The following is a 46,147-nucleotide window of genomic DNA, read 5'->3' as shown; positions in this document are numbered from 1 at the left end:
GCTGCGGGGCTGATGCCGCTCACGGCGATCTCCTTAGTTCTCGGAACTTACGACCGGTCGAAGGCGTGAGGCATCGCCGTGGTCGCCGCGCGAAGCGTCAGGACGGCCGGCCACGGGGTGCCTGTAGTGAGTCGGGCAGAGTGAGCGATCACAGCTGCCCCGCCGGGAGCACGTCCTGAAAAGACGTCGCCCGCTCCCGACGGCGGAGGACAGCGTCGCGTAGACGCGTCTCACTGTTCCGGTGTCGAATGTGACCGATAACATCTTGCGCGTCAAGATGTAGCGAAAATATTTCGGAGGTGTTCCGGGCCGGTGTCCGGAGATCGGAGTCTACCGATCGCAGGTGTGGCCGCTCACGGGCTTACCCGGCCAGCGGCGGCCGGACGCGGAACGCCGTCTCCACCCGGAAGGCGGCAGAGCCGTCGATCTGGTCGACCCACAGCTCGCTTGCCCTGCGGCGGATGAACCAGCCTGGATAGTTGCTGGACTCCAGGTTTATCAAACCGGTCGTGGCCGCCGCGCGTACGCAGAAGGTCGCATCCCCCCGGAACAACGGGGTGCCGTCGTCGGCGCTGAGCCGCAGCCGCCACGATGAGTGGCGCAGGTATCGGCCGTCGCCGGCGCGCAGGGACACGCATCTGCCGTCGGCCAGGCCCGCCACGACGGTGAAGGTGGCCAGCTGGCGGTCGGCTGCGCCGCTGGTGGCGGACAACGGGGTGAGGACCCCGAGCGCTGCGGCGGTGGTGACGAACAGGCCTGCGTCGTCGCCTGCCTCCAGGGAACTGCGTCCCGGCGACAACAGCGCGGCAGGGCTGGGCGAGGCGACGGGTTTGGCCGGGCTGGGCGTCCGGCTCGGGACGGCGGTGCGCACGGCGGCGCCACGTGATGGTGTCGCGGAGCGCGGCGGCGGCGCCACGGCTGCCGGGCGCGGGGCAGGAGATTCCGCGGGCCAGGTGACCACGGCGACCGCGGCGCCCACCACCACGGTGCCCGTCACGACCGCTGCGACGAGCTGAGGGGTCGCCAGCGACTTGAGGCCGAGCAGACCCGCCTTGGCGGTCCCGGCCAGCACGGCCGAAGACGTCGCCGTGGTCGCGGCGGCCTTGCCGATGACCGACGCGCCGAGTGCGACGGGGACCGGCAGCAAGGCGAGTCCGATCAGGAGCTTCTCGGCCGCGACGAGGTCGCCAGCCGCCGGATCGCAGACATCGCAGTCGCCGACGTGCCGGGCCAGGCGCTTACGCAGTGGCGAGGTCGGTCGGCCGTCCCAGCCGGCCACCAGGGTGTCGAGCGCCGGGCACCGCGGCCGGGCGTGCAGCGCCGCCACGAGTGCCCGGCACTGCTCCAGGTGCTGGCGCATACGCTGCACCCGCACGCCGGCGTGGGCGACGCTGACACCGGCCGCTGCCGCGAGCTCGGTCCGCGTCAGCCGACCGGCGACCTCCAGCCACCACAGCGACAGCAGCACCCGGTCCTCGGCGTCCAGCCAACGTGCTGCCTGCGCCGCCTGCCGCCGCTGCTCGGCGATGCCGAGCCGGAGCAACGTCAGTCCTTCGAACGAGGCCCCGGCGTCGGGCAGCTCGGCCAGACCGGCCAGGTCGTCGACGTGAGGGTCGAGCGCCTGCCGCCGTTGCAGGTGGTTGCTGATCTGGCGGACCGTGATGGTGCCGACCCATGCCCGGAAGTGGCCGGGGACGCGCAGGCCCTGCAGGTCGCGTACGACGCGCATCATCGTCTCCTGCACGACGTCGTCGACGCCGGCGTCGGCGTCGAGAGCCCTGCGCGCGATGGTGTAAACGAACGGCAGGTATGTCTGCAGCAGGCGGTCCAGCGCCCGGCGGTCGCCTGCCTGCGCTGCGATGACGAGTGCAACTTCGTCTGAGCTCTGGGGTCGCATGTCCACGTCGCTGTCGTCGGAGATCGGGTGGTCGACTCTGGCCCGATTCCTGGCTCTTCGTCAAGCCGCCGGAGCGGCGACCGGCGCGAAAGACGCCGCCGCCGGACCGGCGGGAGGATCATGCGACCCGCCGCAGGGGTACGGCATAACACTTCGTCCGCACAGTCTTCAGCCGGATTGTTCTCGGGAATCGGCATGCCGAAACTGTTATGCGGTGCGGCGAATAAGGTCGCACATGTGCCAGATGGCGGCATGGTGCAAGGCCTTATCCAAGTGCCGTGGTGCCAGAACTACCTGCGGAAACACTGCTTTGAAGTGCATGATCGGACGGTGGAATGCGGGTCCGCTGACGGTGCCGCAAGCGGCTGTCTCTTGAATGAAGGCCAATACTCTGGCACTGTCGTCCGGTATCGGCAGCAGCGTTCCGGGCACGCTCGGCCGGCCGCCCCACCGGCTACCCCTTAAGGAGTGCATGGCGCAGAGATCGGCGAACGTGTGTAGAGGTCGTCGCCCCGTTTCTCGCACACACGATCTGTCCAGTCCGTAAGTCCCGGCACGGCCACGGCACAGTCAGGCGTGGCCCGAGCCGGCACCTTCACCGCGCGGTTCCCAGCGCCCACCCGATGGCGGTCGCCAATACTCGGTCCGCGCCGGGTGCATCCCCCGCGCCCCACCGGCTCTCGACAGCGTCGCAGGGCTGCACCATCGGACCGTTCCTCGGCGTGGTCGTCATCGGGTTTAGCACGGGCTCCACGGCGGCGGACGTCGGGCTGTTCCTCTCCTGCGCGGTGGGCATGGCCCTGGTGGTCTGCGCCGACCCGGACACCGCCGACCCGTCATCGACGCCGCCCCCACGATCCGGCGGCATCGCCGCCGGTCCGAAATCCATGCCCAGCGCCCACCGAGCGCCGGTCCGGCAACCTATCGCAGCGGGTCAATTGACAGTTCTTTGTCCACAGGGGACCCTATCTGTCATGCGACGGTTGCGAAACCGGGCGTCGGAAACAGTCGCAACTCAGCACACGGCGGACCGGCGCCGTGCGTGGTCACGTGCGGACGGTCAGGCAACGCGGCCGTCCAGCGGCATCGGCGGGACGGGTGCCGCCACGTCGGCCACCACGCCCTCTGCCGCCGTCCGGCAAGCCGTGAGCACCTCGCGCGCGAGCGCGGCTGCACGGCCTTTCCCGGCACGTACCGGGAACCAAGGAGACACCATGAAGATCAAACGAAAGCTGTTGCTCGCCCTCGCCGCCTCGTTGGCGGTGGCCGGAGTCACCATCCCGGCGGTCCGACCCGCCTTCGCCGCCTCGCTGGTCGAGGTCGCGAACTTCGGCAGCAACCCCGGCGGCATGCGTATGCACATCTACGTGCCCGACTCCCGCCCGGCCAGCCCCGCGATCGTGGTCGCCATGCACGGCTGCGGCGGTTCAGGCCCCGGTTTCTACTCCGGCAGCGAATTCGCCTCGCTGGCCAACCAGTACGGCTTCATCGTCATCTACCCGAGCGCCATGCAGGAGGCCGGGTTCGGCAGGTGTTTCGACACGTGGTCGGACGCCGCCAAGCGCCGCGACGGCGGCAGCGATCCGGTCTCGATCATGTCGATGATCGGTTACGCCACGCGCCAGTACGGCGGTGACGCCAACCGCGTCTTCGTCACGGGAAGTTCGTCAGGCGGCATGATGACCCAGCACATGCTCGCCCTCTACCCGGACAGGTTCAAGGCCGGCGCATCGTTCATGGGCGTGCCGTTCAACTGCTTCGCCAACGCGGCCGACTACCCGCCCGGAAGCAGCCAGTGCACCGGCGGCGGCATGAACCGCACCCCGCAGCAGTGGGGTGACGCGGTGCGCCAGGTCAATCCGGGTTTCACCGGGCAGCGGCCCCGGGTGCAGCTGTGGCACGGCACCAGCGACACCCTCGTGCCGTACTCGTTGCTGCAGGAGTCGGTCGAGCAGTGGACCAACGTGCACGGACTCGGCCAGACCCCGACCTCCTCCGACACCCCGCAGGCCAACTGGAACCGCCGCCGCTTCGCCGACTCGTCGGGCACCGTGCGGGTCGAGGCGCTCAGCATCCAGGGGGCCGGTCACAGCCTGCCGTCGAGCGGCATGGCCGCGGCTGCCGTCGCGTTCTTCGGGTTGACCACCACGGGTCCGAGCACACCACCCAGCCCTAGCGGGTCGGCCGGCCCGTCCCCGTCGCCCAGCCCGAGCGTGCCGGCCAGCCCGTCCGCCTCGCCCAGCCCGTCCGCGCCGCCGGGCACCGGTTCCTGCCGCGTCACCGTCGCGATCGATGCGTGGAACAACGGCCTGGTCGCGAACATCGCCGTCACGAACACGGGTTCGGCCGCCGTCAACGGCTGGTCCCTGCGCTTCACCCTCGCCTCCGGCCAGAACATCACGTCCGGCTGGAGCGCCACGTTCTCGCCGACCAGCGGGCAGGTGACCGCGACCAACGTCGGCTACAACGCGGCCATCCCGCCGGGCGGATCCACCACGATCGGATTCCAGGCGACCCACACCGGCAACAGCTCCGCGCCCACCGGCTTCACCCTCAACGGCACCGCCTGCAGCTGAACAGCCGCTGTTCCACCGTGGAGCTCCCGGCCGGCGGATCGACCGCCGGCCGGGAGCCGCATGTGTCCTGACCTGTTCGCGGCACCGACGGGTCGTGGCTGCCGGCCGAGCCCACGGAGGCGAGCATCCCGGCGGGACACACCGTGACGGTGACCGTCACGGGGCCGGCCCCGGCCCCGGCCGTGTCCGGCGTCCGCGGGACTCAGCCGCGGGTCCACCGCTGGTTCGCCGCGGCGGTGCAGGTCCAGAGGATCACCGGTGTGCCGTTGGCGATGGCGTTGCCGGAGACGTCCAGGCAGAGTCCCGAGCCCTGGTTGCTGACGGTGCCGTTGCCGTTGAGGTTCCACCGCTGGTTGGCCGCGCCGTGGCAGTCCCACATCTGGACCTTCGTTCCCGGTGTCGCGCCGGTGGGTGCGTCCAGGCACTTGCCGAGCGACTGGATGGCCTGCCCGTTGACGGTCCACTGCTGGTTCGTCCGGCCGCTGCAGTCCCAGATGATCGGCTGGACTCCGTTGGCGGTGTTGCTGCCGGGCACGTCGAGGCAGCGCCCGGAGGCCGCGCTGACCAGCGCCGATGATGCCGGGGTGGTGCTCGTGCCGATGCTGCCCGGGACCGCGCGCAGCGCGGCGTACCAGGTGGCGGCCATCTTGTCGTAGCCGGTCGCGGTCGGGTGGATGCCGTCGATGAGGTCGGCGGTGGTGAGCGCGCTGTGCATGTCGACAAGGTGGACGCGCCGGCCGGCGTTGACCTTGCTCTGGACGATGCCGGGGATGGCCGCGTTGAAGGTGCGCGCGGCGTTCTCCTGGCCGGCGTTGCTCAGCGGGGTGATGGTCGCGACGAACACGTCCGCCGACGGCGCCGCGGCGGTGATGCGGTCGAGCAGGCCGGACAGCCGGCCCGGGGCGCCGGACAGGTTGTAGTTCTGCAGGACGTCGTTGGTGCCGATGTGCAGCAGCACCGTGCGCGGGCTGGTGTTCTGCAGCCAGCCGCCGATGTTGGCGTCGATCTGGTCGATCCGCCATCCGGGGTGGCCCTCGTGGTCGTGGTCGCCGAGCGCGGAGGGGCCGTTGAACTGCGTGCCGACCAGGTCGACGCGGTATCCGCCGGCGGCCAGCCGCTGCCAGAGCCCGATCCGGTAGCCGCCCGGCACCTGGGTGCCTTCGGTTATCGAGTCGCCCAGCGGCATGACCCGCACCCCGCCGTTGGACTCGGCATGGGCCACGCCGTGCTGCATCGCGGCAACCGCGACGGTCAGCGCCAGCGTGGCCGCCGCGGTGGCGAGCCGGCGCGCGTACTTGGACATGATCGATCCCTTCGCTCAGGTCGCATCGGTCGGGCGGCCGACGCGCCATGGGAGCGGTTTACCGCTCACATCGAGGCCACCACGTGCAGGCGGTACTGGCCGCCCGTCCTCGTTGGCCTACGAACATGGATGACGTGTGATGTATCCGGTCCAATGTGACCGATAACATTCGAGGCGTCAAGGGGTGAGCTCGCCGTGGACCTCGGGATCGACGTCAATCGTTGACATGTGACGTGATACGTCGCTACGGTGGCGCTGTCCCGCTGGGACAGTCGGCCTGGGGCAGCGAGCCGACCGCCGCTCAGCCCGCCACGTGGTGAAGCGACGACCGGGCCGGCCGCCGCGCCGCTGGCCGTAACGCCCAGGTCCGGCTCCACCTCGCCGACAGTTCAACCGCCTGCCCGCCCGGGTGCGGCGGTCTGGCTGTGCTGTCCCGTGCCACCAGCCGCAGGCGGCCGCCGGCAGTGCAGTCCCCGCTCCCAAGCAAGGAGACAGCACCGTGACATCCATCCAGCATCGACCCGTCCGGCAACGGTGGCTCGCCGCGCTCGGCGCGGCCGCCGTCGTCCTTGCGGGCGCCCTGGCGGCCACGACCCTGACCGGCCCGGCGGCGTACGCCGCCACGACCGCCGGCTGCGGCAAGGCCCCGACGCTGCGCACCGGCACGTACACGATCCAGAGCAGCGGTCAGAGCCGCAGCTTCAACCTGCGGGTCCCGGACGGCTACAGCAACACCCGGCCCTACCGGCTCATCTTCGCCTACCACTGGCGGGGCGGCACCATGAACGACGTCTCCTCGGGCGGCAGCAGCGGCACCACATGGTCGTTCTACGGCATGCAGCAGCAGTCCGACAACAGCGCGATCCTGGTCGCCCCGCAGGGCCTCGGCAACGGCTGGGCCAACTCCGGCGGCGCCGACGTCACCTTCACCGACGACATGATCCGCATGATCGAGAACGACCTGTGCGTCGACACCACGCAGCGGTTCGCCATGGGTTTCAGCTACGGCGGCGGGATGAGCTACGCGATCGCCTGCGCGCGGGCGACGGTGTTCCGTGCCGTGGTGGTGTACGCGGGCGCGCAGCTGTCCGGCTGCAGCGGCGGCACCCAGCCGATCGCCTACTTCGGCATCCACGGCATCTCCGACAACGTGCTCAACATCTCGCAGGGCCGCTCGCTGCGCGACACCTTCCTGCGCAACAACGGCTGCGCCCAGCAGAACGCCTCGGAACCGGCGGCGGGCAGCGGCCGGCACATCACGACCACGTACTCCTGCCGGGCAGGGTACCCCGTGCAGTGGGCCGCCTTCGACGGCGGCCACGGGCCGGCGCCGGTGGAGGGCTGCTCCGGCTGCGAGGACGGCGCCCGGACCTGGACCAAGGCGGAGGCCTGGCGGTTCCTGTCGCAGTTCGGATCCGGCACGCCGCCGAGCTCCCCGCCGCCGAGCAGCCCGGCCCCCGGCCAGTCCAACGTGCTGCTGGTCGGCCAGCAGTCGGGCCGCTGCGTCGACGTGCCCAACTCGTCCACGGCCAACGGCACCCAGCTCCAGCTGTGGGACTGCCACGGCGGCACCAACCAGCGGTGGACCTACACCGCGAACCGGCAGCTCACGGTGTACGGCAACAAGTGCCTGGACGCCAACGGGAACGGGACCGCCAACGGCACCTCCGTGATCATCTGGGACTGCAACGGCCAGGCCAACCAGCAGTGGAACCTCAACGCCAACGGCACCATCACCGGTGTCCAGTCGGGCCTGTGCGTCGACGTGTCGGGCGCGGGCACCGCCAACGGATCCAGGATCCAGCTGTGGAGCTGCCACGGTGGCGCCAACCAGCAGTGGAGCACCCGGAACTGACCGGGAACGCCGGGCCGGCCGCACGGTGCCGGCCCGGCGGCCCCGCCGACCGGAGCCCAGGCCAGGTCGGCTCGACGAAATCGCGTGGTCCGCGTGCGGAATCCGGCCGAAATGGAATAGACACAGGCCGTTGACGTGTGACGTCATACGTCGCTACTGTTGCGGTGCTTCAAGGGGACAAGCGGCCTCCCGGGCAGCGGCGCACCAATCGCGGCAGCTGCGCGGCAGGGAAGGCCGCGCCCGCTCCGGCGGCCGGGCCCGCGGCCGCCGGACCACCGCGGCGGGGCACCGCTGCCGGAGGCCGGCACCACCGCTTCGACGGCGCGAGAGTGCTCGCCCGGCAGGCGATGGTGCCGCGAAACGGCAGACCATCGCACTCCGGACGCAGCGGCGGACACCGCTGAGCTGCGGCAGTCGAAAGGAAGAAGACGTGAAGTCAGCTTTATCGACCGTGGGCAGATCGCTGGCGGCGGTCGCGGTCCTCGTGTCCGCCTCGCTGGCAGCCGCCATCGCCGGCCAGGCGCCAGCCTCGGCCGCGATCCAGGCGACGTACTACGTCGCCCCCAACGGCAACGACAGCAACCCGGGGACCATCGGCTCGCCGCTGAGGACCGTGCAACGCGCCCGCGACCTGGTACGCACGGTCAACACGAACATGACCGGCGACATCTACGTGTACCTTCGCGGCGGCACGTATCCGGTGAGCAGCACCATCGAGTTCGGGGCCGGCGACTCGGGCACCAACGGCCACCGCGTCGTCTACGCCGCCTACAACAACGAGACGCCGGTCCTCGACGGCGGCGTGCAGGTGACGGGGTGGACCCAGCACAGCGGCAGCATCTGGAAAGCGCCCCTCAGCCGCTCCAACAAGCTGCGCGCGCTGTACGTCAACGACAAGCGCGCGTACATGGCGTCCAAGACGATCTCGTCTGCGGGATGCTACGGCACGTACAACGTCACGGCCGGTCAGGCTTCGTGGACCTGGGAGTCGGGTTCGCAGTGTGACGGGGCCAGGTACAGCGCGTCGGACTTCCCCGCCATCAACGGCAACCACGACGACATCGAGATCGAGACCGGCACCACCTGGACCACGGCCATCGTGGGCGTGCGCCAGGTGACCAGCGACGGCTCCGGCCGCATCGCGCTGTTCCAGCAGCCCGGCGCGGCCATCGCCCAGGGCGCGTTCAACGGCAACGCCCAGGTCGGCGGCACGCACAAGGTCATGAACGCCTACGAGTTCCTGGACACCCCGGGCGAGTTCTACTTCAACAAGTCCACCCAGACCCTGTACTACTACAAGGCCGGCTCGGAGAACATGACGACCGCGTCGGTCTTCGCGCCCAACAACGTGACCACGCTGCTGCGGATCGCCGGGACCTCCACCAGCAGCCACGCCCGCAACATCACGCTGTCCGGGATCACCGTGCAGCACTCGGACTGGAACCTGTTCACCGTGTCCGGCTCGGCCTACAAGCAGGCGCAGCAGGGCAACCTGGGCGCCACCGCGTACGCGAAGGGCAACTTCCACGTCTACTACTACCGCAACGTCGACGTCACGCCGACCATGATCGACATCCAGAACGCCGACGGCATCCTGCTGCAGCGCAACCGGGTCCAGCACGCCGGCGGCGACGGCATCGGCATGGTCAACGACGTGCAGAACTCACAGCTGATCGGCAACTTCACCAACGACATCGCCGGGTCCGCCATCAGCGTGGGCCACCCCCAGCACGTCTACATCGGCGACTACACGTCGAGCAACCGCGAGAAGTACCCGGTCGCCGTCGAAGGACTGCCGAAGAGCATCGACATCAAGAACAACTACCTTTACGACAGCGCCGTGCTGTTCAACGGGCACAGCCCCATCACCGCCTACTTCGTCGACACCCTGACCGTGCAGCGCAACCGCATCGAGAAGGCGCCCTGGTCGGGCATCACGATGGGCTGGGGATGGTGGAACTTCGACGGCTCGTCGGGCTCGATCGCGCCCAACCGCCCGACGACGACGGCGAAGAACAACACCATCAGCCACAACCACTTCATCGACACGGTGCAGCGGCTCAGCGACACCGCGCCCATCTACACCCTGGGCAGCCAACCCGGAACCACCATCGCCAACAACTATCTGCAGGGTGTTCCGTCCGGCCACAAGTACGGTCTGCACCCTGACGAGGGCTCGGCGTACATGACGTTCCGCGACAACGTGCTCAGCGTCGACAAGAACGTCACCTGGCTCGTCAACTCCGACGACTGGGGCCGCAAGCACGACCTGAGCATCACGCAGACGTACGGCCCCATCAACAAGGTGTCGAACAAGGTCCTGCCCAACAGCACGGTCCACGACATCCTCGTCTCGTCCGACTACGTCTGGCCCGCGGCCGCGTACAGCATCGCCGTGAACTCCGGCCTGGAGGACGCCTACCGGGGCGTCATCCCGCAGGCCAATCTCGTGCTGCCCGACTACGTGCTGCCGGCGAGCACCTACGTCGCCAGCACCGGCACGTCGATCCCGATCCGCGGCACCGGCGACTCGACCAAGTCCGTCTGGCTCGCCCCGTACGGCACCACCAGCTTCGCCGCCGGGGCGACGATGACCCGCGCCGACGGCACCGCCACCTCGATCGCGGTTCCCACCGCGGCGGGCGAGTACCGCCTCTACGTGGTGGACGCGCAGGGAGTCCGCTCGGTGGAGTCGAAGTCGCTCGTCCGGCGGGAGGGCAGCGGCGGCGGTGGCCAGCAGAACGTCCAGATCGTGGGCGGCCAGTCCGGCCGCTGCATCGACGGGCCCAACAGCGCCACCGCCAACGGCACCCAGATGCAGTTGTGGGACTGCCACAGCGGCACCAACCAGCGGTGGACCTACACCAGCGGCAAGCAGCTGACCCTGTACGGCAACAAGTGCCTGGACGCGTCCGGGAACGGCACGGCCAACGGCACCGCGGTGGTCATCTGGGACTGCCACGGCGGCGCCAACCAGCAGTGGAACCTCAACGCCAACGGCACCATCTCCAGCGTGCAATCCGGGCTCTGCGTGGATGCCACCGGCGCGGCGACCGCCAACGGCACGAAGATCGTCCTGTGGTCGTGCAACGGCGGCGCGAACCAGCAGTGGAGTCTGCGCAGCTGACGGACATGTCGTCGACCCGGTCTCGTGATCGGCGAGACCGGGTCGACGACCCCCGTCAGTGCGGGCGAACCTTCGCAGGCGGTACCTCAGCCGGCCGAGCAGGTCGGCGTCGGCGTCGAAGGAGTGCCGTTGGCGAGGAAGCCGAAGGTGGTCGACCCGCCGGCCGGCAACGACCCGTTGTACGAGACGTTGCGCACCGTCACGGACTGGCCGCTGCTGGACAGCGTGCCGCTCCACAGCTGGGTGATGGACTGGCCGCTGCTGAGCGTCCAGCCGACGGACCACCCCGTGATCGGGCCGCTGCCTGCGGTCACCGTGACCTCGCCCTGGAAGCCGCCGGGCCAGGAGTTGATCGTCCGGTAGCCGGCGCCGCATGCGCCGCCAGGGGCGGGCGAGGACGGCGCGGGGCTGCTGGGCGCGGGGCTGCTCGGCCCGGGACTCGGTGAGGCAGAGGCGCTCGGCGACGGGCCGGCTGACGCGGAGGCGCTGGGGGAGGGTGTGCCGGCGAACTGGGCCAGGAAGCTGTTGACCGCCGCCGAGGTCCAGGTGCGGGTGCCGCTGGTGGCCGTCGTTCCGTCCACCGGGTGCGGGGCGTGGTCGCCGTCGAAGGCGGCCCACTGGACCGGATGACCGGACCGGCACCCCGAGTAGAGCGTGGTGATGTGCGTCAGGCTGCCCTGGGCCGGCTCGCGAGGGCTCTGCGCGGTGCAGCCGTTGTTGCGGACGAACGTGTCGCGGATCGAGCGTCCGCTGGAGATGTTGAGCACGCTGTCGTGGGTGCCGTGGATGCCGAAGTAGGCGACCGGCTGCGTGCCCCCGCTGCACCCGCTGAGGTTGGCGCCCGAGTAGACCACCACCGCGCGGAACACCGTCGGCCGGGCGCAGGCCAGCGCGTAGCTCATCGCGCCGCCGTAGCTCCAGCCCATGGCGTAGACCTGCGCCGTGTCCACGCACAGGTCCGCCTGCACCAGGCTGATCAGGTCGTCGATCAGGGTGACGTCCCGGCCGTTGGTGTTGGCCCAGCCGTTGCTGATGCCCTGCGGCGCGACGAAGATCGTGCCGTCGTTGGACAGCTGCTTCTGCCCGTAGAACGCCCAGGCCGCCCCGTCCGATCCGCCGGTGGCGACGTCGTTGGCGGTGCCGTTGAGCCAGTGCAGCCCGAAGATCAGCCGGTACGGCCGGGTGTTGTCGTAGGTGCTGGGAATGCTGAGGATGTACGTGCGGTTCTGCCCGCTGCTCTGGATCGAGCGAGTTCCGCTGGTCAGGGTCGGGGTTCTGCCGCAGCCGGCGGTCGGCCCGGCCTCGGCCAGGCGCGGCACCAGCAGGACCGCGCCGGTCAGCGCCAGGGTCAGCAGGCTGCTCAGGACCCATCGGTGTCGGCTTGAGCTGGTCGTTCGTGTCATGGCACTTCCTTGATCGCAACAGTTGCGGGTCGGCTTGCCCTGGCCTGCCCCTGCCGGTGTGCCGGACTTGGTTCGTCTACGTGGTCGGGCTCCCTCGACGACGTGTGTCATGAAGAATGCCGGTCGGACAGGAAAGTGTCAATCGAACGGTTCGAATGGCGGCCGGACCGTTCCGGCGTCGCGTGGGCGCCCACCCGCCGCACCTACGATGGGCGGGACCCCGCGCCGCGGGGCGTGGTCGTCGCAGCGCCGGAGTCGTGGTGAAACTGTTCGAGATCGAAGAGATCTACCCCGATGTGGCCGGCGGCTCCCGGCTGCCCCGACGCCAGGCGGGCAACTCGCCGCAGGGCCTGGCCACGACGCTGGTCGCCGACTACACGCTGCCCACTCGCGCCTGGCTGCCCTCGGCCGCCGTCACGACGCTGCTCGGCGAGTTCGGGATCACCAGCGGCGCGGCCCGGACCGCGATCAGCCGGTTGGCCCGCCGGGGCGTGCTGGAGAGCAGCCGGGACGGCCGGCACAGCTTCTACCGGCTGACCAGGGACGCCGCCGACGAGCTGTCGGCAGGGGGAGCCTGGATCGCCCGGTTCGCCGAGCACGCGCGCGCCTGGGACGGCACCTGGACGCTGGTCGCGTTCTCGCTGCCGCAGGAGCACGGCGCCCAGCGACGTTCGCTGCGCGGCCAGCTGCGCTGGCTGGGGTTCGCGCCGCTGTACGACGGGCTGTGGGTCTCGCCGGATCCGTGGAATCCCACCGTCGCCGGGCGGCTGGCGACCGTCACGCCCGGTGCGATGACCGTCTTCCGGGCGGCGCATGTCGACCTGGCCGCCGGCGCGGACCGCAACCCGATCGAGGCGTGGGACATCGCCGCGATCACCGAGCACTACGCGGCATTCGACCGGCAGTGGCGGCCGCTGCTGCAGCAGGTCCGCGACGGACGGATCGCGGGGGCCGCGGCGGTCCGGGCCCGCACCGAGATCATGGACGACTACCGGCACATACCGCTGATCGACCCGCAGTTGCCCGTGGAGCTGCTGCCGCCGGAGTGGCCACGCATGCGCGCTCGGGAGGTGTTCGTCGAGATCTACGACGGGCTTGCCGGGCACGCCCAGTCACATGTACTGGACGTCGTCCGACGGTCATCGGGGGCGGCCCCGGTCGGCATCATGGCCCACACCGTCGCGGTGATGGCTGCCTCCTGAGCTGTTCCGAAGGTAGTCCGGAACTTTCGGAAGCAGGCTAGTGATCCAGTGTGCTTCGATCTTTCGCGCCGCGCGAAGGGTGATCCGGACGGCCCAGTGAAGATCGCTTGGCAGGCCATCTGAGCGGGCAAGACATCACTCGTGAGTGGATACCGAGGCGAGATCGCTTTCGACTTCGGCCACATTGGCCTTTGATCATCTTCCGGAAGTTATCGAAAAGTTTCCGTTGCGGCAGGCATCCAAGCGTGGCAACATGCCCCGGTATCGATGCCCGATTCCACGGCGTGGCGACCGATCGCCCGAGACGACGCGTGCGCCGACCACGAAAGGAGACCATGATGACAGCGCTTCCCACCGCGCATCATGGCAGGAACCCACAGCGACGATCACCGATCCGCACCGCCGCGCTCACCGTGGCCGCCGGCGCCCTCGCCGTGCTGACCGTCGCGCTGGTGATCCCGAACGCGAACGCGGCTGCCGGCACACTCGGTGCCGCCGCCGCGCAGTCGGGGCGGTACTTCGGCACCGCCATCGCCGCCAACCGGCTCGGTGACTCGACGTACACGACGATCGCGGCCCGTGAGTTCAACATGATCACGGCTGAGAACGAGATGAAGCCCGACGCGACCCAGCCGAACCGGGGTCAGTTCAACTTCAGTGCGGGTGACCAGATCTACAACTGGGCCAATCAGCGAGGTCTCAAGGTCCGCGGCCACACCCTGGCCTGGCACGCCCAGCAGCCCGGCTGGATGCAGAGCCTGTCCGGCAGCAACCTGCGCCAGGCGATGATCGACCACATCAACGGCGTGATGGCCCACTACAAGGGCAAGCTCGCCGCCTGGGACGTGGTCAACGAGGCCTTCAACGAGGACGGCAGCCGCCGCTCCTCGAACCTGCAGGGCACCGGCAACGACTGGATCGAGGTGGCGTTCCGCACGGCCCGTGCGGCCGACCCGTCGACCAAGCTGTGCTACAACGACTACAACATCGAGAACTGGAGCTACGGCAAGACCCAGGGCGTGTACCGCATGATCCAGGACTTCAAGTCCCGGGGCGTGCCCATCGACTGCGTCGGCCTGCAGACCCACTTCACCGGCGGCAGCTCGCTGCCGAGCAACTTCCAGACGACCCTGTCGAGCTTCGCTGCCCTCGGGGTCGACGTGGCCCTGACCGAGGTCGACGTCACCAACGCCTCGACCACGCAGTATGCCGGTCTGACCCAGGCGTGCATGAACGTGCCGCGCTGCATCGGCATCACCGTGTGGGGCGTGCGCGACAGCGACTCCTGGCGCTCCAGCGAGAGCCCGCTGCTGTTCAACAGCGGTGGCGGCGCGAAGGCGGCGTACACCTCGGTGCTCAACGCCCTCAACGCCGCCACGCCGCAGCCGTCGCAGTCGACGCCCGCCTCGCCCGGTCCGTCGTCCTCGCCTGCCCCGAGCTCCTCGCCGACGCCTGGGCCGAGCGGCTTCGGCCGGATCGTGGGCGCACAGTCGGGCCGGTGTATCGATGTGCCCAACGCGTCGCAGACCAACGGCACGCGGGTGCAACTGTACGACTGCAACAACCAGGCCAACCAGCAGTGGACCTACACCTCAAGCAAGCAGCTGACCGTGTACGGCAACAAGTGCCTGGACGCGGCCGGCTCCGGCAACGGGGCGGAGATCCAGATCTACAGCTGCAACGGCCAGACCAACCAGCAGTGGAACCTCAACTCCAACGGCACCATCACCGGCGTGCAGTCGGGCCGGTGCCTGGACGTGTGGAGCACCGCCAACGGCGCCCGGGTCCAGATCTACGACTGCAACGGCCAGGCCAACCAGCGGTTCAGCCTGGTTTCGTAGTGAACCGACGCCACGATTCTGTGGCCATGGCGGCCGTGTGGTGACCGCCGGCGGCCGGGGGCGCACGTCGCCGCCCCCGGCCGCTCGACGGGTAGGTCCGAATATATGACGTATGACAGCGGCGGCTAAAAGACCCGATAAGTGAGTGATATCTCGCCGAAATCCTGCGGCGAGATCAAGGGTCAGGCCACCAATCATGCCTGGTCGATCAGTCCATTGGGCTAACCCACCGACCGGTCATCATAGAGACATTGACATATGACGTATGATGGAACTACGGTGGGGCCCAACGCGGACCGCGGTGCCGGAGCCAGGCAACCGCGGTCCGCGTCCACTGTCTTCGGGCTAGCGCCGGGTCCAGCGCTGGTTGGCCGCCCCGGTGCAGGTCCACAGGATCACCAGGGTGCCGTTGGCGGTGGCGTTGCCGTTGACGTCGACGCACAGCCCTGACTGGCGATTGCTGACCGTGCCGTCGGAGTTGAGGTTCCACTGCTGGTTGGCGCCGCCGTTGCAGTCCCACAGCTGCACCTTGGCCCCGGCCGTGGCGTTGAGCGGCGCGTCCAGGCACTTGCCCAGGGCCTGCAGCGCCGCCCCGTTGACGGCCCACTGCTGATTGGATTGGCCGTTGCAGTCCCAGATCACCGGCTGCGTGCCGTTGGCGGTGTTGCTCTGCGGGACGTCCAGGCAGCGCCCGGAGGCCGCGCTCACGAAGGTGGTCGTGGACGGCGGGGGAGTGGTGCCGCCGCCGCTGACCCGGTAGACCACCGTGCCGTGCGCGGGGACGCTCGCGGAGATGGTCCCGCTCGTGGAGCTGGTCGCGTTCGTCCAGGCGTCCAGCTGGGTGAAGGACGTGCCGGACTTGCCGACGGCCGCGGCGGTGGTGGACACCGTGGTGGTCGAGGATCCCTGGTTGAACAGCGCGACTGCGACGTCGCCGTTGGCCAGCCGCTTGGCCAGCACCCGGCGGGTGCCGTCGTGGGAGACCTGGGTCGCCTGCAGCCCCAGGGAGTCCTGGTTGACGGCGATCAGGTTCGCGTTCTTGAGGATGGTCTGCGTCGCGCTCGACATGGAGCGCAGGTCGTTGCCGGCGATCAGCGGCGAGGCCATGACCGCCCAGAGCGCGAAGTGGCTGCGCATCTCGGTGTCGCTCATGCCGCCCCGGCCGACCTCCATCATGTCGGGGTCGTTGAACCCTCCCGGCCGGGCGTAGGAGGCGAGGGGGACGGTGACATTGACGATGTTCTGGATGCCCATCGGGTAACCGTTGGTCTGCCCGGTGTCCCACGCGTTGGTGATGTCCTCGGTGGTGCGCCACATGTTGGCCACGTCGCCCCAGTTGCGCAGCGGTCCCGTCTTGGCGTGGATGCTGTTGGGGTTGATGCTGTACACGATCGGCCGGCCGGTGGCCGCGAGCGCGTCGCGCATCTTGGCGAACGTCGCGACCTGCTGGTCGATGGTGCCGGTGGGCGAGCACCAGTCGTACTTGAGGAAGTCCACGCCCCAGGCGGCGAACTGCCGGGCGTCCTGGACCTCGTGTCCCTGGCTGCCGGTGGCGCCGGGGTACGAGCCGAAGTACTGCGCGCAGGTCTTGTCCAGGGGCACCTGGTAGATGCCGAATTTGAGGCCGCGGCTGTGCAGGTAGTCGCCGAGCGCCTTCATGCCGCTGGGGAACCTGGTCGGGTCGCCCTGCAGGTTGCCCGCCGAGTCGCGGTTGGGGTTGAACCAGCAGTCGTCGACCACGACGTACTGGTAGCCCAGGTCGCGCATGCCGCTGCTGACGATCGCGTCGGCGTGCTGGCGGATCAGGGTCTCGTTGATGTTGCAGCCGAAGGTGTTCCAGGAGTTCCAGCCCATTGGCGGCGTGCGGGCCACACCGTTGTCGAGGGCGTGTGCGGCGGGGGCCTGCAGGCCGAGTGCGGCCGCTGACAGCAGCAGTGCTGCCGTCAGCGCCGTGGCCAGGCGTCGCCTTCGGAGGGGACGGTTCACGTTGGCTCCTCTGGTGGTTCGGGCGGGGGAGCGGACCGGGACGCAGACCGCCGTTCGGGGGTGCGGCGGGCGGGGAGCGTCGGATCGGGCCGAGGTGGGGCAGCGCGAAGTCCTCACCGCGCGGGATGCGGTGGGGCGCGGTGCGGGGAGTGCTCTGTCCGGATGGGCCAGAGCGCGCGGGTGCTGCGTACGCCGACGGGTCGGTCGGCGTCGCCATAGACTGTGACCGATAACATCAGATTCCGTCAAGGCGTTGCCGAAATGTTTCGGATGATCGACGGTCCTGACCATGTCGTGGTCTGTGGGTTGTGGACGGAGCCCGACCCGGCCGGTCGATGTCATGTGATCGGTAACAGGCGGCACTCCCGGAGCGGGGTGTCCCAGGTGAAGTCCGAGTGTCGTGAGCCGACGGAGGCGGCCTTGGTTACCGCGAGGTTTCCGTTGACATCACACATCATATGACTTAGCTTTGCTGCATTCCAGCTGACAGCCGGTCACCCGGCCATTCTCGAGATGAGAATCAATGAAGCAGCGAGTACTCTGGCCTGCCGCCGTCGTGGCGATGCTGGCCTTGGCGGGCTGTGGAAGTGCCACGGGCAACGAACCTCCGTCCGGCGCGGCGAGCGGCAAGCTCGTGGTGTGGGACTGGAAGTCCAGTGACAAGACCGCAACCGCATACGTGGAGAAGGCGAAGGCCGACTTCGCCAAGAAGCACCCGGGCGTGACCGTCGAATTCGTCGCCCAGCCGTTCGACCAGTACTACACGCTGCTCGGAGCGGCGATCCAGGCGGGCAAGGGCCCTGACGTCATGCTGTTCAACGGCGGCGGCCAGATCCGCGACCGGGTCGACGCGCTGGTCCCGCTGGACCAGTACCTCAGCCCGGACAAGGAACGGCTGGCCGGCTGGGACGCGTTCACCAAGGACGGCAAGGTGTTCGCCGCGCCGGTCACCCTGCAGGGCCACCCGATCTACTTCAACAAGGACCTGTACAAGAAGGCCGGGCTCGACCCGCAGAAGCCGGCGACCACCTGGAGCGCCTTCACCGCTGACTGCGCCGCCATCACCAAGGCGACGAAGGCCACCTGCTTCTCGCTGGGCAACAAGGAGGGCGCGGGCATCCAGTTCTTCCTGTCGGCTCTGGGCTCGGGAATCTTCTCGCCGCAGGAATACGACGACTGGATCGCCGGCAAGCGGGACTGGAACTCCCCGCATGTGAAGCAGCTCTTCCAGCTGTGGAAGGACGTCGAGACCGGCGGCCTGAACAGCAAGGGCGGCAACTCGACCACGATGTTCACCGACGCGTTCGGCATCTTCCAGTCGGGCAAGGCGACCAACATCATCGGCCTGATGTCCGACATCGGCCACTGGAAGGACTTCAACGAGTTCCTCGGGCCCGAGAACGTCGGGGTGATGAAGTCTCCGGTCATCGCCGAGGGCGCCGTCCCCAGCCTGCCCTTCGACGGCGGCATCGGCTACGCGGTCGCCAAGTGGACCAAGGACCCGGCCCTGGCCGCCGACCTGGTCCGCTCGCTGACCTCGACCGAGGCCCTGACCGCTTTCTACACCGACGCGGGCGCGGTCGTCTCCGACACCACCGTCAAGGCCGCCGAGCCGGCCGTCACCTCGCTGGTCGCCGACCTCAAGACCGGCAAGCCGGCACTGCACGTGGCGCTGTCGTCGAAGACCATCGAGCTGATGGGCCGGCTGTCGCAGCAGATCCTCGACGGTTCCGTCACTGTCGACGCCGCGCTCAAGCAGCTCGGCGAGTCGGACCGGAGCTGACCACAGTGCCGCTCGGTGATTTCACGCCGCTGTTGGCCCGCCCCGCTCGGGCGGGGCGGGCCGATGGGCCGGCGACCGTGTCACGCAGGCGTCCCAGGACCGGCGGGCTGTCCTCGGAACGGCTGTCCCCGTTCGTGCTCATCGCCCCCGCCGTCGCGGTCATCGTGCTGTTCCGGCTGTGGCCGCTGCTGCTGGGTGTCAACTTCTCCTTCACCGGCGACGGCGCGCGCAACGGCTCGGCGGTCGGGCTGGACAACTACGCGGAGCTGTTCGCCGACCCGCTGTTCCTGGGCGCGCTGCGCAACGTGGGCTGGCTGGTGCTGCTGCTGCCCATCGCGGTCGCGATCCCGGGAATGCTGGCGACGTTCATCTACCTGCGGGTGCCCGGCCACCGGTTCTACCGCAGCGTGTACTTCTTCCCCGCGGTGCTCTCACCGGTCATCGTGGGCTCGATCTTCAACCTGCTGCTGTCCTTCGACGGCCCGGTCAACAGCCTGCTCGAACTGGCCGGTCTCGGCCCGATCGACTGGCTCGGCGACTCCGACGTCGCGATGTTCACCGTCGTCGGCGTGCACATCTGGGCGACGTTCGGCATGTCACTGGTGGTGTTCCTGTCCGGCTTCGCCACGCTCGACCCTGCCCTGCTCGACGCCGCCCGCTCCGACGGGGCGAGCCTGCCGCAGGTGATCCGGCACGTGATCATTCCCGGCCTGTCCCGGACGATCCAGTTCGTCTTCGTGACCACCATGATCGGGATGCTGACCTCCATGTTCGGTCTGATCTACGTGATGACCAGCGGAGGACCGGGCGGGTCGACCTACCTGCCGGAGTACTACATCTGGATCCAGCAGGGCCAGATGAACCGCCCGGCGTACGCCTCGGCGGCCTCCACCGTGCTGTTCCTGGTCATGCTCGTCGTAGGGCTCGCGCAGGTCAGCTTCCTGCGACGCACCGGGAGGGAGGACTGATGCGCGGCGCTCGAATCAGCCGGTGGCTGATCGCCCTGCCCATGGCGCTGCTCGCGCTCGCGACGATCTACCCGCTGGTGTTCACCGGCAACGCGGCGATGAAGACCCGCCGCGACTACATCCTGGACCGGTTCGCATTCACCGACACGCTGCGCTGGGACAACATCGCCACCGCCTGGACCAGTGCCGGAACGGCGCGCTACTTCCTCAACTCGGTGATCGTGGTCGCGGGTGCGTCCGCGTTGCTGCTGCTGCTCGGTTCGATGGCCGGGTTCGCGCTGAGCCATCTGCGGTTCCGCGGGTCCCGGGCGCTGTTCCTGGGGTGCCTCGCGGCGCTGTTCGTGCCCTTCCAGGTGATCATGGTGCCGCTCGTGCGGACGATGGCCGACACCGGGCTCGTCGACACCTACCCGGGTCTGATCCTCGCCTACACGGCGCAGTACCTGCCCTTCACGATCTACCTGATGACCAGCTACTACAGCGCCATCCCCACCGAGATCACGGACGCGGCGCGCATCGACGGCAACACGACCTACGGTGTGTACCGAAGGATCATGCTGCCGATGGGCCGGCCGGCGCTGCTGTCGGTCGGGGTGCTCAACGCGCTGTTCTGCTGGAACGACGTGCTCATCGCGCTCCTGATGATGCCGTCCGCCGAGCACCGCACCCTCATGGTCGGGGTGACGTCGCTGCGCGGTCAGTACTCGGCCGACATCCCCACCTTCGCCTCGGGGGTGCTGATCGCAGCCGTGCCCGTACTGGCGGTCTACCTGTTCTTCCAGCGCCGGATCGCCGACGCTGTCACCGCTGGTTCGACGAAAGGCTGACATGCGCATCACTGGGTATCGCGCCCTCAACACCGTGCAGGAATGGGGCCGGGCCATCGGTGACGCCAACGGCGTGTACGCCGACGGACTCACCGATGTGCCGATCGTGGTGGTGAGCACCGACGAGGGCATCACCGGCGTCGGCATGGGCCCGCACGTGGAACTGGACGCGATCTTCGCCGCGATCGACGGCGAGGACCCGCGGGCGGTCACCGCGCTGTACGACAGGATGCTGCGGCAGACGTTCAAGGCAGGACACGCGGGCGCCGTCTTCGGGGCGATCGGTGCGTTCGACACCGCCCTGTGGGACATCAAAGCCAAGGCCGCAGGCCAGCCCCTGTGGCGACTGCTCGGCGGGCGTGATCGGCTGGTTCCCGCGTACGCCTCCGCCCTCGACATCGAGCTCGACGACGACGACCTGGTCGCCACCTACAAGACCTACGCCGACCACGGCATCCGCGCGGCCAAACTCAAGGGCGGCCTCGACGTCGACCGCGACCGGCACCGGCTCACCCTGGTCCAGGACCTGCTCGCCGAGGCCGGCGGCGGGTCGCGGCCCGGCCTGATGCTCGACGCGAACGAGTGCTGGAGCCGCAAGCAGGCGGTCCGCTACGTCGCCGAACTCGAACGGACCCTGGACCTGATCTGGGTCGAGGAGCCCGTTCGGCGGTGGGACGCCGAAGGGCACGCCGCGGTCGGCCGGGGCATGCGGGCGTCGGTCGCCAGCGGAGAGAACCTCAGCGGGCTGGAGCAGTTCCGGCCCCTGCTGGCAGCGGGCGCACTCGACATCGTGCAGACGGCGTCGGTGTGGGGCGTGACCCACTTCCTGCGGGTGGCGGCCCTGGCCCACGCCTACGACCTGCCGGTCAGCCCGATCGGCACCAACCCGGTCGGCCTGCTGCACGCGGCGACCTCGCTGCCCAACCACCTCGTCAGCGAGCTCCAGGTGCTGCACCCGCCGGTGGGCATCGACATCGACCTGCGAATCGAGGACGGATCGTTCGTCCTGGGCGATACACCCGGTCTGGGGATCAGCATGGACGAGGCGGCCATCGCCGTCTGTGCGCTTCAGCCCGCGACGGTGTCCTTCGACGGGCCGGGTGTGCGGCCCGAGCGGGCCGGCCGGCGGCTGCTCGCCGTCGCCGGCTGAACGGGGGCGGCCCGCGCTCAGGGGCGCGGGCCTGGTCAGGGCGGGTGCGGTGGCGTGAGGGCGCCGCACCCGCCCGGGCCGACCGCAGTGCCAGCGCGCCGTCGGCGTGCGCGCTGGCACTGCGGCTTGCCGTCGCGGTCCCACCATGCGACCGTGCCCGGTGCGCGCAGATAACCATTCGTGCGAGAATCTTCGTGGTACGGAAGCGGAACGGTGACATATGACATCTTACCTGTGACGTCTTAACAGCGTGCCGTACACTCGTCGTCGTCGGGTCTGGTGGTCCGGCGACCACTGCTCCGGGAGGGCGCGTTGACGCGGCAGGTTCTGGCCGACCCGTTCGGCATACCTCAGGCATCCGCCGGCGCCGCCGGCCCGCCCCGCGCCCGCGGCACCAAGCTGGGCATCAACGTCGTGCAGCAGATCGTCAACGACGTCGTGCGCGGCGTGCTGTCCCCGGGCTCGACGCTGCCGCCGGAAGCGGACCTGTGCGACCAGTTCGGGGTCAGCCGGACCGTGATCCGCGAGTCCGTGAAAGTGGTGCAGGAGAAGGGCCTGGTCCGCATCGAGCACGGTCGGGGCACCCAGGTCACCGACCCCCGGCAGTGGAACCTGCTCGACGACGTGGTGCTCACCGCGATCATCGCCCACGACGCCAACCTCTCCTTCCTGGACGAGCTGGTGGCCACGCGCACGGCGCTGGAGGCCGACATGGCCGCGGCCGCGGCGACCTCGCACACCGGCGAGGACAGGCTGCGCATCAGCGCCGCGCTCGAGCTCATGCGCTCGAAGGCCGACAACGTGGCGGAGTTCGCCGCCGCCGACGCGCACTTCCACGACATGGTCATGGCCGCGTCGCGCAACCGGCTCGGCCGCGCGATCGTCAACAGCATCCATGACAAGGCTCGCGGCAGCATGCGCTACCACGGCGAGTACAACGAAGCGGTGATACGCCAGACGCTCGACGAGCACCAGGCGATCCACGATGCCATCCTGGCCAGGGACCCGGCCGGGGCCTCCGGGGCGATGCGTTCGCACATCACCGGTTCGTGGAGCCGTCGGCGTCCGCAGACCGATGTCGAGGCTCCGGGTTCGGCGTCGCGCCGACAGTCGGCCCGCTGATCGGGAACCCGGCCCGAGCGCGCCGGGGGTGATCCGGCACCGCCCGGGACCGGCCTGCCTGCAGGGCGGTCGCTTCGCCTGAGTGCAGGCTGCCCAGCGCCTCGCGTTCGCGGTGGCGCACCCTCTCATTCGGATCGTGGCACGAATTCTTCGATCAGGTCTTGCTATGACGTCATACGTATGATGAGGTTGCGCCCAGAGTGTTTCGCACGGGTTAATGCGCGCCGTCCTCGAAGGATCGTGTCGTGTCAGCCCGGCGGGCACCAGACGGCGCCGGCCCGCACCCCGCCGCGTGCGGGCCGGCGTCCCACCCGACCGGACTGAAGGCCGGCCAGCGCCGCTCTTCACGACGATACGGAGTACCGCAGTGCAGGAGCAGGATTCGGCCGGCCCCGCCACGGGTGACCGCGGGCGGCAGCGGTGATCGTCGACGCGCACGTGCAACTGTGGTCGGCGGACAACCGCCGGCTCGCCGCCGCCGAATACGCCCCCGTCCGGCGCGACCACGGCGTCGGCGAGCTGAAGGCGATCCTGACCGAGTCGGACGTCGACGCCTGCGTGCTCGTCGAGGCCGCGGGCGTCACCTCGGCCGACACGACGCGATGCCTGGAGGTCGCGGCCTGGACGCCGTGGGTGGTGGGCGTGGTGGGATGGGCGCCGCTGGCCGACCCCGATCTCGGCGAGATCCTCGGCAAGCACCGGGCCGAACCGGGCGGACAGCGGCTCGTCGCGCTGCACGAGCGGGTGTACGAGCTGCCCGAGGACTATCTGGACCGGCCGGCGGCGCGGGCGGGTCTGGCCACCGTGGCCGAGCTGGGCCTGGCGGTCGAGCTGGCGGTGCGGGTCGAGCAGCTGCCTTCCGTGGCGCGCCTGGCCGAGGCGATGCCGCACGCCCGGATCGTGCTCCAGCAGGCCGGATCGCCGTGGGTGACCGGCGGCGTCGAAGGCCTGACCGAGTGGCAGCGCGAGATCGCGCCGGTCGCCGCCTGCGAAAACGTACGCGCCAAGCTCAGCGGCCTGGTGACGCTCGCGCACTGGGACCGCTGGTCGGTGGACGACCTGCGGCCCTATGTGGAGCATGCGGCGCAGGTGTTCGGTGTGCGGCGGCTCATGTTCGGCTCGGACTGGCCGATGTGCCGGCTGGCGGCGACCTATCCCCAAGCGCTGCGCGCCATCGCGTGGCCGTTCGGCGGCCTGCACCCGGACGTCTTCGCGGCGACCGCCGTCAGCACCTACCAACTGGACGTCAGCGAGCTGGCTCGACCGGCTTGAAGTGGCCTGTCGTCCATCGGGGCCAAAAGACCGGTGTCGTGATCGACGGTCCCGGGCGGACGCGGTGGCCCGGTGCCGTGATGGCGGCACCGGGCCCCGGCGGTCAGGAGCCGGTCGCCGCGACCCGGCCGGGATCGATGCCGTAGACCCGAGTGGCGGTGCCGGCGAGCACCTCACGCCACCCGGTGGCGTCCAGCTCCGACAGCGCCTGCCGGACCAGGTCCAGGGTCCGGCCGTAGGACTCGTGGAGCAGGCAGATCGGCCAGTCGCCGCCGTACATCAACCGCTCGGGGCCGAGCAACCGCAACGCCGTACGAAGGTGGGCGCCCAGCCGGCGCAGCGCCTCGCCGTCCGGGTCGTCGCCCACGTACAGCCCGGAGAGCTTGGCGTAGACCCGGGGGCAGCCGGCGAGGAACTCCAGGTGGTGTGACCACGTCCGGGTGTGGTCGAGTCCGGCCCGCAGCGGCGGGGCGCCGAGGTGGTCCAGTACCAGGTGCAGTCCGGGGTGGCGGCGGGCGGCCTCGGCGGCGGTGCCCAGCGCCGCGGGGCCAGCGGCGACGAAATCGAACGGCACCCCGGCTTCTTCGAGCAGGCTGAGTCCGTGGTCGACGTCCGGGCGCAGGATCCAGGCCGGGTCCTCGCGCTCGTGGATGAGATTCCGCACCCCGACGAACAGCGGATCGTCGCGCAGTCGCGCCAACCGGTCGGCGGCGACGGAGGGCCGATGCAGCGGAACGTAGCCGACGACGCCGACGATCCGGCGGTCGGAGCGCGCCGTCTGCAGCATGAGGTCGGTGTCGAAGTCGTCGTCGGCGGACTGGACCAGCACGGCGGAGCTGACGCCGTGGGCGGCGAGTGCGGGCGTGACCTCGGGCAGCGCCATGGCGCGGTTGATCGGCGCGAGGTGGGGGCCGAGCCAGGGGTAGACGCCGCGCGACGGGTCCCATACGTGCAGGTGCGCGTCGATGATCGTCTCGCGGGAAGGATGGGTCACGTGCGGCTCCAGGGGTCGGTGGAAGGGGCCCGGCTCGGCGCAACCGCACGCCAGGCATCAGGTGGCGGCCGGTGCGCGGGGGCGTTGTCATCCGGCGAAACATATGATGTCATATCTGAGCTCGATCCGATCCGGACAACCGAGGTCGAGCGCCCAGCCGTAATCGAGGCGCACCAGCCATTTCGCCGCATGACGGCGACGCGCTCGCACGGCAGGTCGTCCACTGCGACGTACGGCGGGACGCCGGTTCAAGAGAGGGAAGCCATGCACCGAGCCGTATACGAAGGTGACCGGCGCTTGAGCGTCGTCGACGTGCCGGAGACCGCACCCGGCCCGGGGCAGGTGCAGATCGACGTCGCGTTCACCGGGATCTGCGGCACGGACCTGCACATCCTGCACGGCGACATGGACCGGCGAGTCTCCACGCCCGCGGTGCTCGGCCACGAGATGTCGGGAACGGTGGCCCGGCTCGGCGAGGGTGTCGACGGCTGGAAACCCGGCGAGCCCGTCACCGTCCTACCTGTCCTGCCGTGCGGCGACTGCCGGACCTGCGCCGCCGGGCACGGGCACGTATGCCCGCGGCTCACCTTCATCGGCATCGACAGCGCCGGGTCCATGCAACAGCGCTGGAACGTGCCCGCCGGGGCGCTGGTCCGCCTGCCCGACACCCTCGACCTGGCCCACGGCGCGCTGGCCGAGCCGACCGCCGTGGCGGTGCACGACGTACGCCGCAGCGGCCTGGCCGCCGGCGAGCACGCCGTCGTGGTCGGCGGCGGTCCCGTGGGCCTGCTCATCGCCGTGGTAGCCCGGCGCACCGGAGCCCACGTGCTGGTCCTGGAGCCCAGCCCGCAGCGGCGAGCGGTCGCCGACCGGCTCGGCTTCGCCACCGCGGACCCCACCGCCGCCGACACGAATGCGCTGATCGGGGAGTGGACCGACGGCGAGGGCGCCGCTGTCAGCTTCGAAGTCTCCGGCGCGGCCGCCGGAGTCGCCACCGCGGTGCAGGCCCTGGCGCCCCGCGGGCGGCTGGTGATGGTGGCGATCCACGCCGCCCCACGAGAGGTCGACCTGCACCGCTTCTTCTGGCGCGAACTGACGATGCTGGGCGCGCGGCTCTACAGCCCGCACGACATGGCGACGGCCGTCGAGCTGGTGGCCGGCGGCCATATCCCGGCCGCGCAGCTGATCACCCAGGTGGAGCCGCTGGAGCGCGTCGGTGCGGCGTTCGCGGCCCTGGAATCCGGGGCCGGAGTGATGAAGGTGCTGCTCGACTGCGCGGCCGCCCGGTGAGCGCCGCCATGTTCGACCTCACCGGCAAACTCGCCGTCGTCACCGGGGCCCGCCGGGGTATCGGCCTGGCCGTCGCTGAGGCGCTCGCGGGCGCCGGAGCGGACATCATCGCTGTCAGCGCCCAGCTCGAACCGGACGGCAGCGAGGTGGTCCGCAGGGTGAGCGCTCATGGCCGCAGCTGCGAGGTGCAGGCGGTCGATTTCGCCCGGCGCGAGGCGGTCGCCGCCCTGGCCGCCGATCTGGCAGGGCGTGGGCGGCCGGTCGACATCCTGGTCAACAACGCCGGCACGATCGCCCGCGCACCGGCCGCGCAGCACAGCGACGACGACTGGGACCACGTGCTCGCGGTCGATCTCACCGCGCAGTTCGTCCTGGCCCGGGAGGTCGGGCGGGCGATGCTGGACCGGCGCGCCGGAAAGATCATTTTCACGGCGTCGCTGCTCAGCTTCCAGGGCGGGATCACCGTGCCCGGATACACCGCGGCCAAATCAGGCGTCGCCGGGCTGACCAAGGCCCTGGCCAACGAGTGGGCCGCGCACGGGGTCAACGTCAACGCCATCGTGCCCGGCTACATCGCCACCGACAACAACCAGGCGCTGCGCGACGATCCCGTGCGCAACGCCGCGATCGTCGACCGCATCCCCGCAGGACGGTGGGGCACCCCGGCCGACCTCGCCGGGGTAGCCGTGTTCCTCGCCTCGGCGGCCTCCGACTACGTGCACGGCGCGCTGGTCCCCGTCGACGGCGGCTGGCTCGGCCGGTGACCGAAGTGACGACAACGATCGGCAAGGAGCACCCATGCAGGTGATCGCACTGCACACCCGGCTCAAGCCCGGCCTGGAAGCCGAGTACGAGCGCATCCATGCCAAGCTTTCGCCCGAGCACGACCAGGCCCTGCGCGACAGCGGAGTCCACTCGTGGCACATCTGGCGCGACGGGCTGGACCTGTTCCACACCGTGGTGTGCGACGACTGGGACGGGATGGAGACCGCGATGGCGCGGCTGGAGCTGACCGAACGCTGGCACCAGGTCATTCACCCGATGCTGGACATGACGGTGTCGCAGCGCGGACCGCTGCCCCTGGTGTGGCAACTGCCTTGACCAGCCGTCCCTTGACCTCGCCCGGAACCAGAGGAGTCGCTGTGAACCTGCCCGCACCGGCCGCGATGCCCACCCGGCCGCTCGGCCGCACCGGCCTGAACGTGTCCACGCTCGGCTTCGGCGCGGCCGGGATCGGCAACCTCGGCTATGCCGGGTCCGATGCCGCTGCCGCGCGGGCCGTGGACGTCGCATGGCAGGCGGGGATACGCCACTTCGACACCGCACCGCACTACGGGCTCGGGCTTTCCGAGCGTCGTCTGGGCTCGGCGCTGCGCGCCCACCCGCGTGACGCCTATGTCCTGTCCACCAAGGTCGGGCGGCTGCTGCGCCCGCACCCCGCGCCGACCGGCTCCGATCTCGCGGCCGGCGGCTTCGACGTCCCCGACGACCTGGTGCGCGTGTGGGACTTCACCGCCGACGGCGTCGCCCGCAGCATCGAGGGGAGCCTGACCAGGCTGGGCGTCGACCGTATCGACATCGTCTACGTCCACGACCCTGACGACGCCGTCGACGAGGCGACCAGCCAGGCGATTCCCGCCCTGATCGCGCTACGCGACCAGGGCCTGATCCGGGCCGTCGGCGTCGGCATGAACCAGTGGCAGGCGCCGCTGCGCATGGTGCTGGAGACCGACCTCGACGTCGTCATGCTGGCCGGCCGGTACACCCTGCTCGACCGGTCGGGCGAGCAGTTGCTCGACGAGTGCGAACGCAGGGGAGTGGCCGTGGTCGCGGCCGCGCCCTTCAACTCGGGCATCCTCGCCAGGCCATGGCCCGTCGAGGGCGGCAACTTCAACTACGCGCCGGCGTCGGACCGGGTGCTCTGGCAGGCTCGCCGCCTCGCCGAGACATGCCGGGAGCACGGGACCGAACTGCCCGTCGCGGCGCTGCAGTTCCCCCTGCGCCACCCCGCCGTGGCGGCGGTAGTCTCCGGCATGAGATCAGCCGAGCACGTCGACGCCGCCGTGGCAGGAATGCGGACGCCGGTGCCGGACGGCCTGTGGCAGGCGGTGGGCTGATCCGCTCACACCGGCCGCTCTGCGCCGAACCATGACATGGCCGCGGGGTCGAGACGTCCACGTCTCGACCCCGCGGCCATGTCATGCCGTGCGCTCGCTGATCAGCTGCGCAGGGTCCACTGCTGGTTCGTGCCGCCGTGGCAGCCCCACAGGTGCAGCAGGGTCCCGTTGGCGGTGCCGTTGCCGCTCGCGTCCACGCACAGATTCGACTGCACGCCGGTGATCGTGCCGTTGGAGTTGACGTTCCACTGCTGGTTGGCCTGCCCGTTGCAGTCCCAGATGACCAGGCGGGTGCCGTTGGCGGTGCCCTGGCCGGTGGCGTCCAGGCACTTGTTGCCGTACACCGTCAGCTGCTTGCCCGCGGTGTAGGTCCACCGCTGGCCCGTGCCGCCCGCGCAGTCCCACAACTGCACCTGGGTGCCGTTGGCGGAGCTCGCGTTCGGCACGTCGACACAGCGTCCCGACTGGCCGCCCACGATGGTGACGCCCTGCTGGGTGGCGGACTGCACGCCGGCGGAGGCCATCACCGTGCGCGCCGCCGCCGGCCAGTTCCCGCCGGAGACGACGACCGTGCCGGTGTTGGTGTTGCCGCGCGAGCCGCTGGTGATGTTGGTGTTGGTGCTGGTCGTCCAGTTGTTGGTCAGGGTCAGGTTGCCGGTGTTGTTGTTGGCCCAGTGCTGCCCGTAGGCCCACTGCCCGATGTTGTCGAACACGTTGCCGGCGGCCGACATGTACCTCGCGCCTTCGTCGAAGTACAGGCCGAGCCATCCGTTGGTGTTGCGGAACCAGTTCTGGTTGATCGTCGTGCCAGGCAGTGCGGACAGGGCGTAGAACGCCGCGCCGTCGGTCATCTGGCGCATGACGTCGTGGACGTAGTTGGCCTGCACGCGGTAGTTCGCCGCGATCGTCGCGGTCGTGTACCGGGGCTGGTAGTTGTAGAGCCCGCGGTCGATGTAGTCCTGGGAGCCGCCGGCATCGTTGGCGCCCCAGCCGTAGCCGATCGAGATGCCGGTGTAGGGCAGGTTGTAGACCTCGTTGTTGGTCATGGCCGAGTCGGCGGCGTAGGTGATGAGCAGCCCGACGTGGCTGCGGTAGTCGACGGCCACGTCGTGGACGGCGTTGTTGCCGAAGACGATGTCCCGGTTGACCATCCGGGTGTCGCTGGGGTGGTGCGCGTCGGCCTGCACGCCACCGGCGATGACCGCACCGGCCGAGATCTGCTCGAAGGTGTTGCCGATCACGTCGATGTCGCTGGCGCCGAGGCCGACGCCAGTGGCGTGGGCGTTGGCGTCGTTGCCGATGCCGAGCCCGACCTGGCCGAGGTTGGTGAACCGGTTGCCGGTGAACCTGATCGCGTTGGCCGCCGACACCTGTACCGCCGCGGGCATCTGACGCCAGTTGGGCCGGGTCGCCTCGAACTGCGGGCAGCCCGACTGGCACGAGTTGAGCCAGTCCGACGGCCGGGACCAGGTGCCGTAGATGTACGCGCCCGTCTGCTGGTCGGCGTAGCCCTGGCCGGTGTTCGGCTGCAGCCAGCTGGTGTGGGAGAACTGCAGGCCGGAGAAGGCCAGGTGATGGGCCGGCGCGGCGTAGGTGCCGCCGACCCGCAGCAGCGACTCCAGCCGGGGCAGCTGCACGTCGGCGGTGGCCATGTTCTCACCGCTCAGCGGCTTGTAGTAGAGCTGGCCGGCGGAGGTGTCCAGATACCACTCGCCTGCGGCATCGAGGAACTCCCGCGCGTTGACCAGGTACATCGGTCCGGCCCGGAACGGTCTGCTCAGCGTGTCATAGCCGAACGTGTTGTTGTTCCAGGCCGGCTGCTCCATGGTGATCGTGTTGTTGCTGATGGACTGCACCGGCACGTACCGGTCGGTGAACGAGTTCACCGACTCCAGCTCGATGCGATCCTCGGCCGCGACGTTGTTCAAGTAGGACAGCGCGCTGCTGGTGAACGTCATACCACTCGTCGTCATGGTCAAGTCGCCGCGGTTGACCTGCGTACGGGCGCGGGTCGCGATGCGGCCGTTGACGTAGAGCTGGCGGCTGTCGAAACCGGCGCTCGCGGCGGCGCGCCAGATGTTCTGCGCGGCGTCCACCTGCGTCCATCCCGTGACCCGCTGCCCGCCGGAGATGACCGGCTGGGCTCCCGTCGCGGCCCGCCAGAACACGGTGTAGCCGTTCGCGCCGGAGTCGGCGGAGGTGAACGTCAGCGGTGCGGACAGGGCGTAGGCGCCACCGGCGAGCTGCACCACGATGTCGCCGCTCATCGTCGGCGCGAGACCCCGCACCGTCGACTGGGCCTGCGTCAGCGAGCAGGGTTGGGTGGTGGAGCACGCCGTGCCGGATCCGGTGGGGGACACGTACAGGGTGGTCATGACCGCGGCGGTGGCGGGCGTGGCCGGCAGCGCGGATGCCGTGACGAGCAGTGCGGTGAGGTAAAGGGGCAGCAGCCGGGATCGGCGTTTCGTTTTTCGGTGTGCGCGGCCGGGAGCAGTAGCCACGGTGCGTCCTTCCACGAGTTGTTGGCGGCGCGGGCCTGGCAGGCAGTGGTGAACCGTCATCAGCGAGAAATGCCGACGTAACGGATGGCGTGCATCACATCACATGTATGACGTCATAGCAATATCGAGGCCGATGGGTTGCGCCTGTGTGGACGCGGACGGCCGCGGCCGGGCTCAGGCGCACGTCGGCCCAGTGCGAGGCGGCAACGCTGCGGGCAGCATCGCGCTGCCCGCAGCGTGCCGATGGGTCGCCGGCGCGTGACCGGGCCTTGCTATGCGCCGATCGCCATCGCGAAGATGTGCATCGTCGGCACTCCGGATGCCGGACCTGAGCTGATGTTGGGCAGCTCGACGCGCACGACGGGTTTGGCCGCCAGGGACACGCCGGCGTAGTAGATGGTGGCGGCCGTGTTCTCCCGGCGGTTGCCGGGCCGGTTCTGGTAGGACATGACGACCGCCGCGGTCGCGCCGCTCTTGGGCCCGCCGTACCAGTCGGGCACGCTGAGGGCGAACGACTGGCGGGTGCCGTCGGCGTAGACCACGGTGGCGGTCCCGCCGACCGCGCCGTAGGTCCCGGCGGCCAGGAACCCCAGCTTGCTGCCGGTGCCGCTGATGGCCACGGACTGGCCCGAGGCGATCGCGTTGTCCGCCCCGCCCGGCTGCACGTTCGGCCACCGGAAGGTGATTCCCTCGCGGCTCAGGGTCGCGCCGGGGGTCACCCCGACCAGGGCCAGAGCCTGCGCGGACAGCGTCGCCCCGTTGCCGTCGAAGTTGCCCACGCCCGTGTTGCCGTCGTTGGTGGTGCCGGCATTGGAGAAAAGCTGCTCCAGGGTCGGCGTCGTCTGCCCCGTCGGCTGCGCCCGGTAGGTGCGGCCGGCCTGGACGGTGATCCGGACGCAGTCGGACTCGACCCGGGCCGGGGTCACCGTGGAGGCGTCGGCGGTGTCGACCACGGTGAAGCCGCCGGTGAACAGCCGCGCCCGCAGCTGCACCACGCCCGCGCGGTCGGCCCGGATCAGCGCCTCGGTGAGCTGGCCCGAACTCCAGGTCAGGCTCACGGTGTACCCGCCGCGGCCGCGCAGGCCGGTCACCTGGCCGCCCGACCACGCCGAGGGCAGCGCCGGCAGCAGGTGCAGCTCGCCGTTGTGGCTGTGCAGCAGCATCTCGGCGATGCCGGACGTCGCCCCGAAGTTGCCGTCGATCTGGAACGGCGGATGCAGGTCGAACATGTTCGGCGCGAGCCGGGACGTGTTGACCAGGTCCCTGATCAGCTTGTGGGCCCGGGCGCCCTCCTCCATTCGCGCCCAGAAATTGATCTTCCAGGCGAGCGACCATCCGGTGCCGTCGTCGCCGCGCAGCTCCAGGGTCCGCCGCGCGGCTGCGAACAGCGTCGGTGTCGCCCGCTTGGTGATCTGGTTGCTCGGATGCAGCCCGTACAGGTGGGAGATGTGGCGGTGGTACTGCTCGGTCTCGACCCAGTCGGCCAGCCACTCCTGGATGTTGCCCCGCGAACCCACCTTCATCGGCGCCAAGCGCTGGCGGGCCGCGCGGACCTGCGTACGGAAGTCGGCGTCCACGCCGAGCACCTCGCTCGCCGCGGCGCACCCGTCGAACAGATCCCGCAGGATCTGGTTGTCCATCGTCGGACCGGCGCAGACGCTGACGTTGGAGTGGTGGGCCAGCTCGGGGGAGTTCGACGGGTTGGTCACCAGGTAGCCGAGATTCGGCTCGGTGACCAGCGTGCTGAGGAAGAACTGGGCCGCGCCCTTCATCGCCGGGTAGTTGGCGCTCAGGAACCCGACGTCGCCGGTGAACCGGTAGTGGTCCCAGATCAGGGTCGCCAGCCACGCGCCGCCGGTCTGCCACATGCCCCAGAACGCGCCGTCGACCACCGAGGTCGCCCGCCACGCGTCGGTGTTGTGGTGGGTGACCCAGCCGCTCGCCCCGTACTGCGCCTGGGCGGTCCGGGCCCCCGTGACCGCGAGATCCCGGATCATCGCGAACACCGGCTCGTGGCACTCGGCCAGGTTCGTCGTGTCGGCCGGCCAGTAGTTCATCGGCAGGTTCGCGTTGATCGTGTACTTGGAGTCCCACGGCGGGGCCATCTGGTCGTTCCAGATACCCTGCAGGTTGGCCGGCTGCGTGCCGGGCCGCGAGGACGCGATGAGCAGGTACCGGCCGTACTGGAACAGCAGTGCGGAGAACTGCGGGTCGGTGACGGAGGCGTGCTGGCTGATGCGGACGTCGGTGGGCTGGTCCGCCGCGGAGGTGCGGCCGAGGTCGAGGGTCGTCCGGTTGAACAGCGCCTGGTAGTCGGCGGTGTGCCTGGCGAGCAGCTGGTCGTAGGAGACGCCGCGGGCGGCGCTGAGGTGGCGGCGGGCGATGCCCTGGTGGTCGCCGCTCACGTCGCGGTAGCTGACGTAGCTCGACCCGATCGACACGAACAGGGTCACGCTGGTCGCGCCGGTGACCCGCAGCGTGCCGCCGGAGCTGGAGACGGTGCCGCCGCTGGCGCTCACCCCGGCCAGGGCGTGGAACCGGACCGCCCCGGTCACCCCTTCCATCGAGCCCGAGGTGCCGTTCAGAGCGATGGTGCTGCCGTCCGGGCTGGACACGCTCGACGACTGCGGGCTGTCGAACGCCGCGGTGAACGTGACCGCCCCGGTGCGGTCGGCGGTCAGGCGCATGACGATCACCTGGTCGGGCGCGCTGGCGAACACGTCACGCTGGTAGCGCACGCCGTTCATCACGTAGCTGACCGAGGTGGTGGCGGTGGTCAGATCCAGGCGGCGGTGGTACTGCGAGGCGCTGCCGGAGGTGGGGAAGGTCAGCCGGAGGTTGCCGACCGGCTGGTAGGCGAGCTGCCCCACCGGCTTGCCGAGCATGCGCTGGTTGATCAGGTCCTGCGCTGGGCCCCACTGGTTGGCGAAGACCAGCCGCCGGATCTCCGCCAGCGCCCCCGCTCCCGCCGTGTTGGCCGGGTCGTGCGGTCCGCCGGCCCACACCGTGTCCTCGTTGAGCTGGAGCCGCTCGGTGTCGACGTTGCCGAACACCATCGCGCCCAGGCGGCCGTTGCCGATGGGCAGGGCGCGCAGCCAGTCGGTGCCGGCGGATTGGTTGTACCAGAGTGCCAGGTCGCCGGCCGCGAGCACCTCGACGGGCGCCGCCGAACCGGCCTGGGCTTCGGCGGTCCACGGCAACGGCGAGAGCAGGGCCCCGGCGCCCACGGCACCGGTCTTGATCACTTGTCTGCGTGTCAGATCCGACATCGGTCGACTCCCTCGGAGCGAACAGGGTGAATGGACAGTTGGCTGGTACGTGGAGGCGGAGGGGACCGGCCGGTGGTGGCCACCGGCCGGTCCGGGTGACCGTCAGGGCAGGCCGGTCACTGGAAGGAGGCGTCGTCGAGGTAGTAGCCGTCGGTGCCGGCCGCCGTCTCGACGTAGAGGCTCGCGCCGGACAGGGTTCCGGTCCAGGAGACGGTCGTGGTGCCGGTCAGCTGGGTCCATCCGCCGGAGTTCACCGTCGCGGCAGGGGTGAGCTGCACGTATCCGGTCGACCCGTTGGCGGTCACGGCGAGGGTGACCTTCGCCGACGGGGTGCCGCTCTGGGTGCGTACCCAGACGCTGGTGGTGTAGCTCTTGCCGTTGACGAGTGTGGCGGTGACGTCCTGGCGGACGCCGTTCCAGGCGGCGGTGCGGCCGGTGAGCAGCACCGACCTGCTGCCGCCGTGCACGACTGACGTGTTGGACGCCAGGGTGCCGCTGCCGAACACGGCCCACCCGGTCGTGCCCGACTCCATGTCGGCGTTGGTGAGCTGGTTGCCGCTGGACGTGCCGCCGCCGAACTGCCACCAGTTGACGTTGAACAGGCCGCCGCCGCTGCCGGTGAACCGCAGGTACAGATCACGGGTGCCGGTCGCCCCGGACACCGCGCACGTGACCGTCGCCCAGGTCTGGTAGCCGCCGGTGCCGGCCACCCCGCACGTTCCCGCGACGGGGCCGGTCAGGCTGTCCAGTCGCAGCTCGATGTTGCCGCCCGCGCCCGCCGAGGCGACCCGTGCGGTGAACGACGTCGCACCGGTGCCGAAGCCGACGCCCTTGACCTTGATGTAGTCGCCGTTGTCGATCCAGCCGACATTGAGGCTGCCCTCGCTGGCGGGCTCGGTCTCGACGCCGGTCTCCCAGGCGATCGTCTCGGCCTCCTGGCGCACGTACGGGTTCAGAGTGCCGATCTGCGGCGCGCCGGAGCTGGTCATGTTGATCGTCGGTATGGTGCCGTTGCTGTTGTAGGTGAACTTCTCGACGGCCACCGACCGGGTGTAGCCGCCACCGCCGGGCAGGGCGCCGTTGTGGTAGAAGAAGTACGAGCCGCCGTTGAAGTCGACGACGCCGGCATGGTTGGTGAAGCTGGCGCCCTGGCGCGGCATGACGGTCCCGCGGTAGGTCCAGGGCCCGGTGGGGCCTGTCGCGGTGGAGTAGCCGATGAACTCCGAGCAGCATTCGGCCGCGAACACGTTGTAGTACATGCCGTTGCGCTTGTAGACCCAGGGGCCTTCCTCGTACAGGGTCGGGCGGCTGGTGTTGCCGGTGCGGGTGCCGTAGCCGCTGGTGGTCAGCGGGATCTGGGTCGGGCCGCCCGAGTAGGAGATCATGTCGGTGTTCAGCCGGACGTACCACAGGCGGGGGTTGCCCCAGTACAGGTAGGCCTGGCCGTCGTCGTCGATGAGGACGTTGGGGTCGATCTCGCCGTTCTCGACCAGCGGCCGCCCGAGGGCGTCGGTGAACGGGCCGGTGGGGCTGCTGGACACGCCCACCCCGATGGCCATGCCGCCGGTGGCCCGGTTCTTGACCGGGACGTACCAGTAGAACTTGCCGTTGCGGTAGGCCACGTGCCCGGCCCAGGCGTCGGCGCTGGCCCAGCTGAAGGTGGACAGGCTCATCGGCACGCCGTGGTCGGTCCAGTTCACCATGTCGGCCGAGGAGTAGACCCGCCACTCCTTCATCGTGAAATAGGTCGAGCCGTCCTCGTCGTGACCGGTGTAGAGGTACACGCGGCCGTTGTGGACCAGTGGGGCGGGATCGGCTGTGTAGATCGTCTGCACGATCGGGTTGTCCGCGCCGGCGCTGACCGGCGCGAGTGTGAGCGCCAGGAGCAGGCCGGCCGCGACGGCGGCAAGCCGTCGCAGGCTCCGGCCGGTGCGGCGGGTGAGCGGGTGTTTCACGTGCTCTCCTTCGGAAGTCGCCGACCTGGTGCGACGCCGCGTTCGAGGGCGTGCCCATCGGCGACCAGCCGCCGGGTCCGGCAGGCCGCGCCAAGGGGGAGAACCGCGCCGAAGGTCGACTTGTATGCGGAACTTGACGGGTGCTGTATGACGTCTGAGCACGCCGCACCTCTGGCCCGACCTGCCCTGACGTGCTCGATCGGTGCCCTGCCAGCCGTTGCGGATGAAGGTGCCGACCATCCCGCGATCAGTCGAATGTGAACGATAACAGCGCTTGAGTCAAGATGTGACGAAAAGGTTTCGCGTGTGCGCAGGTCAGCTAGACCGTCCAGGTGGGAGCTGATCAACAGGAGAAGATCGATGTTTGAGGGCGGGTTGACAACCACGATGTGACCGATAACATCGACCGAGCCGACTACCTGATAACACGTCATATGACCTGGCCCCCATGGCGACATGTGGCGACGGGATCGGCAGGATCGGCAAGTTTTTCGTCGAGGCGTACCGGCGGCGCGGGACCCATCGACTGGCGATCTGTGATGGCTCCATCCGCCGTCAGAGGCCGCCACCTGTCAGGTGCGGCACCTGGCAGGCAGCACCCCCCCCACGGCATCCGGCGCGACGAGTCGCGCCCGCCTGGCCATCACTTGTCAGGAAGGGTCTTCATGTCCATCAGGGACGGCCTCCCCCCGCACCGCACCAGACGATGGTTCTCCGCAGGCTCGGCGCTGCTGCTGACCGCGAGCGGCGCGACCGCCATCCTCACCGCGGGCCCCGCCGGGCTCGGCGGCCCCGCGCCGGCGCAGGCGCACACCATCGTCAGCACCGACTACCAGCAGGTCACCCTCGCCAAGGGACTGTCCGAGACGGGCGAGCCGATGACGTTGGCGGTGCTGCCGGACCGGTCGGTCCTGCACACCGCGCGCAACGGCACGCTGCGCCGCACCGACGCGTCCGGCAACACCTCGGTCGTGGGCACCATCGCGGTCTACACCCACGACGAGGAGGGACTGCAGGGCGTCGGGGTCGACCCGAACTTCGCGACCAACCGGCACATCTACCTGTACTACGCCCCGCCGCTGTCGACCCCGGGCGGCGACGCCCCGTCCACCGGCACGAACTGGTCGGCCTGGCAGGGCGTCAACCGGCTCTCCCGGTTCACCCTGAACTCCGACTTCACCGTCAACCAGTCAAGCAAGGTCGACATCCTCGACGTCGCCGCGGACCGGGGCATCTGCTGCCACACCGGCGGCGACATCGACTTCGACGCGGTGGGCAACCTGTACCTGTCCACCGGCGACGACACCAACCCGTTCGAGTCCGCCGGGTTCTCCCCGCTCGACGAGCGGACCAACCGCAACCCCGCCTACGACGCCCAGCGGTCCGCGGCCAACACCAACGACCTGCGCGGCAAGATCCTGCGGATCAAGGTGAACGCGAACGGGTCGTACTCGATCCCCGACGGCAACATGTTCGTCGACTCCGACAGCCGGACCCGGCCGGAGATCTACGCGATGGGCTTCCGCAACCCGTTCCGGATCAGCGTCGACAAGGCCACCGGCGTGGTCTACGTCGGCGACTACGGCCCGGACTCCGGCAGCACCACCAGCCGCGGCCCGAGCGGGCAGGTCGAGTTCAACCGGGTCACCGGGCCGGGCTTCTACGGCTGGCCCTACTGCACCGGCACCAACAGCTCCAGCGAGACCTACGCCGAGTGGGACTTCGCGAGCAACAGCGCCGGATCGAAGTACAACTGCGGCGGCGGCCCGACCAACAACAGCTTCCGCAACACCGGCCTGCCGACCCTGCCGGCCGCCAAGACGGCCTGGATCCGCTACGCCGGCGACTCCGGCAGCCCGTCGGAGTTCGGCAGCGGCTCGGAGTCGCCGATGGGCGGCCCCGTCTACCGGTACGACGCCTCGTCGACGTCGAGCACCAAGTTCCCTCAGGGCTTCGACGGGCAGTTCTTCGCCGGCGAGTTCGGCCGGGGCTGGGTCAAGCCGATCCACGTCAACTCCGACGGCACCCGCGGCGCCATCGAGACGTTCCCGTGGAACGGCAAGCAGGTCATGGACATGGCCTTCGGACCCGACGGCGCGCTGTACGTGCTGGACTACGGCACCGGCTACTACAACGGCGACGCCAACTCGGCGCTGTACCGCTACGACTACGTGGGCAGCGGCAACCGGGCCCCGACCGCCGTGGCGAGCGCCGACCGGACCTCCGGCGCGGCCCCGCTGACGGTGAACTTCTCCTCGTCGGGATCGTCTGACCCCGAGGGCGGGACGCTGGCCTACTCCTGGGCCTTCGGCGACGGCACCACCTCCACGTCCGCCAACCCGAGCAAGACCTACAGTGCCAACGGCACGTACAACGCCACGCTGACGGTCCGCGACCCGCAGGGCGCCACCGGCTCGGCGAGCGTGCAGATCGGCGTCGGCAACACCGCGCCGACGGTCACCATCACCAGCCCCGCCAACGGGCAGCTGTTCGGCTTCGGCGAGACCGTGCCGTTCAGCATCACGGTGTCCGACCCCGAGGACGGCACCATCGACTGCACCAAGGTCAAGATGACCTACGTGCTCGGCCACGACAGCCACGGCCACCAGATCACCTCGCAGAACGGCTGCAACGGGTCGATCGCGGTCCCCGTCGACGGCGAGCACGACGACGCTGCCAACATCTTCGGGGTCTTCGACGCCGAGTACACCGACGCGGGCGGCCTGACCACGCACACCCAGCACACCCTGCAGCCGCGCAAGCGGCAGGCCGAGCACTTCAAGACCTCGTCCGGGGTGGCCACCTTCGACAAGAGCGCCGCCGAGGGCGGCAAGACCGTCGGTGACATCCACAACGGCGACTGGATCGCGTTCCAGCCGTACCGGATCAGCAACGTGACCGGCTTCAGTGCCCGCGTCTCGTCGGCGGGCAGCGGTGGCACGCTGCAGATCCGGGCCGGCTCGGCGACCGGCACCGTGCTCGGCTCGGCGACCGTGCCGGTCACCGGCTCGTGGGACACCTTCGCCACGGTCACCGGCTCGATCACCAGTCCGCCGAGCGGCACCACCACCCTGTACCTGACCTTCGCCGGGTCCGGGACCGGGTTCCTGTACGACGTCGACTCGTTCACCCTGGCCACCGGCACCACCACCCCGGGCGCCGGCCCGGTCAAGGGGCTGGCGGGCAAATGCCTGGACGTGCGCAACGGCGCGACCGCCGACGGCACGCAGATCCAGCTCCTGACGTGCAACGGGGCCGCCGCGCAGACGTGGACGGTGTCGGGTTCGACGCTGCGGGCGCTGGGCAAGTGCCTGGACGTCAGCGGCGGAGGCACCGCGAACGGCACGAAGATCCAGCTGTGGACGTGCACTGGCGGTGCGGCGCAGAACTGGACCTACCAGTCCTCCGACCAGACGCTGCGCAACCCGCAGTCGGGCAAGTGCCTGGACGTGTCCGGCAACAACTCGGCCGACGGCACGATCGTGACCCTGTGGACGTGCAACGGCGGCGCCAACCAGAAGTGGACCCTGCCCTGACCCGAAGGCCCCTCACCGGTGCTCCCACACCGGTGAGGGGCCTCGTCTCACCTTCCCTCCCAAGGAGAGCCACCATGCGCAGACTCCTGCGACCCGCACTCGGCGCGGCCACCGCCGTCCTCGCCGTCCTCGCCGCCACCGCTCCGGCCAGCCCGGCCAGCGCCGCCGACGCCCCGTACGACGTGCTCGTCTTCTCCAAGACCGCCGGGTTCCGGCACGACTCGATCGCCGCCGGCATCTCGGCCATCCAGGCGCTCGGCTCGGCCAACAACTTCACCGTCACCGCCACCGAGGACGCCTCCGCCTTCAGCACCGGCAACCTCGCGCAGTACGAGGCGGTCGTCTTCCTCAACACCACCGGCGACGTGCTCAACTCCAGCCAGCAGACCGCGTTCGAGTCCTACATCGGCTCCGGCGGCGGCTTCGTCGGCGTGCACTCCGCCGCCGACACCGAGTACAGCTGGCCGTTCTACGGCAACCTCGTCGGGGCGTACTTCGCCTCCCACCCGGCGATCCAGCAGGCCAACATCAAGGTCGAGAACCGGGCCCACCCGGCCACCGCACACCTGTCGCCGACCTGGACCCGCACCGAGGAGTGGTACAACTACCAGACCAACGCCCGCTCCACCGCCCGGGTGCTGGCCACCGTCGACGAGTCCTCTTATTCCGGCGGCTCCATGGGCGCCGACCACCCGCACTCCTGGTGCAAGACCTACAGCGGCGGCAGGTCCTTCTACACCGGCGGCGGGCACTCGCAGTCGGCGTACTCCGAGACGGCATTCCGCGGCCACCTGCTCGGCGGGATCCGCTACGCCGCGGGCCGGGCCAAGGCCGACTGCCGCCCGGAGACCGGCTACACCGCCCTCTACAACGGCTCCACCACCGGCTGGGCGCAGACCGGGCCGGGCAGCTTCGGCAACTCCGACGCCACGCTCACCTCGTCGGGCGGCATGGGCATGCTCTCCTACACCACCCGCGAGTACGTCAACTACTCGCTCAAACTCGACTGGCGGGTGCCCGGCGACGACAACTCCGGCGTGGTCATCGGGTTCCCCGCGGGCAGCACCGCGCAGGGCGCGCTGGACAACGGCTATGAGGTCCAGATCGACGCCACCGACTCCGCCGACCGGACCACCGGCGCGATCTACGCCCTGCAGTCGGCCGACATCACCGCCCGCGACGCGGCGCTCAACCCGCCGGGGGAGTGGAACACCTTCGAACTGCTCGTCGAGGGGGAGCGGCTGCAGGTCTTCCTCAACGGCTCGAAGATCAACGACTACACCAACACCAACCCGGCCCGCTCCATGGCCGGCTACATCGGCATCCAGAACCACGGCTCGGGCGACGACGTCTCCTTCCGCAACATCCGGATCAAGGACCTGGGCGGCACCCCGCCCACCGGCGACATCACCCGCCAGGCCGAGTCGTTCTCCTCGGCCGGTGGAGTCTCGGCGCTGTCCAAGTCCGGGGCCAACGGCGGCCAGGTCCTGGGCAACATCGAGTCCGGCGACTGGGCGGCGTACAACAGCCTCGACCTGACCGGCAGCACCTCGTTCCGGGCCCGGGTGGCCTCCGCGGGCTCCGGCGGCACGATCCAGGTCCGGACCGGCTCGGTCAGCGGGACGGTGCTCGGCTCCGTCGCGGTGCCCAACACCGGCAGCTGGACGAACTTCCAGAACGTCACCACGACCCTGTCGGGCGTCCCGTCCAGCACCCAGAATCTGTACCTGACCTTCACCGGATCAAGCGGCTTCCTCTTCGACGTGGACGAGTTCGTCCTGGTCAAGGGCACCGCATCCACGGGCACCGGCCCGGTCAAGGGCCTGGCGGGCAAGTGCCTGGACGTGCGCGGCGGTTCGTCGGCCGACGGCACGCAGATCCAGCTGTACACGTGCAACGGCGGTGCCCCGCAGACGTGGACGGTGTCGGGTTCGACACTGCGGGCGCTCGGCAAGTGCCTGGACGTCAGCGGGGGAGGGACCGCCAACGGCACGAAGATCCAGCTGTGGACGTGCACCGGTGGCGCGGCGCAGAACTGGACATACCAGAGTTCGGACCAGACGCTGCGCAACCCGCAGTCGGGCAAGTGCCTGGACGTTTCCGGCAACAACTCGGCCGACGGCACGGTCGTGGCCCTGTGGACCTGCAACGGCGGCGCCAACCAGAAGTGGACCCTGCCCTGATGCGGCCGCGATCCGTAACCGAGATTGGTGAGGTGACTCCATGGTTCAGATGAGCAAAGGCCGCTCCCGGTGGGCGGCAGCCGCCACCCTGGCCCTGGCCCTGGCATCGGCGGGCGTGGTCGTCGCCGTGCAGGCCGAAGTCGCGCAGGCGGCGACGGTCGGCACGCCCACCCGAATCGTCGGCGGCCCGTCCGGACGGTGCCTCGAGGTGCCCAACTCCGGCACCAGCAACGGCCTGCAGGCCCAGCTCTGGGACTGCAACAACTCCGCCGGCCAGGCCTGGACTCTCACCACGTCGGGCCAGCTGACGGTCTACGGCAACAAATGCCTCGACGCATCCGGCCGGGGCACCACCAACGGCACGCAGGCCATCATCTGGGACTGCAACGGCCAGAACAACCAGCAGTGGAACGTCAACGCCAACGGCACCATCACCGGCGTGCAGTCCGGCCTGTGCCTGGACGCCAACGCCGCAGGGACGGCCAACGGCACGAAGATCCTGCTCTGGGCCTGCCACGGCGGGGCCAACCAGCAGTGGGCGCAGTCGGTGCCGGGCTCGCCGAGCCCGACCCCGACGACCTCGGCGCCTCCGCCGGGGGGCGGCCCGTGCGACATCTACGGTGCCGGCGGCACGCCCTGCATCGCGGCGCACAGCACCACCCGAGCCCTCTACCAGGCGTACAGCGGAAACCTGTACCAGGTCAGGCGCTCGTCGGACAACACCACCCGCAACATCGGCGTCCTGAGCACCGGCGGCACCGCCAACGCGGCGGCGCAGGATTCGTTCTGCGCGAACACCACGTGCGTCATCACGGTGCTGTTCGACCAGTCCGGGCGCGGCAACGACCTGTGGTACCAGGGATCCAGCGTGGTCCCCGGATCACCGCAGAGCCGTCCGGCCGTGGCGACGACCGAGTCGCTGACGGTCGGCGGCAGCAAGGCGTACTCGCTGTACATCAACCCCGGCAACAGCTACTGGCGCGACGGCCACCTCACCGGTGTCCCGACCGGCAGCGCACCCGAGGGGATGTACATGGTCACCAGCGGCACCCACGTCAACAGCGGCTGCTGTTTCGACTACGGCAACAGCGAGACCACCCGCAAGGCCGACGCGGCCGGTGCCATGGACGCGATCTACTTCGGCACGAGCTGCTGGTTCGGCGGCTGCTCGGGTTCGGGGCCGTGGGTGCAGGCCGATCTCGAATGGGGCCTGTTCCCGGGCGGCAGCAGCACCTGGAACCCGAACCAGCGGGCGTTCACCAGCAAGTTCGTCACGGCGACGCTGAAGAACAACGGCGTGTCGCGGTTCGCGATCAAGGGCAGCAACGCCCAGTCCGGGGGCCTGTTCACGCTGTGGGACGGCGCGCTTCCCAACGGGTACAGCCCGATGAAGAAGCAGGGAGCCATCGTGCTGGGCAGCGGCGGAGACTGCTGCAAACCCGACGGCGGCGCCAACGCCAGCGCTGGCACGTTCTACGAGGGCGCCATGGTGGCGGGCTACCCGTCCGATGCCGTCGAGAACGCCGTCCAGGCCAACATCGTCGCCGCGGGCTACCGATGACACGAACGGGCCTTCGGCCCTGACCACCCTCGCAGTGCCGCCGCGCCACAGCGGCGGCACTGCGGGAACGTCAGGCCGTTACCCGCGGCCGGTATCGCAGGGCGGCGGCCCCCGACCGGAACTCATGGCGATCCACGAGTTCGAGCTGGATGCGCTCGCGCAGACCGGCGAGCAACGTCGGCCCGTGTCCGGCGAGCACCGGCTGCACGACGAACACGTACTCGTCGATCAGTCCCAGCTGCGCCAACGCCAGGGGGAGCGTCACGCCACCCACGAACAGGCCCTCGCCCGGCTCCTGCTTGAGCCGCTGAACCGCCTGCCCCAAATCGCCCCGCACCAGCTCGGCATTCCAGTCGACCCCGCTCAGCGTGCTCGACACGACGTACTTCTTCGCACCGTCGATGGTCTCGGCGAACGGGATCTGCCACTCACCCATCCAGTCGGGCCACGTGCCGGAGGCCGGCCGCCGCCACGCCGACTCCATCATCTCGTAGGTCACCCGGCCGAACAGCAGCGCGTCGGCTCGTGCCATCTCCGCGGTCCAGTAGCGCATCGACTCCTCGTCGGGCGGGAGCCCCGCCTCGTGATGGCAGCAGCCGTCCAGTGTGACGTTGATCGAGTATCGAAGTGGTCTCACGTCTTGCACTCCCTTGATGCGCGCAGCGCATTGCACCGGACCGTGCTCACACTACTGTCGGCGCCATTTCTCATCGGCGCTCGATACCACCCGCATCGCCGACCGCCGACCGTCGGCACGCCGAGGCTTGTGCGTGTGGGCAGTCGGCTCGCCGCCTCGAAGGCCGATGTGCTGACCTGTGGGTTCGGCGGCGCTTCGGAGTCGCGGCACCGAACCCTCGGTGGTCCTCCGTCGCCGGAGCGGTGCGACCCGGCACGCGCTCAGCCCGGTGCCCTGCGACGAGCAGGACGAAGCCGGCCTTCGCGGTCAGGCGGTGACGGCGCGTGGCTCGAGGAAGTTCTCCAGCCCGTATGCGCCGTGCTCGCGGCCGATGCCGGACTGCTTGACGCCGCCGAACGGGGCTTCGGGGTCGCCGAAGGCACGGTTGATCAGGACGGTGCCCGCGTCGATCTGGGTGGCCACGCGCCGGGCTCGTCGGGTGTCGGCGGAGAAGACGTAAGCCTGCAGGCCGTACGGGGTGTCGTTGGCGATCTCGATGGCTTCCTGCTCGTCGCCGTAGGCGATGACGACCAGTACGGGTCCGAAGATCTCTTCGCGGGCGATGCGCATGGTGTTGGTCACGCCGCTGAAGACCGTGGGCTTGACGTACCAGCCGGTGGGCAGGTCGTCGGGGCGGCCTTCGCCACCGATGAGCACGTTGGCGCCCTCGTGCCTGCCTTCGCGGATGTAGTCCTGGACGCGGTCGTACTGCTTCTGGCTGACCAGTGGCCCGACCGCCGTGGCGGCGTCGTTGGGATCGCCGACCTTCAGCGTCGCGACGTTCTGCTTGATCGCGTCGAGCACTTCGTCGATTCTGCTTTGCGGGGCCAGGATGCGGGTTCCGGCGAAGCACGCCTGGCCGTTGTTCATGAAACCGGCGGTGAGCGCGTCGGCGACAGCGGAGGGGATGTCGGCGTCGTCGAGCAGGATGCTGGGACTCTTGCCGCCGAGTTCCAGGGTCAGCCGCTTCATCGTCGCGGCGGCGTTGCGCATGATGTGCTGTCCGACCGTCGTCGAACCGGTGAAGCCGACCTTCGCGACGTCAGGATGGGTGGTCAGCACCTCGCCCACGACATCGCCGCGCCCGGTGACGATGTTGACGACGCCTGGGGGGACCTCGGCGGCGTCGACGCACTCGCTCATGATCTGCGTCTGGATGGCGCTGAGCTCGCTGGGCTTGACGACGATGGTGCAGCCCGCGGCGATGGCGCCGGCGAGCTTCTGCGCGACGAAGACGATGCTGTAGTTCCAGGGTGTGATCGCCGCGGCGACGCCCACCGGTGCCAACGTGATCGTGCTGTCCCCGTGCACCCGGGTGAACTCGTATTTCTCCAGGATCTGCGCGGCCTCGTCGAAGACGCCGGCGGCTTTCGGCATGCCGGCTTCGACGAGCGTGCGGGTGGCTCCGTACTCCTCGATCATCGCGTTGCGCAGGTCGTCGAGGCGCGCGGTGAATGCGGCACTGAGCCTGCGGAGGATGGCCAGCCGCTCCTGGCGGGTGGTCCGGGAGTAGGTGGCGAAGGCCCGCTTGGCCGCGGCGACGGCGGCGTTGGCATCGGTCTCGTCGGCCAGGCGTACGTGCCCGATGACCTGCTCCGTGGCGGGGTTGTGCAGGGGCGCGAGTTCGGTTCCGTGGGGAGTGACGAACTTCCCGTCGATGTAGACCTTGTCGATGGTGCGCACGGTGGTGCTCCGTTTCGGTTGGTACCTGATCGGTTATCCAAAACTATTATGTCCAGCAAATGATTTGTTC

Annotated in this window: 28 protein-coding genes; 18 read left to right on the top strand and 10 right to left on the bottom strand. The window is 69.7% G+C overall.

All coding sequences use genetic code 11. The annotated features are described in order from the left end of the window. Positions 1-361 precede the first annotated feature (361 nt). Positions 362-1,897, bottom strand: a complete 1,536-nt coding sequence (locus Cco03nite_RS09260) for a sigma-70 family RNA polymerase sigma factor (RefSeq protein WP_203691123.1) — start codon at positions 1,895-1,897, stop codon at positions 362-364. 1,214 nt (positions 1,898-3,111) lie between these two features. Here Cco03nite_RS09260 and Cco03nite_RS09255 point away from each other — a divergent pair. After that, positions 3,112-4,473, top strand: coding sequence for an extracellular catalytic domain type 1 short-chain-length polyhydroxyalkanoate depolymerase (locus Cco03nite_RS09255; RefSeq protein WP_203691122.1), 1,362 nt, complete (start codon positions 3,112-3,114; stop codon positions 4,471-4,473). Between the two features lie 202 nt (positions 4,474-4,675). Here Cco03nite_RS09255 and Cco03nite_RS09250 read toward each other — a convergent pair whose 3' ends face one another. Further along, the gene (locus Cco03nite_RS09250) at positions 4,676-5,776 is read right to left on the bottom strand and encodes a ricin-type beta-trefoil lectin domain protein (RefSeq protein WP_203691121.1); all 1,101 of its coding nucleotides are present in this window, start codon (positions 5,774-5,776) and stop codon (positions 4,676-4,678) included. 499 nt (positions 5,777-6,275) lie between these two features. On the opposite strand from Cco03nite_RS09250, the gene Cco03nite_RS09245 reads away from it, so the two are divergent. Then, positions 6,276-7,631, top strand: coding sequence for an RICIN domain-containing protein (locus Cco03nite_RS09245; protein WP_239167241.1), 1,356 nt, complete (start codon positions 6,276-6,278; stop codon positions 7,629-7,631). A gap of 451 nt (positions 7,632-8,082) precedes the next feature. Continuing rightward, positions 8,083-10,758 (top strand): RICIN domain-containing protein, encoded by a 2,676-nt coding sequence (locus tag Cco03nite_RS09240; RefSeq protein WP_239167240.1) that lies wholly within the window; start codon positions 8,083-8,085, stop codon positions 10,756-10,758. A gap of 86 nt (positions 10,759-10,844) precedes the next feature. Here Cco03nite_RS09240 and Cco03nite_RS09235 read toward each other — a convergent pair whose 3' ends face one another. Further along, complete coding sequence (locus Cco03nite_RS09235) at positions 10,845-12,161, bottom strand: CE1 family esterase (protein WP_203691118.1); 1,317 nt, start codon at positions 12,159-12,161, stop codon at positions 10,845-10,847. 260 nt (positions 12,162-12,421) lie between these two features. Between Cco03nite_RS09235 and Cco03nite_RS09230 the strand changes: the two genes are divergently transcribed. Continuing rightward, positions 12,422-13,363 (top strand): PaaX family transcriptional regulator, encoded by a 942-nt coding sequence (locus Cco03nite_RS09230; RefSeq protein WP_239167239.1) that lies wholly within the window; start codon positions 12,422-12,424, stop codon positions 13,361-13,363. 338 nt (positions 13,364-13,701) lie between these two features. Beyond that, the gene (locus Cco03nite_RS09225; protein WP_203691108.1) at positions 13,702-15,204 is read left to right on the top strand and encodes an endo-1,4-beta-xylanase; all 1,503 of its coding nucleotides are present in this window, start codon (positions 13,702-13,704) and stop codon (positions 15,202-15,204) included. A gap of 345 nt (positions 15,205-15,549) precedes the next feature. Here the strand turns inward: Cco03nite_RS09225 and Cco03nite_RS09220 are convergent, their stop codons facing one another. Further along, positions 15,550-17,190 (bottom strand): glycoside hydrolase family 27 protein, encoded by a 1,641-nt coding sequence (locus tag Cco03nite_RS09220; protein WP_203691106.1) that lies wholly within the window; start codon positions 17,188-17,190, stop codon positions 15,550-15,552. Between the two features lie 523 nt (positions 17,191-17,713). Here Cco03nite_RS09220 and Cco03nite_RS09215 point away from each other — a divergent pair. The 6 genes from Cco03nite_RS09215 to Cco03nite_RS09190 all read left to right on the top strand — a co-directional run bounded on the left by Cco03nite_RS09215 (position 17,714) and on the right by Cco03nite_RS09190 (position 24,312). Then, positions 17,714-18,973, top strand: coding sequence for an ABC transporter substrate-binding protein (locus Cco03nite_RS09215; protein ID WP_203691104.1), 1,260 nt, complete (start codon positions 17,714-17,716; stop codon positions 18,971-18,973). A gap of 77 nt (positions 18,974-19,050) precedes the next feature. Continuing rightward, the gene (locus Cco03nite_RS09210) at positions 19,051-19,941 is read left to right on the top strand and encodes a carbohydrate ABC transporter permease (protein ID WP_239167238.1); all 891 of its coding nucleotides are present in this window, start codon (positions 19,051-19,053) and stop codon (positions 19,939-19,941) included. Beyond that, complete coding sequence (locus Cco03nite_RS09205) at positions 19,941-20,768, top strand: carbohydrate ABC transporter permease (RefSeq protein ID WP_203691101.1); 828 nt, start codon at positions 19,941-19,943, stop codon at positions 20,766-20,768. Before Cco03nite_RS09210 ends, Cco03nite_RS09205 begins: the two co-directional genes overlap by 1 nt. 1 nt (position 20,769) lies before the next feature. Further along, positions 20,770-21,918, top strand: a complete 1,149-nt coding sequence (locus Cco03nite_RS09200; protein WP_203691099.1) for a mandelate racemase/muconate lactonizing enzyme family protein — start codon at positions 20,770-20,772, stop codon at positions 21,916-21,918. A 312-nt stretch (positions 21,919-22,230) separates the two neighbouring features. Beyond that, a complete protein-coding gene (locus tag Cco03nite_RS09195) occupies positions 22,231-23,040 on the top strand; it encodes a FadR/GntR family transcriptional regulator (protein ID WP_203691097.1) in 810 nt (269 codons plus the stop codon). Between the two features lie 420 nt (positions 23,041-23,460). Then, positions 23,461-24,312: an amidohydrolase family protein gene (locus Cco03nite_RS09190; RefSeq protein ID WP_203691095.1), complete on the top strand. Its 852-nt coding sequence runs from the start codon at positions 23,461-23,463 to the stop codon at positions 24,310-24,312. Between the two features lie 103 nt (positions 24,313-24,415). Here Cco03nite_RS09190 and Cco03nite_RS09185 read toward each other — a convergent pair whose 3' ends face one another. Further along, entirely contained in the window at positions 24,416-25,306 is an 891-nt protein-coding gene (locus tag Cco03nite_RS09185; RefSeq protein ID WP_203691086.1) for an amidohydrolase family protein, read from the bottom strand. A 297-nt stretch (positions 25,307-25,603) separates the two neighbouring features. Here Cco03nite_RS09185 and Cco03nite_RS09180 point away from each other — a divergent pair, with 297 nt between their 5' ends. From Cco03nite_RS09180 to Cco03nite_RS09165, 4 genes are read left to right on the top strand one after another with little or no spacing between them, the layout of a single operon-like run. Continuing rightward, positions 25,604-26,596 carry a zinc-dependent alcohol dehydrogenase gene (locus Cco03nite_RS09180; protein WP_239167237.1) on the top strand — a complete coding sequence of 331 codons (993 nt, stop codon included), beginning with the start codon at positions 25,604-25,606 and terminating at the stop codon, positions 26,594-26,596. Positions 26,597-26,604: 8 nt separating this feature from the next. Further along, positions 26,605-27,360, top strand: a complete 756-nt coding sequence (locus Cco03nite_RS09175) for an SDR family NAD(P)-dependent oxidoreductase (RefSeq protein ID WP_203691069.1) — start codon at positions 26,605-26,607, stop codon at positions 27,358-27,360. A 34-nt stretch (positions 27,361-27,394) separates the two neighbouring features. Beyond that, positions 27,395-27,697 (top strand): L-rhamnose mutarotase, encoded by a 303-nt coding sequence (locus Cco03nite_RS09170; protein ID WP_203691067.1) that lies wholly within the window; start codon positions 27,395-27,397, stop codon positions 27,695-27,697. Positions 27,698-27,738: 41 nt separating this feature from the next. After that, entirely contained in the window at positions 27,739-28,713 is a 975-nt protein-coding gene (locus tag Cco03nite_RS09165) for an aldo/keto reductase (RefSeq protein WP_239167236.1), read from the top strand. Between the two features lie 101 nt (positions 28,714-28,814). Here the strand turns inward: Cco03nite_RS09165 and Cco03nite_RS09160 are convergent, their stop codons facing one another. The 3 genes from Cco03nite_RS09160 to Cco03nite_RS09150 form a co-directional block, all read right to left on the bottom strand. Next, the gene (locus tag Cco03nite_RS09160) at positions 28,815-31,214 is read right to left on the bottom strand and encodes an RICIN domain-containing protein (protein WP_239167235.1); all 2,400 of its coding nucleotides are present in this window, start codon (positions 31,212-31,214) and stop codon (positions 28,815-28,817) included. 272 nt (positions 31,215-31,486) lie between these two features. Next, positions 31,487-34,483: a glycoside hydrolase family 95 protein gene (locus Cco03nite_RS09155; protein ID WP_203691065.1), complete on the bottom strand. Its 2,997-nt coding sequence runs from the start codon at positions 34,481-34,483 to the stop codon at positions 31,487-31,489. A 116-nt stretch (positions 34,484-34,599) separates the two neighbouring features. Beyond that, complete coding sequence (locus Cco03nite_RS09150; protein WP_239167234.1) at positions 34,600-36,438, bottom strand: family 43 glycosylhydrolase; 1,839 nt, start codon at positions 36,436-36,438, stop codon at positions 34,600-34,602. Between the two features lie 665 nt (positions 36,439-37,103). Here Cco03nite_RS09150 and Cco03nite_RS09145 point away from each other — a divergent pair. The 3 genes from Cco03nite_RS09145 to Cco03nite_RS09135 all read left to right on the top strand — a co-directional run bounded on the left by Cco03nite_RS09145 (position 37,104) and on the right by Cco03nite_RS09135 (position 43,718). Then, positions 37,104-39,974 carry a PQQ-dependent sugar dehydrogenase gene (locus Cco03nite_RS09145; RefSeq protein WP_203691063.1) on the top strand — a complete coding sequence of 957 codons (2,871 nt, stop codon included), beginning with the start codon at positions 37,104-37,106 and terminating at the stop codon, positions 39,972-39,974. 74 nt (positions 39,975-40,048) lie between these two features. Continuing rightward, positions 40,049-42,157: a ThuA domain-containing protein gene (locus Cco03nite_RS09140; protein WP_203691061.1), complete on the top strand. Its 2,109-nt coding sequence runs from the start codon at positions 40,049-40,051 to the stop codon at positions 42,155-42,157. Positions 42,158-42,197: 40 nt separating this feature from the next. After that, the gene (locus Cco03nite_RS09135) at positions 42,198-43,718 is read left to right on the top strand and encodes an arabinofuranosidase catalytic domain-containing protein (protein WP_203691059.1); all 1,521 of its coding nucleotides are present in this window, start codon (positions 42,198-42,200) and stop codon (positions 43,716-43,718) included. A 70-nt stretch (positions 43,719-43,788) separates the two neighbouring features. Here the strand turns inward: Cco03nite_RS09135 and Cco03nite_RS09130 are convergent, their stop codons facing one another. Then, positions 43,789-44,355 (bottom strand): dihydrofolate reductase family protein, encoded by a 567-nt coding sequence (locus Cco03nite_RS09130; protein WP_203691057.1) that lies wholly within the window; start codon positions 44,353-44,355, stop codon positions 43,789-43,791. Between the two features lie 306 nt (positions 44,356-44,661). After that, positions 44,662-46,077, bottom strand: a complete 1,416-nt coding sequence (locus Cco03nite_RS09125; protein ID WP_203691055.1) for an aldehyde dehydrogenase family protein — start codon at positions 46,075-46,077, stop codon at positions 44,662-44,664. Between the last annotated feature and the right edge of the window lie 70 nt (positions 46,078-46,147).

Source organism: Catellatospora coxensis (assembly GCF_016862635.1).
Taxonomy (GTDB): Bacteria; Actinomycetota; Actinomycetes; order Mycobacteriales; family Micromonosporaceae; genus Catellatospora; species Catellatospora coxensis.
This window is presented reverse-complemented; position numbering and strand designations above follow the sequence as displayed.

Coding starts and splice junctions, on each gene's coding strand:
- Cco03nite_RS09260 (WP_203691123.1), bottom strand. CDS start 1,897: ATGCGACCCCAGAGCTCAGACGAAGTTGCACTCGTCATCGCAGCGCAG.
- Cco03nite_RS09255 (WP_203691122.1), top strand. CDS start 3,112: ATGAAGATCAAACGAAAGCTGTTGCTCGCCCTCGCCGCCTCGTTGGCG.
- Cco03nite_RS09250 (WP_203691121.1), bottom strand. CDS start 5,776: ATGTCCAAGTACGCGCGCCGGCTCGCCACCGCGGCGGCCACGCTGGCG.
- Cco03nite_RS09235 (WP_203691118.1), bottom strand. CDS start 12,161: ATGACACGAACGACCAGCTCAAGCCGACACCGATGGGTCCTGAGCAGC.
- Cco03nite_RS09225 (WP_203691108.1), top strand. CDS start 13,702: ATGACAGCGCTTCCCACCGCGCATCATGGCAGGAACCCACAGCGACGA.
- Cco03nite_RS09215 (WP_203691104.1), top strand. CDS start 17,714: ATGAAGCAGCGAGTACTCTGGCCTGCCGCCGTCGTGGCGATGCTGGCC.
- Cco03nite_RS09205 (WP_203691101.1), top strand. CDS start 19,941: ATGCGCGGCGCTCGAATCAGCCGGTGGCTGATCGCCCTGCCCATGGCG.
- Cco03nite_RS09200 (WP_203691099.1), top strand. CDS start 20,770: ATGCGCATCACTGGGTATCGCGCCCTCAACACCGTGCAGGAATGGGGC.
- Cco03nite_RS09175 (WP_203691069.1), top strand. CDS start 26,605: ATGTTCGACCTCACCGGCAAACTCGCCGTCGTCACCGGGGCCCGCCGG.
- Cco03nite_RS09170 (WP_203691067.1), top strand. CDS start 27,395: ATGCAGGTGATCGCACTGCACACCCGGCTCAAGCCCGGCCTGGAAGCC.
- Cco03nite_RS09155 (WP_203691065.1), bottom strand. CDS start 34,483: ATGTCGGATCTGACACGCAGACAAGTGATCAAGACCGGTGCCGTGGGC.
- Cco03nite_RS09145 (WP_203691063.1), top strand. CDS start 37,104: ATGTCCATCAGGGACGGCCTCCCCCCGCACCGCACCAGACGATGGTTC.
- Cco03nite_RS09140 (WP_203691061.1), top strand. CDS start 40,049: ATGCGCAGACTCCTGCGACCCGCACTCGGCGCGGCCACCGCCGTCCTC.
- Cco03nite_RS09135 (WP_203691059.1), top strand. CDS start 42,198: ATGGTTCAGATGAGCAAAGGCCGCTCCCGGTGGGCGGCAGCCGCCACC.